The sequence below is a fragment of the uncultured Phocaeicola sp. genome (assembly GCF_948499155.1).
GTDB lineage: Bacteria > Bacteroidota > Bacteroidia > Bacteroidales > Bacteroidaceae > Phocaeicola > Phocaeicola faecalis.
The window spans coordinates 56,888-114,558 of sequence record NZ_CAOOSE010000009.1 but is presented as its reverse complement, the minus strand read 5'-3'; the positions used below and the strand labels follow the sequence as shown (position 1 = coordinate 114,558).

Genomic DNA, 57,671 nt, shown 5'->3' with positions numbered 1-57,671 from the left:
ATTATAAAGAACTCTTCGAACAAGTGCGGAAGAAAGGCTATTTGTATGTGCGTGTGGACGGCGAAGTGCGTGAGATTGTTCACGGCATGAAACTCGACCGTTATAAGAATCATGACATAGAGGTTGTCATTGATAAGCTGATTGTAAATGAAAAGGACGAGAAACGCTTGAAACAAAGTGTCGCTACCGCCATGCAACAGGGGGATGGACTGATTATGATATTGGATGCGGAAACAGGAACGCTGCGCCATTACAGCAAGCGCCTGATGTGTCCGGTTACAGGATTGTCCTACAAAGAACCTGCTCCACACAATTTTTCGTTCAACTCCCCGCAAGGGGCTTGTCCGCGATGCAAAGGATTGGGGTATGTCAACCTTATCGATGTGGACAAAGTGATTCCTGACCGCGAATTATCTATTTATGAAGGTGCCATAGCTCCTTTGGGCAAGTATAAAAATGCAATGATATTCTGGCAGATAGAAGCATTGCTTGAGAAATATGATTTCAGTATAAAGACCCCAGTCAAGGACTTGACAGACGAAGCCATTGATGAAATTCTTTATGGTTCCGATGAGCGGATTAAGATAAAAAGCAGCCTCATCCATACTTCCTCCGACTATTTTGTGACGTATGAAGGAATAGTGAAGTACATACAGATGATGCAGGAGAAAGATGCTTCTGCCACAGCACAGAAATGGGCGGAGCAGTTTGCCAAGACTGATGTGTGTCCCGAATGTAAGGGAGCCAGATTGAATAAGGAAGCATTGCACTTCCGCATACACGATAAGAATATCTATGAATTGGCCAGTATGGACATCAATGAGTTGTATGACTGGCTGATGACGGTAGATGAGTTTCTGGAAGATAAACAGCGCAGAATTGCGAGTGAGATATTAAAGGAAATTCGTACACGTTTGCGTTTCTTGCTTGATGTGGGGCTGGACTATCTGTCGCTGAACCGGACATCGGTATCACTTTCGGGAGGAGAGAGTCAGCGCATTCGTCTGGCAACCCAAATCGGTTCCCAATTGGTGAATGTTCTTTATATTTTGGACGAACCGAGTATCGGACTGCATCAACGCGATAACCTGCGGCTTATCAATTCATTGAAGAAACTTCGGGACACAGGCAACTCTGTCATTGTGGTGGAACATGATAAGGATATGATGTTGGCTGCAGACTATGTGGTAGACATGGGGCCGAAAGCCGGCCGTTTGGGAGGAGAGGTTGTATTTGCCGGAACCCCGCAGGAGATGCTTCAGACAGACACACTGACTTCTCAGTATCTGAATGGCAAGATGAAACTAGAGATTCCGTCTGAACGAAGGGCAGGAAACGGAAAATCCTTATGGCTGAAAGGTGCGAGAGGAAACAACCTGAAGAATGTGGATGTAGAGTTTCCATTGGGAAAACTTATCTGTGTGACAGGGGTGTCGGGTAGTGGAAAGTCCACCTTAATCAATGACACCCTGCAACCTATCCTGTCTCAGCATTTTTATCGTTCCTTGCAAGACCCGTTGGCCTACGACAGCATAGAAGGACTGGAAAATATAGATAAGGTGGTGAACGTAGACCAATCTCCTTTGGGACGAACACCCCGTTCCAATCCGGCAACGTATACCGGAGTATTTTCGGATATAAGAAATCTTTTTGTCAATCTGCCCGAAGCGAAGATACGCGGCTATAAACCGGGACGTTTTTCGTTCAATGTGGCCGGAGGGCGTTGCGAGGCTTGTGGTGGTAACGGCTACAAGACCATTGAAATGAATTTTCTGCCGGATGTCTTGGTCCCATGTGAAGTATGTCACGGCAAACGTTATAACCGTGAAACGTTGGAAGTTCGCTTTAAGGGAAAATCCATTGCTGATGTGCTGGATATGACTATTAACCGGGCTGTAGAGTTCTTCGAGAACGTACCGCAGATTCTGAATAAGATAAAAGTCTTGCAGGAAGTAGGGCTGGGGTATATCAAGTTGGGACAACCTTCCACCACCTTGTCAGGCGGAGAAAGCCAGCGTGTGAAACTGGCAACAGAGCTTTCCAAACGCGATACGGGAAAAACTTTATATATATTGGATGAACCCACCACCGGTCTGCACTTTGAAGATATCCGTGTACTGATGACCGTGCTCGACAGATTAGTGGACAAAGGAAATACGGTTATCGTTATCGAGCATAATCTGGATGTCATTAAACTGGCGGATTATATCATAGATATGGGGCCGGAAGGAGGACGTGGCGGAGGACAACTTCTATCTACAGGAACCCCCGAAGAGGTAGCCAAGAGCAAGAAAGGCTATACACCTCAATTTATTAAAGAAGAATTAAAGCATTAAGATTATCCGGTATGAAAGAGAAAATAGCAAAGACAAATGCAGCCCGTTTGCTTGATAAGGCTAAGATTTCTTATGAACTTATTCCTTATGAGGTGGACGAAAACGATTTGAGCGCCGTTCATGTGGCTGCCAGTTTGGGAGAAAATATAGAACAAGTATTTAAGACTTTGGTACTTCACGGAGACAAAACAGGTTATTTTGTCTGTGTTATCCCCGGAGAACATGAAGTAGACTTAAAATTGGCTGCCAAGGTATCGGGCAATAAAAAATGTGACTTGATTCCGATGAAAGAACTATTGCCTTTGACGGGATATATCCGTGGCGGCTGTTCTCCCATCGGCATGAAAAAACACTTTCCCACCTATATACATGAAACGTGCACTGAATATCCGTTTATTTATATCAGTGCCGGCATACGGGGATTACAAATAAAAATAGCTCCCGATGACCTTATTAAAGAAGCCAAAGCGGAAATAACATCCCTTTTCATCGAATAATCATACAAAAAGAGCCACTTTCGTGGTTCTTTTTTTTTCAGATTGACTAAAAGTTATATCTTTGCAAAAAATCAATATTAACTATTAATTATAAATCTTATTACTTATGTTTGAAGGACAGCCTAAAGGCTTATACGCATTAGCTCTCGCCAATACCGGCGAACGCTTTGGTTATTACACAATGCTTGCAGTTTTTGTATTATTCCTGAAAGCGAATTTTGGATTTTCTCCGGAGGTATCAGGAGCTATTTATGGTACTTTTTTGGGATTAGTTTATTTCCTTCCTTTTTTGGGCGGTATCATGGCCGACCGTTTCGGTTATGGCAAAATGGTGACTATCGGTATTATCATCATGTTTCTGGGATATTTGTTCCTCTCTTTGCCGTTAGGTAGCGGAACCCTGGCTGTTGCCGGTATGGGTGGCGCTTTGCTGCTTGTCAGTTGCGGTACCGGTTTGTTTAAAGGAAACTTGCAGGTAATGGTCGGAAACCTGTATGATGCTCCGGAATATGCAGCTAAACGCGACTCTGCTTTTTCTATTTTCTATATGGCTATCAATATCGGTGCTCTTTTTGCCCCGACTGCTGCTGTTGAAATTATGAAATATGCTCAAAATTCATTGGGAGTCAGTGAAGGAGCTTCTTATCACTTTGCTTTTGCTGTTGCGTGTGTTTCCCTGATTCTTTCCATCGCTATTTATTATGCATTCCGCAGTACTTTCCGTCATGTAGAGGGTGGTAGTAAGGATGCAGGCAAGAGCAGCCAGAAGGCAGGAAGTGAGGAAATATCAGCAGCTGAGACAAAGGAACGCATCATTGCACTTTGTCTGGTATTTGCGGTAGTAATTTTCTTTTGGATGGCATTCCATCAGAATGGTTTGACACTGACTATGTTTGCTGACGAGTTTACAGCTAAAAGTTCTACCGGTTTGGAAAGTATGGCATTCGATGTAACTAACCTGTTACTGTGTATCTTTATCGTTTATGCTCTTTTCAGCCTGGTACAAAGCAAGACAGGCAAAGGAAAGGCTATTTCTGCATTGGTTATTATGGCAGCTGTCGGCGGATTGATTTATAAATACAGCACTTTACCCGAATCAACAGCGGTTGCCGCACCTATTTTCCAACAATTCAATCCCTGCTTTGTAGTAGCTCTTACCCCGGTATCTATTGCTTTGTTCGGTTATTTAGCTAGAAAAGGAAAAGAACCTTCTGCACCGCGTAAGATTGCATTAGGTATGTTGGTAGCTGCCGTAGGTTTCTTGATTATGGCTATAGGTTCTTTCGGTCTGCCCAGTTCAGGTGAACAGGCTGCGGCAATGGCCGACGGTACTGCTACTTTAGTATCTCCCAACTGGTTAATTTCTACTTATCTGGTACTTACCTTTGGTGAATTGTTACTTTCTCCGATGGGTATCTCATTTGTATCGAAAGTGGCTCCTCCCAAATATAAAGGTATGATGATGGGTGGTTGGTTTGTAGCTACTGCCATTGGTAATATGCTGACAGCCGTAGGCTCATGGTTGTGGGGTACCACACTTCCCTTGTGGCAAGTATGGAGCGTATTTATCATTCTGTGTCTGATTTCGGCATTGTTTATGTTCTGCATTATGAAGAAATTGGATAGAGTAGCTTAAGAGATAGTTTGCCGGTTTGTTCCGGCAGAATAAAGAAAAGGCTGTGTCCCGGATATTTATATCTTTCGACACAGCCTTTTTTATATCCTTATCCGAACCATGTCCGGAAGGTTTCAACTAAATACCAGCGCGAATGTGGTAGCCTGTCCCTCTTCCTTATAAGGCAACAATGTCAATGTACCCCCACTAAGCCTCATAATCTGTTTGCTTAAACTCAGACCGATTCCGCTTCCGTCTTCTTTGGTGGTAAAGAAAGGAATGAAAATCTGTTCAGCCGCTTCCGGGTCGATAACCGGACCATTATTGGCAATTTCGATATGTACGCTTTCCTGCTCGTCACAATATGCTTTCAGGGTAATCCGTCCGTCCGCTGCGTTACCAATTGCTTGAATGGCATTTTTAAGCAGGTTGGTCACCACTTGAGCAATGAGGTTCTCGTCGGCAAAGACAATCAAATCGTCTTCTGCTTCATGCAGGAAAATGCTGATATGAGGGCAAGGATGCTGGTGACGCGCCAGCTTTATCATTCTCTCGAGGAAGGGACGTACATAGAACAGTGAAGGTTCCGGTGAAGGAAGACGCGTCAGTTTGCGATAAGACATCACAAAATTAATCAGCCCTTTGCCTGTCGTGTGAATCGTTTCCAACCCTTGGCGCATCTCCTCATTCTCTGCTCCCGGCAATTGCAATAAGGTTTCGCTCAATGAAGTGACAGGAGTAAGAGAGTTCATAATCTCATGAGTAAGGACACGGGTAAGCCGAATCCATGAATCAATCTCTCGCTCGTCCAACTCACGGTTGATATCGCTGAGAGCAATAATGCGCAACTCCTCATTCTTGATATGGATGCCCGACACACGCAATGCCAAATGGATGGTACCGCGTTCTGTATTGAACTGTGCCTGCAACTTATCTCCCGGAAGAGCTTCTTCCATCACTCTTTTCAGTTCGTCAGAAATGCGGGACAATTGTTTGATATGTGTAAAGACATCCATGCCCAACAGTTGCATTGCTTTCTTATTCTTTTGATAAACAGAACCTTTACTGTTCAGTACAACAATACCTGTCTCTACAAAGTCAAGAATAAGCTCATAGTACTTTTCACGTTGCGCCGTTTCCTGTTTTACGTTATACAAGATACGTGCAATGCGGTTCAGCATCATGTTGACCAATGAATTGTCTTTGTCGGGGGTATGTTCGTAGAATCGCACAGCCGGGTCGTCATTCTCAATGGCATCGAGCAGAAAAGCCACTTTTCTTGTATTATAGGTATACAAGCGATGAAACCAATATATTGAAATGAAAAACAGGGGAACAACGATACATAGCCATAGCCAGTTATGCTGCATATACAGCCATACACCCATTACCGTCAATGCAATGACAACAAGCAGACGGAAAATAAAACTAGCGGTTATCTTTTTTATCATAAACCAAATTTCTTCATCTTGTTATATAGAGTCTGACGCGTAATTCCCAATTGTGCAGCTACGGCCGAAAGATTTCCGTTGCATTTTTCCATGGCTCTTTGAATCATCTGCAACTCCATTTCCTCCAATGTAGAGACGGTCGCTTCGGCAGGAGGTGTACTGGCTTTGCGGGGAAAATGGAAATGTTCGTCACTCAGTATCCCATCTTCGTTAATGATGACCGCCTTCTCAATAGCGTGTTCCAATTCCCGGATATTTCCATACCAGGGATGCTCGCGCAGCTTGTCTTTCGCAGAGGAGGAAAGAATGATATTTCCTTTGTCATACTGTTTGCAGAAACGGTCGATAAACCGTTCGGCAAGGGGGATAATATCCTCCTTTCGGTCGCGCAAAGGCGGTATTTCAATATGAATGGTATTGATTCTGTATAATAAATCCTCCCTAAACCTGCCTTTGAGTACCATCTCCTCCAGATTGCAATTAGTGGCGCAAATCAAACGGATATCTACAGGAATGGGTTCATTGCTGCCCACACGCACCACACTACGCTGCTGAATGGCAGTGAGGAGCTTGGATTGCAGGTGATAAGGCAAATTACCTATTTCATCCAGAAAGAGAGTACCTTCGTGAGCCGCCTCAAATTTTCCTTGCCGGTCGGAATGTGCATCGGTGAACGAACCTTTTACATGCCCGAACAATTCGCTTTCAAACAAAGATTCGGTAACAGCCCCCATATCTACTGTCACCATATTGCGTCGGCATCGTTCGGAAAGGGCATGAATTTCGCGTGCCAGCATTTCCTTTCCAGTACCATTTTCTCCGGTAATCAGGATGTTTGCATCCGTTTGGGCTACCTTTTCTATCAGTGTCCTCAACTGTTTCATGGCATTGCTTTCGCCCCAATACATAGATGACACCACCCGGTGGAGTTCCGCTTTTTTCTTTCCCTTAGAACTGTTTCGGCAAGCGGCTGACAGTGTATCCACCAATCGGGTGTTATCCCAAGGTTTTACGATGAAATCCGTCGCACCTTCTTTTATACCACGTACAGCCAAGTCAATGTCGGCATAGGCAGTAAAGAGCACGACAGGCAATGAGGGTTGCATTTTTTTTATTTCGTGCAACCAGTAAAGCCCTTCATTGCCGGTATTGAGTCCGCTACTGAAGTTCATATCGAGCAATACCACCTGTACATTCTCTTCACGCAGCACGGCAGGCAGCGTGATAGGTGAGGTGAGGGTAATGATACGTTCAAAGTTGTTCTTCAACAATAACTTGACGGCAGAAAGCACCCCTTTATTATCGTCTACCACAATAATGGTTCCTTGCATATCTATAATCTTTTTGTTTATTGAGGAAACAAAGATAAGTATTTGGCACCTAACCTCCTAGGCAGTGTCTAATAATTAGACACTGTTGTCCAATAGTTAGACACCCTTAGCCTGTCGTGAAATAACTAAAATGCTTATTTATAGAAAAGTATGACTTTGGCACGTTTTCTGCATTATTCTTTCAGAGAACGAATAGAAACATAAGTTTCTTATACACTTTAACGGGGCGCTCCGTTGCGAAACGCGGCCCTCCTTTTAAGATGAACAATAAAACAAAAAAATAAAATATGAAAGAACTTTATTATGTAATTCAGACATTGATTCACGGACGCGGGGCCAATCTTATAAAGATTGTCTCGCTGACTCTGGGTTTGACAGTCAGTATTTTAATATTCGCGCGCGAAGCCTTCGAGTTTAATTATGATACATGTTATGAAGATTCCGAATGTCTGGCTGCCGTGCAGATTGAGTGGAACCATAATGGAGAGAAAAGTACTGGATTTATGACCATGGGGCCCATGGCCGGTGCCATAGCCGAAAGTTTTCCCAAAGAAGTAGAGAGTGTTACAACCACACATTTCTGGTGGGGAGGAAGTTCTCTTTATAAAGACGGAGTCCGTTTCAGTCCGGGGATATTAGTGGCCGATAGTTGTTTCTTTACGACAATGAGAACCAGAATATTGCAAGGTCAAACTTCGGAGATGAAAAATCCTGATATACTATTTATCAGTCGGAGCTTGGCACAAGAAATGTTTGCGGGAGCTAATCCTATAGGTGAAACGGTATTATACAATAAGGGTATGCCCATGACTATAAAGGGTGTCTATGAAGATTATCCGGAAAACTCAACGTTCTATAACTTGAGAGTTATCGTGCCTTTAGCTACTGCACTGAGATATGGATGGGACTATTGGGGATGGAATGGAGGGGATAGCTATTATGCTTATATCCGCTTACGCCATCCTTCTGACATGGAAACGATAAATAACCGCATAGACCAAATGTTGGAGAAATATATTCCGCAAGAAGATAAAGACAACAATTATACTTGGTCGCTCCGCCTGATTCCTTTTTCTGATTTGAGACTGGCCAGAAATTATGACGGTATGGGCATTATCTGGATATTACTTATCTTGGCCGCTATCTTGCTGTTTACCGTAACATTGAACTATGTACTGATTTCTATTTCCTCATTGAGCCGCCGTGCCAAAACCATTGGCGTGCATAAGTGCAATGGAGCGTCAGGATGGGGAATCATGAAAATGTTCTTGTGGGAAACAGGGATTCTTATTTTCATCTCTGTTCTGTTGATGGCTTTCCTGATGCTCAATTTTAAAGAACCGCTTGAAAGGATGGCAGACGCCAGTCTAAGCGCCATGTTTACATACGAGAATCTGTGGGCTCCCGCCTGTGCCGTACTGTTTATCTTCATAGTGGGTGGTGTGCTGCCCGGACTGCAGTTCTCAAGGATTCCGGTTACACAGGTTTTCCGCAGATATACCGAAGGCAAAAAAGGCTGGAAACGTCCGTTGCTGTTCATTCAATTTACCGGCACGGCATTTATCTTTGCATTGTTGGCACTTGTATTGGTGCAGTCAAATCACATGACGAATATAGACCGGGGATTCAGTACAGAGCGTATGGCTTTTACATATTATTACTTCAGCAATCCGGAGAATGCACGTTCCACCTTCCAAAATTTACCTTACGTGGAATCTGTTGCGAGTAGCAGTCTGCCTTTGTATGAAGGAATGAGTGGCTGTTTGGTATCTACAGAAAGCGGAAAGCAATATAGTATGCGGGGCAATTCGATTGATAAGGACTATCTTTCGTCTGTGGGAATAAAACTGAAAGAAGGCCGTAACCTGCAACAGAAAGGTGAAATCGTAGTCAATCAAAAATTCTTGGAATTTATGCGTTGGGAAGAAAACCCTATCGGACGCCAAGTGCGTAACAATGATGAAATATTGGGGACTATTGTGGGAGTGACGGAAGACTTCCGCTCATCCAATCCTGTATTTGTACCGGAGGAACCGGTTGTCTTCCAATACCGTTCTGATTTTAGTGCTTGTCTGCAAGTGAAATTGAAAGAGCCGTTTGATGAGAATTTGAAGAAACTCAATGAAGATATGAAGACCATTTGGCCCGAGGGAGACTTGAACTTTGTACCCGAGTCACGAGCGATAGAACTACAACTCAGTACTGTGTCCGACTTCCGTAGCGTTGCTCTCATGGCCTCCATTACCATCCTTTTTGTTACCTTGATGGGATTGATAGGCTATATCAATGACGAGATGCAACGTCGCAGCAAAGAGATAGCCATCCGTAAGGTGAATGGGGCAGAGGCATCCTCCATTTTGCTCCTGCTTTCGAAAGATGTATTTTGGACCTCGATGCCTGCCGTGTGTATCGGAACATTGGGAGCCTGGTATTTGGGAGCCCTGTGGACCGACCAGTTTTCAGAAACGGTTGATTTCCCGATATACTATTATATCCTGATAGCTTTCATCTCTTTATTTTTTATCATCGGTTGTGTGGTGATAAAGACATGGAGAATAGCAAATGATAACCCGGTGAACAGTATTAAAAGTGAATAATCAAATAATAAAAAAAAGACATGATACAGATTGAAAATTTGAGTAAGGTGTTTCGCACTTCAGAAGTGGAGACTATCGCATTGAACCACGTAAGTATGGAAGTTAAAGAAGGAGAATTTGTCGCTATCATGGGCCCTTCCGGTTGCGGTAAATCTACTTTGCTGAATATTTTGGGATTGCTGGATAATCCAACCGAAGGAAGTTACAAACTGATAGACAAGGAAGTGGCAGGACTCAAAGAGAAGGAGCGTACACAACTCCGCAAAGGAGTGATTGGTTTTGTTTTTCAGAGCTTCAACCTGATAGATGAGCTGAATGTTTTTGAAAATGTAGAACTGCCTTTGACCTACTTGGGCATTAAGGCGAGTGAACGCAAGGAACGTGTTCTCGAAATTTTGAAGCGTATGAACCTCAGTCACCGTGCCAAGCACTTCCCCCAACAACTGTCGGGTGGCCAGCAACAACGTGTTGCCATCGCACGTGCCGTGATAACTAATCCGAAACTGATTCTGGCGGACGAACCTACCGGTAACTTGGACTCTAAGAACGGGGGCGAAGTGATGGACTTATTGACAGAACTGAATAAAGAGGGTACCAGCATCGTTATGGTAACCCACTCACAACACGATGCAAGCTTTGCTCATCGCATTATCCACTTGTTTGACGGTAGTATTGTAGCAAACGTCAAAGAGTAACAGCCAAATACAACCAAAATGAAACAACTATATTATGCAATCCAGACGATTCTTCACGGGCGCGGAAGCAATGTGACAAAAGTCATCTCCCTTTCACTCGGATTGACAATCGGCATTCTGCTATTCTCACAAATAGCTTTTGAATTGAGTTATGAGAAATGCTACCCCGATGCTGAACGTCTGGCTTTAGCACGTGAACTATTTATAGACTCCAAATCGGGGAAAATAGTGGGAGACGATGGAGATAATTATGATTATACATTATTCGCTCCTACAGCGGCAGCGCTGGCCGAAAATTTGCCGGAACAAATCGAAAGTGCCACTTGCATTTATCCCGATAATGCCTGGAATCTATATAAAGAGGACGAACTGCTGGATAATGTTAAATACTTATTGGCAGATACTTGTTTTTTCCAGACTTTAGGCATTCCGATGCTGAAAGGCAATGTGAAAGATATGGCCGTGCCCGGTTCGGGTTATGTGTCCGAAGGTTTTGCACGTAAATGCTTTGGCGATGAAGACCCGATAGGGAAAACACTTACATTGGATAAGCAACGTGAAGTGACCATACGGGGAGTATACAAGGAGATTCCCAAAAACACCGTATTTTATTGTGATTTGGTAATCTCTATCCACAACAAAGATGGTTATATAGCAGGCTATGGATGGAAAGGAAATGATGTATTTCTTTCATTATTACGTTTGCGTCATGCTTCGGATATTGAAATTGTGAATAAAAGGATTCAGAGTGTGATAGAGAAATACACATCAACCAGCTTTTATAATTTCATCTGTGAGTATAGTGCTATTCCGCTGGTTAACTACCATTTGGAAAGCCCGGACACAGTCAAACGTCTTGTTATATACGGTTTTTTGGGGTTTGCTATTTTCTTTGTTGCTATTATGAATTATATGCTGATTGCTATTGCTGCCATGAGCCGCCGGGCTAAAATGGTCGGCGTACATAAATGTAGCGGAGCAAGTACCGGTAATGTTTTCGGGATGTTCATGATGGAGACAGGCATCATTGTTCTTCTATCCGTTGTCATCAGTTTATTCATAATAATCAATGCACAAGAACTTATAGAAGATTTGCTGTCTGTTACCTTGCCTGCCCTTTTCACATGGGAAACCTTATGGGTACCTGCATTGACCATTCTTGTCCTGTTTGTTTTGGCAGGAGTATTGCCGGGAAGATTGTTTGCACGCATCCCCGTCACACAGGTGTTCCGACGATATACGAATGCGAAGAAAGGCTGGAAACGTTCTTTGTTATTTGTACAGTTTACAGGAGTCTCTTTTGTATTAGGTTTATTATTGGTAACCTTGTTGCAATATAATCATTTGATGAACCGCGATATGGGAATAAAAGTTCCGGGACTGGTTGCGGCCAATGTCTCTCTTCAACCGGAAGAAGCTGAAAACATAGCCGACAATATTCGTCGTCAGCCTATGGTGGAAAGTGTTGCACGCTCCACTTGCAATGTGATTGGTGAGTATTGGACGCGTCCGTTGGTGAGCAATAGCGGAGAACGCATCGGAAACCTGAATTGGAACTCGTGTACTTCCGATTATACAGATGTAATGGGGATAAAGATAATAGAAGGAAGCTCTATGAAAAATCCGGGAGATTTGCTGGTAAACGAAGAAGTGGTGCGTTTGATGAAATGGTCGGACGGAGCTGTTGGCAAGAAATTGAATAATTTTTCTGAGGCCGGAACCATTGTCGGAGTGTTTCGCGATGTACGTAACTTTACCTTTCTTCGTGAACAATCGCCAATTGCATTACTTTGTGTCAAAGATGCTACTAATACTTTCAATGTACGTCTCAAACAACCGTATGTGGAGAATAAGAAAAAACTGGATGACTTTGTGGCCATGACTTATCCGAATGTTTCTTTGCGGTTTGAACTGATAAGTGATATGTTGGATATGGTTTATAAAGATGTCTATCGTTTCCGTAATTCTGTGTGGATTACCTCGGGATTTATTCTTCTTATTGTTATTATGGGTGTGATAGGCTATGTGAATGACGAAACTCAACGCCGTTCTAAAGAAATCGCCATTCGCAAAGTGAATGGTGCGGAAGCTGTCGGTATTCTTCGTCTGTTGACTCGTGACATATTGAATGTATCGATACCCTCTGTATGTATAGGAACTTTAATTGCTTATTCTACCGGACGAGTATGGCTCGAACAATTCCCGGAGCAGATAAATTTGAATGTTTTATATTTTATTGGAGTTGCTTTGTGCGTAATGTCGCTTGTCGTGGCCTGTGTGGTAATCAGATCGTGGCACATTGCCAATGAAAACCCGGTAAAGAGTATCAAATCAGAATAAATCAGTAATTCGTATTTAGTCATAAATAAAACCCCATAATGCAATGAAACAATTGAAATATGCTATACAAAATGTCATTCGTGGAAAAGGCTCAAATATAGTCAAAGTGGTATCCATTACTTTAGGCTTGCTTGTGTCTGTTATTTTGATCGCTAAAGTAGCTTATGAATTAAACTATGATAATTTTTACCAGGACAATAAACACCTATATGTGGTAAAAACAGGATGGGATGGTGGAAAACCACTTCATGGTAATAATATTTATCCTACTGCTGCTACCATTGCCCGGCATTTTCCCAATCAGGTGAAAAGCTTTACAACGGTGACAGATACGTATGGGAAGATATCTCATGGCAATCATATTTATCAAAAAACCATTATCCAAACCGATTCACTTTTCTTCCAGACAATGGGTATTCCTTTATACAAAGGAAATGCGTTTGATTTGGCTAACCCGGATATGATATTCCTGTCCGAATCTTTTGCTAAGGAGATTTTTGGAAGTAATGACCCGATGGGGAAAACATTGTTATACAATATTGGTGGAGATTACCAGCCTTTTATTGTCAAAGGTGTTTTTGCCGATATTCCTCGGAATACAACATTGTATCGTCCGCAGGCTATTATTTCTATTGCTAATCGCACAAAATATTACAATGCCGGACTGGGGTGGAATACAGGTGGCAATTATCAGGCTTTTATCCGTCTGAAACATTCAAAAGAAGATGCGGAAATAATTAATGATGGCATTACTTCTATTGTTATGAGCCAGTATATGCCAATGGATCACTATGGCAAGTTTGGAGTAAAAGGTATAGATGTAATACTTTCTCCATTACGTGACCTGCATCTTGATAATGAGGATGTAGTGAAAATGCTTTATATTATGGGTATACTTGCGATAGCATTACTGTTTACCGCAACTTTGAATTATGTGCTTATTTCCTTTTCCTCGTTGGCCTATCGTGCCAAAGCCATTGGCGTGCATAAATGTAATGGGGCAGGAACAGGAAGCGTATTCGGAATGTTTCTGTGGGAGACAGCTATAATCATAGGTATATCTTTAGCACTAATTGCTTTTATTATTCTCAACTTCAGTGAAAAAATAGAAGAGTTGGTTCAGACACCTGTCGGAGATCTATTTGGTTTGCAAAACATTTGGGCTCCTGTTTTGGTTGTGCTGTTTTTGTTTTTGGTAGGTGGTTTTATGCCCGGCCGTTTTTTTTCTTCTATTCCTGTTACTCAAGTTTTTCGCCAATATACTGAAAATAAAAAACGCTGGAAATACCCATTGCTTTTTATACAATTTACAGGCACTGCTTTCTTGGTTGGAATGATGTGTGTAGTCTTTTCCCAATATCATTATACGATGTCGAAAGATTTAGGTTATAATATAGAACGGTTGGCTGCTGTATATGACTCGCATGAGCATGTGGACAATACACTCAGTTTACTTCATAATTTGCCTTATGTAGAAGGAGCGGCTACGGCAGAAGCAGAAATGTTAGGATTTCCGGCTCCTTATTCAGTGGATGATAATAGTGGCAATATGATTTTTACTCCACGCCTGACTTTTTTTGACCGAGAGTTTTTCAATTTTATAGGAATGAAACTAAAAGCGGGAAAGGCGCCAACATCCGAAGGCGAAATATTAGTCAACGAAGAATTTGTGCATGCCATGGGGTGGAATAACAATGGGGTAGGCGAATATGTACCTGAACATGGTACGGTAACAGGAATTTTGGATGGTTTCAGATTTGTTGATGCACCGGAGATGAAACCTGTCGAAATTCGTTTGAGCAGTGGACGTGGTAAGGTAATGCATGTGAGGCTGAAAGAGCCTTTTGATGATAATCTCAGACGTTTGAACGATGAGATGAAGAGACTTTATCCGCAAGATAATATACAGTTTACCTCTTATGCCGGAGAAATGGAAAGAATTTTCCATTCCAAACGTGTTTTTCGTGATTCTACCATCTTGGCTACTATTGCTATCTTAGCCATTACGCTGATGGGATTGATAGGTTATATTAATGATGAAATACGGCGTCGAAGTAAGGAAATAGCCATTCGTAAGATTAATGGAGCAGAAGTGAAGGGTATATTGCTGATGATGTCAACAGATATTACTCGTATCGCTGTTCCGGCTATATTGATTGGTGTTTTGCTTTCACATTATACCGGAGTGGTATGGAAATCACAGTTCAGGGATGTAATGGCTACTAGTTGGTTGCTTTATGCGGGTGTCTTCATTGTTGTATTGGCATTTATTGTCGGTTGTGTGATTATCAAGTCATGGCGAATAGCCAATGAGAATCCTATTCTCAGCCTGAAGAGCGAATAAATTATCTACAAGAAAGTACTGATACGGAAACGAGGCGACTGTCTTTTTTAACAGCCGCCTCGTCCTTTTTACCCTAATACCTTCCTTTAAAATAGACTTCCGTACCGTCAAGCAAACCACTTAGTGTATTGTCGCTCATCCAGATACGCTCAAAATAAGAGACGTCACCCGGTCCGTAGTTCATACGGATACATGTTTGTGTATTGTTATCCCAACTCCAGTCAAAGTAATATATGTCTTCAGTTACATAGCCATTTCGATATTCCACCCGTATATAGTCTTTTCCGGTACGGTTTTCATAAAAGTCCAATCGCTGGGTGTAATACTTTCCATCTTGTTCCCAACTTTCCTGCCATGTGCGGCTGCACAGTTCATGTGTCTTTCTATAATATACCTCACTATAATCATCGTTATCATACCAACTGTCTATTTCTACTTCGCATGAAGTCAAACTGAGCATGGCTACGACAAATGTCAATAGGCCGAAGTATTTCATTATCTTTGTTTTCATAATCCATTTGATTTTAGTTACTGTTTCTGTTTTTCTTATACTGCAAAAATAGAAGGGGAAAATGATACTATAAAGAGAATATTACTATTCGTATAGGGAATTTCCCTATTTGCAAGAGGAATTTGCGAATGTTGGATAGCAGGAAAGCAGGAATCGGGGTTATTTTATCTGTAAATTATCTACAAGAATTATGTGGCGGATAGTTTATCTTTGCAGTTGGAAAAGGAACAAAAATAACATAACTTTTAAAATGCGTAATTATGGCAAAGAAAGTACTGATATTATCTTCCAGTCCGCGTCGTGGAGGAAACTCGGATACGTTGTGTGACGAGTTTATGCGTGGAGCAATGGAAGCAGGCAATGAAGTGGAAAAGATATTTCTACGTGACAAAACAATAAATTACTGTACCGGGTGCAGCACATGCAGTCGTTACAATAAGCCCTGTCCGCAGAAAGATGATGTTGCTGAAATATTGGAAAAAATGATAGTGGCAGATGTAATAGTAATGGCAACTCCGGTTTATTTCTACACGATGAGTGCTCAAATGAAGACGTTGATAGACCGTTGCTGCGGACGTTATACAGAGATGAGCAATAAGGAATTTTATTTTATTGCCACTGCTGCAGAAGAAGACCGGAAGCTGATGGAACGTACGATTGATACTTTTCAAGGATTTTTGGACTGCCTGGAGAATCCGGTTATCAAAGGAGTTGTGTATGGCACCGGAGTTTGGCACACAGGAGAAATAAATGATAAACTGGCGATGCGGGAAGCTTATGAGATGGGCAGACACTGTTTGGAAAGTTGATGAGGATTTTCATCTCTCTCAAAAAGACTTAGGACTTTCTGAAAGACTTTGAGAAGCCTATCGTTCTACATAACAAACGTACTAAAAAAGGTCAGGCGATAATACCTTATAATAAAGGTTTACCGCCTGACTTTTTTAATATTTAGCTAATTTTTAAGCTTCTTCCACTGCTGCCTGGGCCACTTACGAACCTACATGACTATCAGATAGTTAAATATCTTTCGTAAGTGTTTTGTAAGTGATTCCTCACTAAAAATGCACAGACCGAAGAATTTTGGTATTATTCTTCAATAGCAGCTTGCGCGTCATTAATACACATTTGATAATCAATGTGTTTTAACTTGTTTGTAAGTGATTTGTAAATTCCATCACAACCTATCCTTACAGTTTCAACACCTATTAATATATTAAGGTGTATAGTGCGCTATTGAGGTCTAATCATTGCAGCATCTGTAATGGAGTACTACACGATTATTGAGTTTCTGATTTCTATTTCGTTATGAGTTCCTTTCTTTTAATAGTCTTATAATTTCGTCCTTATCCTTCAAGTTGGAGTCAAGACGGTTTATCTGCGTATTCAAATTATCAAGCTGTTCTTTTAAAAGCCTGATAGTTTCCTTTTGAGATTCAACGACAGCCTGCTCTTTGGAAAGCTGTGCCGCAAGTTCATTGTCACCGATAGTATTATGTGCATTACCGTTCAATGTGACAGCCGCAAGGTATGCGGAAATCTGATGCGACATTGAACAGAACAGGGCAAAGAAATTAAAGTCCAAGGCTTGACAAACCTTTATGAGTTTGGTGGTTTCCATTGTTTCCCGTTCAAGGATGCGATTGACGTGTTGTTGGGGTACGCCTATTTTGCGCCCGAACTCAGATTTACTAAGCCCCAGTTCAAGGCGGCGTTTGTCAATTGCTTGTCCGATATGTACAGGTTTTACGTCTATATCCATAGCTAAAACATTAATTATTGAAGATTAAATAGAAAACATCAAACAAATATTTGGTAGTATAAACCATTTTATGTTACTTTGCCGGTATTATAAGTTGTATTACCGAGTACAAAGTTAAACATTAAATATTAAACATCCAAAGATTATGGTAGAAAACTTGGAAAAAATCCGTCCTGCGCTCACCGCCCTTGAAATGGGCGATGCTGTCGTGTTCCCTATTTCGCGTCTGAAAAGTGTCCGTACCCAAGCCTCTGAACTGGGTGCTATCTTTAATCGCAGGTTCAAGACGAAAACAAACCGCGAGAACCAGACGATTACCGTTTCACGGATTTCTTAAAGGGATAAAGCTATGTAATATGGAGTTCCTTCAATTCTTCGACCGCCTTATCCCCTATGACACATTCATTAACGACCTGTCCGCGCGGATTGTCAAATTGTTGAAATCAGACAATGACGATCCGGAGTTCATCAGCCAACGAAAGGCGTATGAACTGTTCGGGCGCAGGAATGTGGAACGCTGGAGACGGCAGGGAAAGGTGGAGATATACAAAAGGCCGGGAAAAGTAGAATACAGAACCGCTGACCTCAGACTTCTGCAACGCACGTCTCAGGATTATCTTGAAAATGGCAGAGAGAAGTAGAATATAAACGTAAAAATGCACCGAAGAAACAAACATTATTATGGTTATGGTATAAGAACAAACTATTTTATAACATAATCATAGCAACGATTCTTTCATAGGGCGACAAATAGTATAAACTCGGACTGCATCGGATTTGACTTCAAACCATTGCAGCCACAACAACAATGTTTCAAATGAAAGAATTAAAGCCCAAGTGCGACCCAAACGGCGTTTATTCCGTCAAGCAAACCTGTATGGAGCTGGGGATTAGCCATAAGACGCTCCGTAAGTACAAAAAATGCGGTTACATCAAACCGGTTAACCCCAATAATGTTTGCCGTCCCAAATATTCCGGCCAGTCAATCATTGACTGCTGGCTCATACTGACCACACTATGATAAGTGAATCTACTCTGAATAAAGTAAGGAATCTTCCCATCGGGGAAGTCCTGAAGCCCTATGTGCAACTTTCAAGGAAAGGTGCTGCATGGATGGGGATTTGTCCTTTTCATTCGGAACGGACAGGCTCGTTTTCTGTATCACCCCAAAAGAACCTGTTCCATTGCTTCAGTTGCAACCGGGGTGGCGATGCCATCACCTTTATCATGGAAAAGGAGAACCTTCCTTTTTGGGAAGCGGTCAAATTCATTGCCAAGAGCCACCACATCCCGATAGAATATATGGATGAAGAGCGTTCCGAAGAGCAGATGGCCGAAGCGAAACACAGAGAATCCTTGCTTATCGTGTTGGATCAGGTACAAGGATATTTTCTGGAGAACCTAAGAGCGAACATGAGTGGTGAAAGCCAAGCTGCCCGTAAGTATGCTTATGGCAGATGGACGGAAAAGTTCTGTTCCGTGTCCGGCATCGGTTATGCCCCTAAAAACGGAAGCGATTTCATGGAGTACTGCCGCAGGAAGTCGCTCAACGAGGAAGCCTTGTTTGAGCTGGGTCTGTTGAAGCGTGGTGAAGATGGTTGTTTTTATCCGATGTTTCGGCAACGTATCATGATTCCAATTCGGAACAGGTGGGGACGCATCATCGCTTATACCGCCCGATACATTGGTGACAACTCCAAAGCCCCGAAGTATATCAACTCGGCAACCAGTTGTATTTACTCTAAGGGAGAAACGTTATTCGGCATAGACCGGGCTTCCCGTCAGCGCGATGCAGACTACTACATTATAGTAGAAGGCGCGCCGGATGTGCTTCGGATGCAGCAGGTGGGTTACGACAATACGGTAGCCGCACTGGGCACTTCATGGAGTGAAAGCCAGTTCGACCAACTAAAGGCATACACTTCGTCTTTGTGCTTTATACCGGATTCGGACATGGCGGATGGAAAGACTTTCGGGTCGGGCTTTGAAGCGGTCATGGCAAACGGAGCCACCGCCATCAGGAAGGGATTCTATGTGACCGTAAGGGAATTGCCGTTCGCTACGGTTGTTGGCGATGATGAGAGGCAACAGAAGAACGATGCTGATAGTTACATTCGTTGTAAAGAGGATTATACTTCACTTAAAGAGAAGCACTTTATTGTCTGGTTGGCTCAAAAACGTTTCTTCGTTGCCGGTTCACTGGTGGAAGAGCGTAAATGTGTGGCTGAGATTGCCGACTTGCTGCGTTATGTAAAGGATCAGTTGGTATTTGACCAGTGCATCGAGCAACTGGCCAAACTGCACGGCAAGGTAAAGCTGTGGCGTGATGCCGTGGCGCAAGCCCGTGGAGAGGCGAAAAAGAGAAAGGATAAAGTCTCCTCCATGAATGACTTGCAACGTGAAGCGGAACTATTGCGCCAATTTGGATTGTTCGTTCGAGAGAGCTGCTACTACTCCACCGGAGAAGAGGATGAAGAACCGTCCCGAATATCCAACTTCATCATGGATCCGCTATTCCACATCGAAGATGAAAGCAACGGAACCCGCATCTTCCGGCTGCACAATATGTATAATGTGTGCCGGGTCATAGAACTGAAGGAGTCCGAACTATGTTCTTTGAGCAACTTCCAACAGAAAGTCGGCTCGCTGGGCAACTACGTTTGGCTTGCCAAAATAGACAAGCTCAACCGTGTCAAGGAATACCTATACTCCAAAACCGATACGGCGGAACGCATCCGCAAATTGGGTTGGAACGCCAACGAGGACTTCTTTGCGTTTGGTAACGGCATCCTGACCGATGATGGCGTATTCAAGAATGTTGATGAACTGGGTATCGTTCGTGGTGTCAACGGCAAGGCTTTCTATATTCCGGCAACTTCCAAGATTTACATCCACAATCAGGAGATATTCCAATTTGAGCGACTGATGATACACGAAAATCGAAGTGGTGTGAAGTTGCATGACTTCGTTTCAAGGCTGATGGAGGTGTTTGGCGAGAATGCGAGCATTGCTTTCTGTTACTTATTATCCACCCTGTTCCGGGATATTGTGTTCAAGCGTACCCGCCACTTTCCCATTCTGAACCTTTTCGGTGAGAAGGGAACGGGTAAGACCACGTTGGCCACTTCACTGCAATCATTCTTCCTGCACGGCGTGGATCCGCCCAACTTGGGAGTAACCTCCATTCCGGCGATGAACGACCGGGTGTCTCAGGCGGTCAATACATTGGTGGTGCTGGATGAGTACAAGAACGACCTTGACATCAGAAAGATTGCCTACCTTAAAGGACTTTGGGGCGGTGGTGGACAGACCAAGAAGAATACGAGTACGGACGGCATGGCGGCACAGACCATTGTGACTACCGGCGTGGCACTGTGTGGGCAGGACAAACCCACACTGGATATGGCACTTTATACCCGTGTCATCTTTCTGGCTTTTACCAAGACTTCATTCAACCAACTGGAAAAGAGGCATTATGAAGATTTGGTATCTGTCTGCAACATGGGACTGACCCATCTGACCATTGAGTTGCTTCGCCATCGTGAATTGTTTGAGAAGAATTTCCCGGAAATCTATTCTATCACGAAGCGTGAACTGGCAACCAAATTGGAGAATGACACCATTCACGATCGCATCTTTGGCAACTGGGTGATTCCGTTGGCCACATTCCGCACGTTGGAAACGGTTATCGAAGTGCCGTTCAGCTATGCGGAGTTGTTCGATACCGCCGTTAGAGGGATGCGCAATCAGAATGAACTGGCGCAAGAGAGTTCGGAGGTGGCGGACTTTTGGAATATGCTTCAAGGTTTCCAAACTTCTGGGAAATGTATCGACCGTGCGCATTACCGTATCAAGTATATGAAATCATTCCGTCCCATTTCGGTCAAGGAGGATATGGAGTTCAAAGAGGCTCGTCCCGTCTTGTACCTGAATATGGCGGCGGTGGCTTCCTTGTTCAACAGCCGGAACATGAATGCGACTGCCAATCGCTCGAACTGGTCCACCATCATGTCCTACTTGAAATCGCATAGCTCGTACTTAGGCTTGAAGCAAGATCGGTTCGTCATCCTTACACCTAATGGTACACCGGACTACTCATTTGATATGGTCAATGGTGAGCAAGTGAAACGAATCAAGGTGAATCGCCCCAAGGCTCTTTGCTTTGATTATCTACAACTGAAAGATGCGTTCGGGCTGGAACTGGAAACGGAAGTGATTAATGACACTATGGATATGATAGAAGACACACCAGATGAAGGTCGCTCTATATCAAATAATTCCACGCAGAAGGAGTTTCCATTCTAAACAAATCATAAAAACGAAGTGATTTTCAATCATATTCAACAGATAACTTGGCTAATTCAAAGATTATTCATACCTTTGCATCACAAGAACCCGCCAAGCCTCTTTACAATGCTTAAATCGGCGGGTCGTTTTATTTTATATGAGATATACCAAACAATATTCATCCCCAGCAGAACTCTTAACCATTCTTCAAGACAGAGGTTTAGATTGTTCTGATACCAAAAATGCCGAAAGCCTTCTTAAATCCATTGGTTATTATCGGTTGTCAGGATATTTATATCCGTTTCTTAAAAGCCCAAAGTCTGCACATATTTATAAGAAAGGCAGCACATTAGGCCGTGCCATAAGTTTATATGAGTTTGACAGAGAGTTCCGTCAACTTGTATTTGACCAGATAGAACGCATTGAAATTGCGGTTCGCAGCGCAATAACTAATATCGTCTGTGCAGAAACTAATGATGTGTTTTGGATGACAAATCCGAGCCATTTTGCGAGTTCCGAGAAGTTTAACAGAACTTTATCACTTATAGATAAGGAACTGCAAACAAGCCGCGAGGATTTCATACTTCATTTCAAGCAATCTTACGAAGACCCATATCCTCCCTCGTGGATGCTTGCAGAAGTAATTCCATTAGGAACATTGACTCGCGTCTATGAAAATATAGCCAGTAACCAAATACGCAAAAAGATTGCGAAATATTTTGGACTATCCGTACCGGTGTTTATTTCGTGGATGACAATTATAACACTGACCCGTAACTCTTGTTGCCATCATGCGAGACTTTGGAATCGTTCTTTGTCTTTGCGTGCGCTAACTATGACAAGACCCATGCGTCCATGGATTAGTACAGAAGTGCAACAAGGGCGAGTGTTCTTTACTCTTTGCATATTGAAGCATTTTGTTGATATAATCAAGCCGGACAATGTTTTTAAGCCGTGCCTTATTACTCTCTTGTCTAAATATCCAATGGTTGATACTACAGCTATGGGGTTTATACAAGATTGGAAAGAACAGCCGCTTTGGAATATATAGACACCATTTCAGAATATACCCACACAATAAACAAGCCAAGCATTTCACTTTCAGTAGAAACGTTTGGCTTGTTTTATCTCTACACTATAATCATAGCAATAACACCACTATAATACCCCTTCCTATTACACTCTCTGAAAATATAATATGCACCTATTTTTGAGTTGACAGCGTTGACAAGGCTCAATCTACTCTATATCAAATAGATTGTATCAACAAGGTGCGTTGACAAACGTTGACAAAGGTAGTCACTTTTGGAAAAATCAAAAAAGTTGGAGCCAATCGTTGACAAATCACGAACTACTTATCTATATATTCTTTCAGAAAGAAAAAAAAGATAATATATTGTATTACAAGAACTTTCACGCAGCCTTCGTTACCTGATTTGAGGCTGTCACCTTTGTCAACGCTGTCAACCCTGAAATATATGCCTTTTTCTATCCGGGAAAAACACATAGCCTTATTGTCATCTTCGCTAATGGGGCAAATCATTATACGAATTGGGTGGAAGTCCTTCATATTCCTACAAAATCCCATGATTTCCTACATTTTCCCATGTTTAACCTCTTGTGAAAGCTATTCACCACCAGTAACTTTACAAGAAAAACGAATTATGGTGACACGGAGATTCATAAATGAGATAGAACCGGAACAGACTTATTCCATCAGTAGGGCAGCACGTTACCTTGGCGTTCACCGGTGTACAATCTATGCCTATATCAACCACCCGGTTTGCCCGCTACCTTTTATCAAAGTAACAGAAACTGGGAAGCTCATGTTTAACGGAAGCGATTTGATTGCCTACAAAACAGCAGGTCTGCCCAAGAGGGGACGCAAGCGGAAGAGCGGAATCAGTTAATTCCGCTTTTTGGAAGGGTCGCCCATACCGGCTTTCCGCTTATGGCTTCGGAGAGTTCACAAGCAAGCAGCCACGCTTCGGTGCGGATGCCCTCCATATCTGCAACGGCCTGCAAATATCGGCTTGCTGCCAGCCCTCCCGACTTTATCATCCATTCTTCTGCATAGATTTCAGGTTCGATGGCATCCACGAAAGAAACGATTTCGGAAACAAGGCTTTCCGTCTTATCGTCCGTTATCTCAGCGGTGAAACTGAAAGGTACACCGCTGAGTGTTTTCCGGTGAAAGTCAAAGCATAGGTATTCTCCTTTGAACCTTACCGACACATCCCAGCCATTCTTGGCTGCAACCGCATAAATTTTATCATCTATCATTCTTATATTGGGATTATTCGTTATCCGTTGGTTGTCGAATAGTTTTGCCGTACCCAACTTGGATATAGCAAAACCATGTCTGATTTTTTAGTTATCACTCCAGAGCTTTGATTGCATCAAGAAGCGTTTCTATCATCTTTTCCGCTTCCTCCATATCATCCAGCACATCCCTCATGCGATAGGGTGCGCCATTCTTGCCGTGTCCGTTGCTGTCAAGCCACAGATAGGCTTCGCTATCCACGTCAAAACCTTCATGGTATTCCTCCATATCTATAATCAGGCTGTCAAGGTGGTTGGCTTTCATTGTCGCCCTGAAAGAAAAATCCTGCCCAGCCGGAGTGTATTGGGAAAACTCAAATAGGGTCGAGCCTTTACTTTGCTTGGTGTCCGCATCTACTTTCCACCCCTTATCCTCGGCACACCGGACTATCATTTCTATCAAATCCTTTCTTCTCATAATAAACTGGTATTGTGTCAGCCGTAACAAAAATGCTACGGCTGACGGGTTGTTACTCTACTTTCCAAATTCTGCCAAAAAGCATTGAAGCCTTTGGTCATTCAAGTCCCTCAATGGGGTTGGCTGAAAGTTCGGTTGTTGCCGTACTTGAAGTGTGCCCAAGCCTTGTGACGTAAGGTCTAAACTCAGTTCCGACAACTCATTCAACGAGATATATCCATATTCATCCTCCATCAATCCGATGACGATGCCAAAGAGTATGGTGTCCCTGCCGTCCGCTTCGCCTTCAAGAATGAACCAGCGAACCGAACCGAGCGCGAAAATCGCACGACATACGGCATCCTTTCCCTTGCCGTCTTGGGAATAAAGCGGAAAACCTTTCAAGGCTTCCTTTAGTTGGGGTGTCAATAATCTGCACATATCAATCAAATTCTATTCCGTCCTCATATACTTCTATCTCTGCGCCACTGCTGAACTGCACGATAAAGCCTCTTGCAGTTTGGGCGATGATTGTTCCCCTATGGTAGCCACGCCAAGGGGTAATTAACTCGCATTGCCGTCCGTATTCCGGGAAATCTATATCATTCATAGCTCTACTTGTTGAAATTAGGGTCATAAATCAAATCACTCTCAATCAGACGGGTGTACGCTTCCGATGCAAGCCGTGAAGCCCACTCGTTGCGGTCATCGTAAGAACCTTTCTGATAGTTGTATGCCAACTGGCGCATAAAACCGACAAACATCTTGAACATCTGCTGTTGCAGATAGCGGTGCGCTCTGGTCAGTTCCCTGCCGGTGTTCTCGGCGGAACACATCCGTCCGTTCACGAAGTTGGCGAACTCTTGGGCAAAAGCCTTGTCTTGTTCGGAAATTGTCACTCCTGATAATTCTTGATAATCCATACTGTTCAGATATTAATTGGTTGCTTGATAATAAACTTGTGGCTTGGATGATACATTATATATGTAGTCACCACAGCGCACTAACAGACATTTGTTGCCATAGTAGAGCCTTTTCATTCCTCGTACACTTCCTGTCTTGTGAAAATTGGGAAAGCGGTTAAGTCCAGCCCTTCTGCCTTGCTCGATTGTCATTTTCTTTACTCGCATAATCATTCTATTTTTAGGGTTTCAATTCTTTTCCCTTTTGTAAAGCTCCTTTGAGCTTCGTGGTCGGGAGAACCGTTTTTCGTGCAGGCAACCACTGCGGACTAAAGGGAGAATAAGACAAGTGTACGTTCAGAGAGTGCGGACGGAATACCCCAATTTTTGAGGCACGAGAAAATTTGCGGAAGGCTGCCGTCAAACCCTCCGAACGAAAGCGTTAGTGTCACTTGGCGTTCCTCCCGTCCGCAATACCTTTGCACGGAAAACTATTCGCCCCGAAGTTCAAACAGGATTGTCAAAGAGGATATTTCTTCTTTCAAGTCAAAATCTCGTTTTCATTTTTCAGAAAAGGTTTCAAAACAAGATAGGCTGTTCTCTATTGCAAGTGAAGCCTGCAACAGAAGAACAGACTGACCCAATTTTCAGACCTCGTTGGCAATGTGAGAAACCACGAAGTGAAGTGTAGCATCATTTTGCGAAACATAACCTTGCGGGTTCTCTCTTTGACAACGATATGGATTTATCCATTAGTAGAAATGCCCCATCAACTGGAACTTACTTGGTGTTGAAGACACGGAGTAAGTCAGGCATGATGAATATTTCTATAATAGAGTTTTTCTGGATCTACTATATAAATTAGAATTATTGATTAACTTTGCGCTTTAGATTAAGTAATTGATGTAATTATGGGTAATTTGAATCGACTAAAAGTAGTGCTTGCTGAAAAAAACAAAACAGCAAGATGGCTATCGGAACAAATAGAAAAAAATCCTACAACTGTAAGTAATTGGTGCAGGAATATTTCACAACCTTCCTTGGAAACATTATCTAAGGTCGCAAAAGTTCTTGAAGTTGATATCAGAGAATTACTTATTTCAACCGCTCAATAAGAGAATAATGGATAATCAAATATTTATAAAAGAAGAGTTATACCCAAGAACTGCTATCATAAATAGCTCACCAACAGATTACACTGATCGGGAGTTGGTTGATGGATTAATAACGAATGATCCAACCATCATTCGTTATCTTTTCTATATGCGCTGTAATAAACTTTTTCGTTTCATTATTGCCTCTGTCTTTGATGACCGAGTTTGCCAAGATGAATTGATTAGCGAGCTATTTCTATATATTGCTCAAAAGGATTGGGAAAAAGTACGCCAATTTGATTTTCGTAGTTCATTCTATACCTGGTTGAGTGTCGTGGCAATAAGATTTTTTCAAAAAATGAGAAGTCGCTTGTTAGATATTAAACTGCCAGAGGCTCTAATAAATTATATGAAAGAAGAAAAGCTACTCTCATCATCCGAATTTCACCATTTTGAGTTAATTGAAGCAATCAATAAGATGGAGAACCCACGTTATCGAGAAGCCATTATCCAGCTAGACGTTAATGATAAAGAGCCCAAAGAGGTAGCTGAGATAATGGGTATTACAGTAGCCAACCTTTATAACCTTCATCGCAGAGCATTGATAAGTCTGCGCAATTTATATATAAACGATGAGTATTACAGATAGTCTATTAACAGATGAGTTATTAGCCAGATTCATTTCTGGTGAAAACATCACTCCGTTGGAGCGTATTGCATTCTCAGAGTCACTGAAATCTGAGGATGTTGCTGAGGTTTGCGAAATTTCATCTGACTTGAAAAAGCAACAATATTTCCTGTGCGAGGAAATTCCAGCAGCAAAAATTGAAAAAATAGAAAGTTTCATAGAGAATAATGTTGGGAAGTTTAGAGAAATAGAATCCCCAGAATCAAGAGGATCCAAAATTTATTGATTTTGTAATGATAGACTTCATAACATCTAAATTTAACCCAACTCATCATCCCATTGAGCGGTATAATATAAAACATCGAGAGGAATATGTTCGTGGCCTTGGAGAACTCCTTAGCTTTTTTATGCCCAACAATCAAAAAGCTAAAGTTGCTTTGGAGATGATAAATAGAAAACTGAGCAATGTCAATATCGAGGATATTTGGATTAACAATGCCACTGTCCGAATCCCCTCCTATGTCAAGGACATTAATGACGAACTCTTCTACGATTATCTTCATAACAGAGGACACTTGGAACATGTGGATTTCAAGATTTCAGGATTGGATGCATTCAAACGAGCCACCTCATTGAAACGAGAGGGTTTCAAGTTTTTCCGCATGGTGGATTCATTTTGGTGGGACTTTTATAGGATATGTAATCTTTCTAAGTTCCCCATTGAAACCAGTTCGAATACACACGTACTTGAAAAGCTAATTAAAAAATCAAGTAGGAAATTCGTTAATGACGCGAAATCATGGTTCTATTCCAATGGCAATGGTGATTTGCTTCCTCCTGAGTTAAAACAGATTGTTTACGATGAAACTAGATTCAAAGAGAATGGTTTCATCCGTGTACTGGTGGTAGGGACAATGAGTTCCGGTAAGTCTACACTAATAAATGCTTTGATTGGTCATAGAGTAGCTAAAGTAAAGGCTACGGTCTGCACATCTTCCGTGACGAACTTCTGCAATCGTCCAGACCGAGATTTTGTGATTTATGGTGATGATAACACATGTATAGTGTCAGACCATATTGAGAATGCATTAAGTGATTCTCCGATGATTGGACTAAACTTTGAGGGAGGGCTTAATAATAAGCCTATAATCTTCATTGACACCCCAGGTATAAACTATGCATATGACAAACGCCACAAAGAACTTACCGAAAAGGAGATTCGTTCAAAAAGTTACGATGCTATTATTTGTGTAGTTAATAGTGGCTATATGGAAAGTGACGAATCAAAATCGCTTGTCGGTATGGTGGCAAAGGTAAGAGGGAAGAAAAAAATCTTTGTTCTAAATCAGTTTGATAGATTTGACCCAGATGATGACTCTATAGAAGAAAGCATCAATCATTTCAAGTCTGTCTTGAAAGAGTTGAAGACAAAAGCAGAGGTAATTCCATTTTCTGCTAAGGCTGCACTTCTATTTAAGAAAGCAGACAATGGTGACACTCTTTCTAAGGTTGAGAATGCAGAAATGAATGAGTATAAAAGAAAGATGGATCAACCGTTCTATGATTTAGGATCATATTATTATAGCACCCCATCGAGAGAAAATGATTATTATGCTAGAACTGGCTTAACATACTTAGAAACCATAATTGTTACACAATGAAAACTATAAAAATAAAATACAATCCATACCTACTTGAAACAACGATTCAAGTAGATGGGAAGGCTCCGAAGTCCAACAGTAAGTTGAACTTCGGAAAACTTAGGATACAAGAGTGGTCAGCTCGTCTTGCACAGATTCTGCTGGATGAATGCAGCGACCGTAATTTCTGTATAGAGTTCACAGGAACTCAATCGGACTTTGAAGACTTAAAAGAGGCTCTTACTGCTTCCAAAAGTTTTCAATGGACATTTGTCCCGACTCATATACAAGACAGCGTGAGCGACGTTGAGAAGAAAGTTGACGAGATTTTCAAAGCTATTCAAAACGGACCTGTTGAGCAACTTCGTGACAAAACTATTCGTGAAGCGTTCCAGAAGGCAAAAAATTCTGAATTTGAGGTTAACGTCGTAGCTACCATGAGTTCCGGCAAATCAACACTCATCAACGCTATTCTTGGAAAGAAGCTCATGCCTGTGGCAAATATGGCCACAACTGCAACTATTGTCAAAATAATCAACACTGAGCAGGATGATTTTTCAGCTAAAGCATACGATGCTAACGGGAAACTCATAAAAGAAGATCCCAATATAACTTACCGCACCATGAAGGAATGGAATAAAGACACATCCATTTCATCAATTGACATACATGGTAGAATCCCATGTGTAGAAAGCGTAGGTATGCGCCTTGTGCTTGTTGACACTCCGGGGCCGAACAATTCAAGGGACGAAAACCATAGGCGTATGACATATGATATGCTTGCGGATTCTGATAAATCTCTCGTCCTTTTTGTCATGAATGCGACTCAACTAAATGTAGATGACCAAAAGAATCTCATGGATTTTGTATGTGAATGTATGGAAAAAGGTGGGAAGCAGTCCAGGGAGCGATATATCTTCGCTATAAACAAAATGGATAGCTTCAATCCAGAAGATGATAATCCAAGCGAGGCATTAGACACAGCAAAAGATGTGCTACTTGATAATAAGATTACATCTCCAAATCTTTTTCCTGTATCGGCACAGGCGGCATTAGAATGTCGTACTGATGTATCACAGAGCGTTCTACCTATCTTCATTCCGAGGTTGGAAGAATACTCCGAAATGAAATTTGATGCCTACTATCAATATAACAATCTTCCTCTCAGTGTGCGTCATGATATTGAAGAAATTCTTCAAAACTTGAAGCCGGAAGACCGTGTGGAGGTTCATAGTGGCATAGTCTCGATTGAGCAGGCCATCGGTCTGTATATCAACAAATATGCACGAGCTATAAAAGTGAAAGATTTGGTAGATTCGTTTAACGACCGCCTAAACGAATTGAAAGCTGTCGCATCTCTCCAATCTGAGATTCGGCAAAACAAAGATAGGAAAGTTCAATTAGACAAGCAGATAGAGGAAATCAAGACTAAAATAGAGTCCGGTAAATCTGCCCAGACTTTATCAAAGCTGATTGACCGTAAAGACCTTTCGGGCAACGTCACCGAAGAAATTGATGAATATATCAATGCCACAAAAACAAAAATCGACAAGATTATATTCAGACATTCAAAGTCGACAAAAGTTCGTAAAAGTGAAGCTATCCGTCAGGTTGAAGCTGTAGAAAAAGAGAGTTACGAGATATTGAACCAACTTGACTCACGTGTTGGAAGAATCCTTGAAAAAGCATACAAGAATCTGATGTCAGATATTATCATGGAATATCAGAATTATCTTGAAGCATTGGGGCTTTCATCAGCTAAAAATGAGTTAGGCCTTCATCCCCTTGATTTTGTTGCAGAAGAGCTTGCGGATGTCAACCGTATTATATCAAACAATGTGACAACGGTTGATGAAGGACACGATGAAACAAGACAAAGGCAGGTTAGAGGAGAAAAGAAGACAAATTGGTTCTGGACTCCTTGGAATTGGGGTACTGACAGATATGAGACAAAAACCGAATCATATTCTGTCCATATAGCCAATAACGTCGACTACGTTGATATGTCATCTGTTGTCAAGGAATACATGAAACCTCTCCAGCAACAGCTTATTGATGCTAAACAAGCTGTCACGAACCATGCACAGTCGGAATCTGTTCGTATCAAAAAATCTCTCAAAGATTATCTTAACAAAATTGACACTCTGCTCCAGCGGAAGCTTGAAGAACTCAAAAAGAGTACCAACTCCGCAGCTCAGACACAAAAGGAAATTGAACATCAAGAGTCTAATCTGAAATGGATGGAGTCAATCATTAAGCGTGTCAATGAATTAATCAACTTTTAAATAAAATTATTATGGATAAGGATTTTATAAAAGATGTAGATAATAGCAACGTTAAAAGTGTACGCCTAGATTTGACAAATGAGCTTCTCCTCGATCCCCGAGGAGTATCCTTCAAAGAAATGCTCACATATGCAATGAGCAAACTTCCAAACCTTTTTGAAGAAAACAAAGAGGCGAATTACTTTGTTCCACCTCATGATGATTGGGATGAGGACTTCCTTTTTGTCGTTAAGAATGATTTGGACTCAAATTTCTCTAAAGAGAAACTTGCTTTCTATCAAGCCGTGATTGAAAAAGTGGGTAAAGCCAAAGCGGATGATCTTGAAAAAGAAGAAATGTCACCAAAACATGAAGAGCCTAAAACATCCTCAACAAATCAGAAGAAAATTGTTGCGAAGCCTGTTTCTGCTACTGTTACAACCGGAGGAGCCATCTTGACTATTGTAGGCATAAGTCTTGGAAAGACATTGCTAACTGTTTTAGGAGGAGCGGTTCTTGTTGGTGGAGTCCTTCTCATCATAAATGACAACAAAAAATGAGTACTATATACGATAAATTTAAAAAGCCTGCGAGTTCATCAATAGAATCATTTATGTCTGATTCTATTGATAAACCTAAAGAGTTGACATCGGTTAAAGAAGTCAAGCCCAATGACATTCTTCCTGTTTCATCCCAACCGATAGATTTCCCATCAAAATCAGAACTTAGTCGTAAAAATGCCTCGGAGCTTCAATCATACCTTCATAATGCGGCTGAAGCACTGAGTGTTGTTGATGACGTGGTTCTTAAGCAGTATCTTACGAAACTGGAGAATTTGGATCTTATTCCAAATACCCAAGCTAAAATAGGTGAAGACGTAATCATCTATAAAATTAGCCGAATGGCATATGAAAAAGATGAGTTTGCCACCGACAAATTCATCAGTGCTTTTAGTGCCATGACATATGCTGACTGTTCAATATTTCTTATCGTTGATGGATATTCTGATCATGCAGATTTCTATCTCGGAGTTAAAAATTCCGACGATAAGAAAACCGGAAGATCTGTAGCTGAAACTTTTAAATCCTCAGTAAAAGGACAGTTCCCCGGTATTTCGATGGTTGACTGCTCCATCGTCGAAGAAGGCGAACGCCGTTCGGATCAAGAGATTCTTTTGAAAAAAATATCTGAAGCCACTTCGATTAGTTCTTGTGCCGGCGTTCCTTCATTTAAGGATGAAGACGGTGCATATACTAACTCTAACTATGTACAAGGTATAGAAAAGTTGGCAACTGCAATGCAGGGGCGTCGTTATACAGCGATTATATTAGCCAATAATGTCACCCCTTCTGGAATTTCTGAAATTCGTCAAGGCTACGAAAATCTTTATACCCAGCTTTCCGCTGTAGCCACACAACAAATAGCTTATACCACGAATGAATCTCTTGCTAATGCTATAACTCGTAGCAAGGGGATTTCTAATGGAACATCGGATACCCAGACAGAGGGTTACACTAATACTCATACCGAAGGGCGTTCATTTACCCATGCAGAGGGAACTTCAACATCTCATACAGACAATTATAGCGAAAGTAAAAAAGGAGGTCTTGCGAAGGCTGCTAGTATTGTTGGCGGTGCCTTAGCCGCAGTAGGTGGCGTAGCATTGATGGCTACCGGCATTGGGGTGCCTGCCGGACTTGCATTAGTAGGAGGAGCGGCTTTAGGTGCCGCTGGAGCATCTGGTAAACAAAAGACAAAAGGCTACTCTGATACCGTTGGTACGAATACTAATAACTCTGAAGGAACAAATACCAGTGATTCAACCAGTAAAAACTATAGCAGTGCACATGGTACATCTCGCACGGAATCTTTCACTGAGTCGAATGGGCAAACGGCTACGATTTCTGGCGGCAAAAATTTCACTCTTACTCTTCACAACAAACATATTGAAGAGCTACAGAAGCGAATCGACAAACAATTGGAAAGAATTGCGATGTCTGAAAGTACCGGTTTGTGGTCTGCATCATCATATTTCTTTTCCTATGACAATGATTTAGCATCAGCAGAGACCGGAGCAGCAATTTTCCGTTCAATCATGCAAGGTGAAACATCTGGTGTAGAAGCTTCTGCTGTCAATACATGGATTGGAAATAATTCCGCTGAGGAAGAGAAGAAAGTATCCTTATTAACCAATACAGTCTGTCGATTCCTGCATCCTATTTTTGATTACAAATCAAATATTGGTGTTTCTGGAATACCGGTTGACAATTCTTCTCTTCTTAGCAGTAAAGAATTGTCAATGCTCATGGGTTTGCCACGCAAATCTGTTCCGGGTTTTCCTGTTGTGGAACATGTGTCTCTTGCAAAGGAAGTCGTACGACACAGCTCAATAACGCCGAAGCGCCCATTACATTTAGGTTCAATTTATGATCAAGGAGTAGAGCATAAAGAAAATGCGGTCAAACTCGATGCCAAAAGTTTAACCCAGCATATCTTCGTTACCGGCTCAACCGGTTGCGGCAAAAGTGAGTCTGTATATAAGCTTATCTCTGAAGCCAAACGAGCAGGAGCATCCTTCCTTATAATTGAACCCGCTAAGGGTGAGTATAAGAATGTATTCGGGAACGCCCATGTATTTGGAACAAATCCGATGCTTATGCCCCTTCTACGTATTAACCCATTCCGTTTCCCGAAAGGCATACACGTTCTGGAACATATTGACCGACTAACAGAAATTTTCAATGTATGTTGGCCAATGTATGCGGCGATGCCTGCTGTGTTAAAGAAAGCCATGCTGAAGGCATACGAAAATTGTGGATGGGATCTGTATCGCTCATCAAACAAGCATTCTGAGGCCTATGACATTTTTCCGTCATTTTCAGACCTTCTTGTGGAGTTAGAATTAGCCATCAATGCGTCCGCTTACTCAGAGGAGGTGAAGGGAAACTATGTTGGCTCTCTCGTTACAAGAGTAGAATCCCTTACCAATGGAATTAACGGAGAAATATTTTCCGCTAAGGAACTCTCTGATCAAGTTCTATTTGATGAAGACGCAATCATAGACCTCAGTCGCGTCGGGTCACAAGAAACAAAGGCACTCATAATGGGTCTCCTTATCATGCGATTGAGTGAGTATCGGATGGTTTCTGCTTCCGAGGTAAACCAAGGATTACGCCATCTCACCGTATTGGAAGAGGCTCATAACATTCTTAAGCGCATCTCGACAGAACAGTCAATGGAAGGTAGCAATGTCGCTGGTAAATCAGTCGAGATGATTACGAATGCCATCGCTGAAATGCGTACGTATGGTGAAGGCTTCGTCATTGTAGACCAATCTCCTACATCTGTTGATCCTGCGGCGATAAAGAATACGAACACTAAGATTATAATGAGACTTCCCGATGGAGATGACAGAACTATCTCAGGGAAAGCAGCAGGCTTGAAGGAAAACCAGATTGATGAGATAGCTAAGCTTCCAACTGGTGTGGCAGTTGTCTATCAAAACAATTGGGTAAGTCCGGTACTTTGCAAAATCGCTATGATTGAAGAGAGCGGAAGAGTAAAATTTGACACATCTCCAGATAATGTTCAGCCCGACAGTAATCCTAACGCCTTACTTGATATTCTGAAATTCCTGATGAAGAGTAGAGTGAAAGATGATTACGCACTTGAAGATGTAGATAATCTAAAGAAGGAGTTATCATCGCTCAATCTTCCCACACAACTCCATATCGAAATAATGGAATTACTCAAAGAATATAATGAGAACGGGAAAATAGAGTTGTGGAAAGAATCAGAATTTTCTCGATTATCTACTCTCGTCTCAAGAGTTTTTGGTGTGCAAGGTGACGTTGAACGACTTACTTCAGAAGCTAAGGATTTTCCTGACCTCAATAAGCAAATGAAGTCTTTGATTAAATCTAAAATTGAGGCTTCAGATAGTATGCTCATTAACCTTCTGCAATGTCTGCTTGAGGATTGGGGACAAGGCAATCAAACTCGCCGCCACATTGTAGATGTTTGGGAAAAAGATTTCCGTGAAAACTACCATTTATAGTAATGATTGAACGATTCTTCAATTCATCCGTAACTCCATTGGAGACCAAACACGTTTCCACCTGGAACGAGTTGCTTTTAAATAGAGAGCAGCTCGTCCCAAAGGAAACTCGTGATTTTGGAATTTCAGAATGTGTAGACGCAGCGGAAGATATTTTTTCCCCGGAGATATTTAGAGACTGGGATTCTCTTTCGCCAGAGACAAAAGAATCAATGATAAAGGAATATGCAAACCGAGTAGCAAAAGCTTTTGAGCTCAATTGCTATAAGGGAGTATATTTTGAAGATATGTCACCTTCTCTATTAGGTTACAATAATGGAGATGGCAGCATACATCTAAACCGTCATTATCTAAACGACAATCATGTTTCTCCCATAGAACTGATTGATACCATTACCCATGAATTGCGGCACCAATACCAATTTGAAGCTGTACGTGGGTTGCATAATATTTCGGACGATGTACGCAAAGAATGGAAGACGGGATTTGAAAAATATACAATTGATTCGCCTTATGTATATGATCCTTGGGGGTATATTTATAATCCCTTGGAGATTGATTCAAATTATGCCGCGACCACTGTCGTAAGGGAGATTACAAAAGATATGATTAACGGAAATTGGGCATAGGTATGGTAAAAGACAACATCATTCAAGCCCTTCTTAAGGAAGGTTATTCTCAAGATTCTGGGTTTGACGAAACCGTAGATAGACTTTTCTCTCTGGAAGGAGAGCCACATGATATGCTTGCCGCTTGGATTCGGTTTGATATAGAGCCTAAATTCAACTGTGAAGGCATTGACAGTACCCTTTTACGCTCAAAGTTAGGTATGAAAAACGCTGCTATTATTTTAGCGTTTGACATGCTAAAACGATTTCCAGAATCGTCTTTAATGTTTAACAAGTTAATGAAACAAAGAACAATATATAAACCTCAAATATAATGGCAGGATTTTTAAACCCAGAAAGTAGCCGTCAATTGACGGATAAATTTTCTAATCTCGGAAAGATAGTCGAGACTATAAATCCATCGGATTTGAATCCATCAAAATCTCCGCTTGATATATCCAAGGCGGACGGGGTATTCAATAATCGACTTCCTCGTACCGGAACTTGGGAAGGTAAAAAAGGAGATTCAACATGGCATCCAAATAGCGATGAAGTTCCTTCCTCAGCTAATCCTGATGGTCGTACATGGGATGACATTCTAAAGAATTACGGCATAGATGGAATTCCTTTTAATGACGGAGAACCGGATTTTTCTGAAGTGTCGAAGGGCACAGTGGAAATTGATGATTTCTCTACAGACCGTTTCGGTGCTGGCGGTAATTTTGACCAAGCTGATCAAAAATTAGCCGAACAGAGAGGGTGTACAATGGAAGAAGTGCAACAGTGGAGAAGTGACCACAATTATACGTGGCATGAAAAACAAGACTGCAAAACGATGCAGAAAGTGCCGCGAGAGGTACATCACAATGTACCTCATACTGGTGGTATTTCGATATTAAAGAATAAACAAGCAGAAACTCAAGCATAAAAATATGGAAGATAATGTATTCGGAGCCATGACGTTCAAGCGTGGCTGGGTAAAGCAAGAACAGCTCCATTTATGGGGAGCTGATAGAGACTTAAAGATTCGTGTCTCAGCCTATCCGGAAGATAAGCCTACGGATGCACAAAAAAAGGCTTATGAATCTTTTATTAGGAACTTAAAGGAAGTGAGTGAGGAGTCTTTAGTTAGGCTTGCAATGTTTGTGGTAAAAGATTCGGAGTCGGGATTGCCCACCAATTTGGAGAAAGCGGTAAATGAACTTCTAAATCACGTAAAAATCCAAGAGATTCTTTTTTTCAAAGATGGAAGTTATGCAATTGAATGTGACGTGGATTGGACAGAAGACGGTGTCTCTGTTCTAGTAAATAATGGAAAAATGGAAACTGGCTACAGCGACGAACTCCTCGGATGCCGAATTTAATTTTCGTAGTCAAATATTCATATCACTAAACAAATAATTGATTATGTTATAATTATTGTAATAGTTACGAAGCAGGAAATCATATTTCCTGCTTCGTAACTAATTCTCGGCAACGTATTGTTGACCGTTTCTTGTTTCCCGAAAATCCCCGACCCACGCTTCACAGCGCAAGTCGGGATTGCAGAACAATTATCGGGAACTTATGCGGTTGCCCTTGCCTCCAAGAAGCGGTGGGCATTGTCGTTTACCAATTTGATGATGCGGTCGTGATACTCCGTATTGGAGTTGCACACCCCACGGCTCTGTATCACCTTGCCTTGGCTGAGTGAGAACTCCACCGTCTCAATGCAGTTGCCTTGCAGGTCGTGAGCCGACGGGATGATAGAGTCTGTCTTGTCATAGTATTCACATTGGAACACGCAATGCTTCATGCGTTCACCCTCTGCCTTGTATGCTTCCAAAGAGTCCAATACGGAAATTTCAATGTCGTTGTCGCTGATGACGATACCGAAGAAACAAGATTTGCTCTTGTAAAAATCCGCTTCGTATTGCTTGGCTCTCTGTAGCTTCTCCTTGTCCCTGCGCTGTTTCTCTATCGCATTGACCTTGTGAAGCCAATGGTCGTGTTCCGCTTTGAGGTCTTTCGGGCAGATGTATTTCATGCTGCGGATGTCCTTGCCACACTTTTCAAGCAAGCGGATGGTATCACACCACAGTCCGTAGTCATTTGGCACATAGTGGTGGCGTGTGGCTATTTTGTAAGATGCCCAACACACATCAAGGTCAAGAAGATGGTTCACAAAATAGGCTACCGCCCTGCGGTTTCCACTTTTCATCAGCGTTTCAATCCGATTGTCAGACAATAAAGCCGACATCAGCCTGCACAAATGGCAGTTATCCGGCAATTTTCCTTTCAGTCCGTTGCGTCTCAGTTCGGGGATGAGTGAATGACGGGGATAAATGTAGGTGTCTGAAATGCACCAGTGTACATCGTACAAGTTTCTCAGTTCAATGGATGAAGCCCAGTTGAAGCTGTCCACATAATACCCCATGATTCTTTTCCTTGCAGTGACCGCTACCTTGCCTTGTGCATTGAGCCACATACGGCATACCTCTCCGCAATCTGTTGTCATTGGCTTTCCTTTGCGATAGGTAGCCGACAAAAGGAATACCCTCTGCACCTGCAAGCCGTCAATGGCTTCAAGGGTAGAAAAGTAGTTCGATTCATTCCATTTGCGTTTCAGCGTGTCCATGATTTCGACTTTATGTCCGCAATGAGGGCAACGGATAGTTACATTTCCTTTTCCCTTGTGTTCAAATCTCTCACCACAATCCCCACAAGTACACTTATGCCCCGATGTACGGAAAGCAATATGCTTCACCACATTTCGTACTGCCCATTCTTCGGCTTTATCACTGATGGCGGTCAGCCTCTCATTGGAAGCTGCCACCGCTTTCTCAAATCTGTTTCTCGGTTTCATGGCTCAAAAGTTATCAAAAAGTGAAAGTTCGGGTTGTTGTGTCGCTTGGGGTTTGACCGCCTTGGGTCTGGAGTTGCGCTGCTGTATCTTGCGCAGTTCCTCGTCCTGATAGCGTTTCAGGGCAGCTTTCCTTTGCTCTGCCTTTTCTTCCTCCGTCAGTTCGATATGGTGATTGACCACCACACCGCACTGCAAAGGTTTGCCGATTTCAAGATTGGGTTCATCAATGACATGAACCGCCATTGAAAACACTTCCTCGTCTGAAAATCCGCAACATCCCGACTGCTGCACCTCATTGAGTATAAAAGTGACCACATCGTCAATGGTGCGTATCGTGGTTTTGTACTTGGCACGGAAAAGTTCATCCTCCTTCGCCCGATTATCAAGATAGTTCTTGATGATTTCCTTGAATTGCGCTGTTCCTTTCATTGTTCCGATAATTTTAATTGTTCCTGATTTCTAATTCTTTTTCCCTTTTGTTTGAAGCCTGTGGCTTCTTGCTTTCGGGGAATTTTTTGATGCCTCCCTCACGGAGTACCACGAGGGACATCAGGCAAGTGTGGATGAAGGGAAACGGACGGAATACCCAATTTGGCACAAATTGCGGAAGGCTGCCGGATGTTTGCCGTACAGCCAAGCGAGGCGGCACTTGCCGTTGTGCCTGTACTCCGTATTTTTGTATCAAAAATCCCGGATGCAAGATGACTGCCGAATAAAAAGAGAAAATCCCGATGCCGTTCAAAAGCACCGGGATTCCCCAAAGAGTTTCAAGAAGAAAAAAGCGTCCTATTCCTTTGTCTGAGAAGCGGCAAGGGATTGCTTGCGGAACAATTTCAGCATTGGTTCGATGTCGAGCGATATACGTCTGGCACGAAGTCCTGCCGCCTTGTTCCCTTTTTCCATTTGAGACTTGGCATTTTGCAGCAATGCCATCATCTTCGGTTCGAGTTGTTCTATCAGTTCTTTCATTTGATTGTTGTTTTAATGATTGTTGTTTTTCATTTCAGGGCCAGGGGAATTTCAAAGGATTTGACCACGCAGTTTGCCTCCTTGTCCAAGATGAACCAGTATTCGGAACGGTAAGGAGTGCCGTCAGTGGCTTTCGCCTCAAACTCAATCTTTACCTTCCACCCGTTGAAGGGTTTTGCCTTGCCGGTATCGGATTTTCCACTTTCAAGCATCCCCGTGCTGACCAGTTCACGGAGTGCCGTCATCGCTTCCATCCGCTGCTTCACCCGCTCAGGAAGTTCCCAGCTTTCCGGGTCGATGCTTTCCAAGCAATCCTCCTTCATCACCTCCTGACCGAGTTTCATCAGGGTCATCGAGAGGGCCATCTGCTCGTTCATCGTCACATACTCCCTGCCGAACACGGAATCCACCTTGCTGATACCTATAATCTTGACAGACTCCGGGTTATCAACCGAAGCCGCCAATGCAGTCTTTGCCACTTCGACCGCCCGTTTCTGCGGATTGTCGGAACAGCCGACCAAGCAACAGCAAGCAATACCACCCCAAAACAGGACGGTGGCTATTAGAATGGCTTTTATCAATGCTCCCGGTTTCATATCTTCACGATTTGAAGTTTGTCAGGGGAAAGCCCCAGCCGCTTGCGATAGATGGAGCCGTCCTCGCGGTACATTTCCAGCTCAGAGGAAGTGATTTGCTTCTCGCATATCTCTTTCGCTTCCGCCAGTGTCAGTTGATGGCCACCGATGTTGCGCCAGATGGCGAAATTGCATTGGGCAGCTTGATTCGCATAGTTAGAGCAGTTGAACGCCCGGCTTCCCACACGGATGTCACCGCCGCAATGGGGACATTTGCCGATGACCGGCTGCATATTGATTGCTCCATCGTTTGCCAGTTCCAGGACGGTCGGGAATGATTTGCCCTCTTTGGTTACAAAGCCATCGAACAGGATGCAGCGTTGTTCCAACAGTTCGGCAATCTCACCGTCATTCATCTTCCGGTTGCCGATAATCCCGTTGATATTGAGTACACAAGTCGGTTGGTCACCGATGTTATGCTCACAGCGATAACCTTTACAGGTCTTCACCACGTTGCCGCCACACAAGGGACAACATCCTATGATTTTCTTTTCTGATTCCATTTCTTTTTGATTTACAAATTATTACTTGCTACCATTTCAACAGATAGCCTTGGTTCCATTCCGACACGATGCCGTTGATGATGTTCTTGCCCGACATCACGTTTGCCCATCCCTCCGGGTCAAGGGAGAACCACAGGTCGTTCCACGAGAGGGTGCGTACCTGCCACGCCAGTATGAAAAGGTCGGTGTTGATTGCCTCCAGCCTTGTCACCACCTCGTTGGCGATGTAGTACCTTTCAGCCGAACTGAGCAGGTTGACCTTGTGCTTCTCCTTGTTCCCGTCCTGATTGGTGACATCGTAACTGCCCGAAGTCACCAGTTGCTTCATGAAGGGATAAAGAGCCGCCATCTGGGTGGCCGCGTCCGTCAATTCGTCCGATACCATCGAGGCGATGACTGTGCCTTTCAAATGCTTGCCCACCGACTTTGTGAGCAGGCTGCAATTCCGGGGTATCTCCACCGTTACCAGTTCTCCCGCCCGTTTGATTTGGTGCAGGTTCTGTACCACACCTTGCGCATTCGACAGATACTCCAGCATCTTGTCCTCGACACGATGCACCCGGTCAAGGGCCACGGTTACGGCTGTTTCTGCCGCGATAATCTGTTCCTGCGTTTTCTTGCGCTTCTTGTGGATGCTTTTCAATTCTGCCGTCTGCGCCATGACCGCCGCTGTCAGAGTCGGGTCGGTCTGTTGGGCGTAGCCGGACAATCCTCCGACAAGCAGCAGGATTGCCAGTGCCGTTCGTTTCCATTTCACTCCGTTCATAATCCTTACATTTTAAGACCGGCCTTTCTGCGCCCGGTCAGGTTTTGTTCACGTTCATCCTTGTGAGGGGAATGGATGACCTCCATCGGTCTGTTCAGCAGACAGTCGTTCCAATCCTTGAAAGCCTTGGGCGGCAACCATTGTCCCATCTTGTAACGGATGGATAGGTGTTTGCTGACCTGCGCCAACAGGGAACGTTCCGTGTTTAGCTCGAAGGTCTTGCCTTTGGTTTCTATCTGAAGTACATCCGTTTTCCTGTTGATTTTCATCGGTACACCCTCCAACAGAGCCATCATGCGCAATCCGTAAATGCGTCCGGCAAGGTCATTGTCGAAGCAATCGAAGGCACGGGCATGAGGGAAACGCGCCATAACTCCAGTAATCTGCTTGTCGGAAAATGTACCGCCCAATGATACCAATGCCACATCCGAGCCTAATTGTGTTCGGTTCATCTGGTAGAACGCCATCGCATCGAAAGCGGACTCACAGAAAAACACGCTCTTGACCATACCACTGTTGCCATTGGACAGGTCGGCTACCCATGCGGATGAAGAGGAGTCCGTACCTGCCGCCTTGGACTTGTAACCGCCATGTCCCCGTATCTCGTAACCCTTGATTGCATCATCCTTGCCATTGGTATAGGGAAAACCGATGTTGTAGCCGTCAAACTTCTCATTCCGTTTGTCCCGAATCAATGAGATAAACGGGGCAAGTGCTTTTACCGTTTCTTCAGAAAAACCACGCTGAGAGAAGATAGCCGGAATCCTTTCGGGATTTATCGGCTTCACCTCATAACGTGCGCTGTCAAAGACAGCATCGGACTTGACCGACTTCACATAGTCGCTATCTTCCCGGTATTCGGGTTCGGGCATATTGGCAAAGCGTGCCAGTACCTTGGCAATTTTCTGCCAATCGTCCTTGCCGGACACAGGAAAGGCGTTCAGGTTCTCACGGATGAGCGTGACGACATCGCCTTTGGAGCCATCCCTGCGGAAATAGGCTTGGGCGGATTTGTTGTTCGGGTTGCTGACGATAATCGTATCACGTTTGTTGCCATTATCGCCCAATACAAGTTCGATGTATCTGCCCACACCAGCCTTCCGGTCCAAACGATAGCCCAACGCATACGCGATGTCATCGACACCCACACGCGATTTCAGTTTCTTGAAGTTGACTTTGTAGTCGGTCATATCGGTTCTCCTATTCATTATATAGGTCATACATCACATACCCATCCTTGCCCCGGAGTGTTGAATCTGCGGGCGGCGCATCATCGCCAGTTCCGGCTCGTAGCTCTTTCGGGCGGTCATGTTCAGGAACGCCTCCTTGTCCTTATAGTCGGTAAGCTGGAAGAAGGTACGTGCCGTGTCCTTGGAAACGGCTTTCAGCCCCAACTCCACACCATCGTAGGATGCGCGGATGGCATAGTCACCGTTCCGGGTCTTCACGATGGCGGCGTTCTTGAAGGGAACTTCCTCATTCGGGTCCAATGGCAGGAACGGGTCGTTCTTGGCAAGGTACGGCTGCTCGCCGAGGGCCAACCGCTGTTTGTCCACATGGTCCAGTATCATATCGGATGCCTTGTTCACGTCTGCCATGATGGAAACGATGAATTTCGGTTCTTTCTTCAATACCCCGATCCAGGAATCCAGATAGGCAGCGGAGTTATCGGTAATCTTGGAATCAAACCCCATGGAATGGCTGATCATGGCGGCCGTGAGTTCAGCCACCAGTTCCTCCTTCGCATATTTCGGGTCGCCGAACCTGCCACCCATTTCCCGGTTGAGCCTTTCGGGTGTCATGGTCGAATGGGTCATTTCATGCAGCAAGGTGGAATAAAACTCCATGCCGCCCCGGTAAGTCTCCTCCGGCGTGCCTCCGATGTTGAACTGCGCCTTCATGGGCAGTACCACAATGTCCTTGGAGGGGGAATAATAGGCACTTCCTTCCTGCTTGTCCGCCTTTATCGGGCACAGCCATCCCTGCGACTGTATCATGCGGTCGAGGGCGGGATGGGCGTACATCCCTTCCGTGTCACGAAGTTCCGGCAGTTTGAACTTCTCCTTCAGTTTCTTCATCCGTTCGGGCTGTACCTCCGACAGATTGGTCTGTAGGCTCGGTACAGAGTGCCTTTTTGCCTTTCGGCAGTAGGTTTCTCCGTACCTGCCCCCGAACCGTACATACATGTCTCCATGTATACGGCTCTCCATTAGTAAACTCACATTATTTTCCATTAAGCTGTATTTTAGCATAACAGGATTCACACACTACAAGCGTCTTACGATGTCTCGACAACATTAACTTGCCCCATGGAGTATCTCCCTTTAGCCCAACAAGAGTGCGTATATGGTGCATCACGACGTTAGTATCAGTTGCACCACACATTTCACAGGTTTGCTGTTTCAACCTTTCTGCGAGGCTTGGTTTGGGAACATACATAGTGCAAGGGGTACGGTCGAGAAAATCGTCCATTAATGCGCTTTTACGTTTGAATCCCTCTTTATAGAGTATTCTGAACCGTTCTTTGCCTTTTGCATCCTTATATGGGATGACAAAATTCTTGCCCTTACGGTACTTGTCTTTGATTTGCCCTACATGTCTTCTTAATTTTTGACCAAGAGTCATATAAAGACTATACTCCATAATGTAGCCGAAATCGGCACATGTTGACGAAACATTGTTGGCTATGCAGTAATAGTTGTAGAAGCCTTTGATTTCCAAGTTGAATTGTGCGAGGATGTCTTCAGGCTTCATACCGACCATTTTCTCCCGTGATTTTGGCTTCCATACATCTTTGCCGTTTTCGTTCGTAAACTTTACAGCATCGTAGCTAAGAAGCTTCTGTTTCACTGTTTCAGAAGAGAGCATAAGCATGACCTTGCCAACAAATTCTCGTTTTTTGATTCCTTTGCTGTTCCTTTTAAACACATCCAATGTTCTGACAGTGATGTCAAAACCGAGGAATTTTGCGTTCTCTTTCGCATGGGTTATGAGTGTCTTTTCGGCAGAAAGTTCAAGTTTAAGGTTGCTCATCATATACTCTGTGATGTTCGCCTTTATTTGTTCACAATCTGCTTTGGACCCTATAACTCCAATCAGAAAATCATCAGCGTACCTCACGTATTTCAATCTCCGATAATTTTCATCCATTGGAAGTCTGCATGTCATCTTGTTTTTTTCTTCCTGCATAGCTTTTATTTTCGTCAATAATTCAGCTTTTACAGTTTCATCTGTTTCCGCTTTCCATTTCTTTCTTAGGTTTACTGTTTTCGTGTTGAGACAACAGTATTCTTTGTTATAAGCCCTTTCTTTCCCTTTGTCAAATCGTGAAATATACTTTTTCATGTACTTGTCGAATTTGTCAAGATAGATATTTGCCAAAATTGGGCTGATTATTCCACCTTGAGGAGTTCCCGAATACGTGTTGTTGTACTTCCAGTCTTCGATGTACCCTGCTTTGAGAAACTTTCTGATAAGGCGAAGGAACCTTTCATCTGCAATACGCTCTTGCATAATGCCGACAAGCACATCGTGGTCTATGTTATCGAAGAAGCCTTTTATGTCTCCCTCAATAAACCACTTTGCACCTGTAAAAGTCCTTTGAATGCTTGTCAGAGCGGTGTGGCAGCTCTTATGAGGTCTGAAACCATGAGAGGTGCTTTCAAAGTGCCCCTCATAGATGGCTTCAAGAATCATCCGAACTACCTCCTGCACAAGCTTGTCCTCTACGGATGGTATACCAAGAGGGCGTTTCTTGCCATTCTTCTTTGGTATATACACCCTTTTTGCAGGATTCGGTCTGTAGGATTCATTCCTAAGTGTTTCGATGATACGTTCGATTCTTCCAATGCTCATTTGGTCTATGGTCTGACCATCCGTGCCTGGAGTCATATTGCCTGGCTTTGCATAAATGCGCTGATAGGCAATGAAAAACATCTCTTTGTTGAACAGAATGCGGTACAGTCGCTCAAACTTATAGTCCGAGACCTTACTGTGCTGGCATAATGTGTTTAATACAATCTCTGGATTTCTCATAACGAATCTCTCGTTTTCTTTTGTTTGTATTAAAGTTACTAACTACTCCCCTTCGCCATGTACAAGGTTTTCCCTTGCTCGGACTACTACGGGAGTTCCGTTACCTTGTCGGATATTCAGAGGCAAATCCTCATAGCTTTTCGGCGTTCCGATTTAGGTAATCTCCGTTTAACCACGTAATAACGTCTATCTTTCGATAGGCAACAGATTGTCGGATGCGACTTTTGTTCTTTTCTCCGCTTATTGCGGCCGTGTCATGGTTTGTTCTTGCTACTCGCCTTGGCTCAATAGGCGGTAGTACCACGATATGACGTATGTAACTGCCTTCCGCCACAACTACAACTTGTGTCACTGAACTATCGTTTAACCAATCAGGCTTCATCCTCATATCTGTCTTTCCCCTTGCAATTCAGTCGTAGCTTGGCAATTAGCTAACTTATCGCTTTGCTGACGTGCTGTGTTTCTCTTTGAGTTTCCTCTCCAAGTAAGTCAGTCGGGGATAGGTATATTGTTTATCTCTAAACTTTGAACACTAACCTAATCTCTTATTATCGAGATATTTATTACGCGACCATTACGGACGCACGCGCCACGTTATAGACGGGGAACGCCTTGACGAAAGGGATGGTTTCCATTTCCTTCTTCTCCTCCTTGCTCATCGCCCGGTATTCTTCGGAACTGACACGCTTTCCGTACTTGTCCTTGACCATCATGTCCCAATAGACCACGGGGAAGGCTTTCTCGCCTTTGAGGATGTGCGCTTTCAAGTTATGCGCCTGTTTGAAGGTCAGATAGACCGGGAGTTGGTAGCCTTTGGCCGCTGTCTGCAACTGGAGAAAGAACGAGTTGGAACCGGAGTAGTTCCGGCCGCCCACGTTCTGCGGCAGTCCGTTATAGCCGGACGCACCGCCTATCCAGCCTTTCTTCCAGCCGGTATCCTTCATTTGCTGCATCCGCTCAATCATCATTTCGGCGAAGCGGTCGATGGCTGCCTGACCGGAGTTGCCTGACGGGTTAGTTCCAGATGCCATAATCCTCGTCATCCATTACCTGACGTTCCATCCGTGCGATGTCCGTCTGTTCTACATAAAATTCTGCGGATTCGTCCGAAGGGTCTGTACCGTGCGAACGGCACCACTCCTGAAAATCCTCTGCGTCTTCACCGTCCATTACGAATTGGAGGTAGCCGATGCGTCCCTCCTGAAGAAGTTCTACCAGTTCTTCGTGGTTCTTTGTTGTTGCCATAATTTTTCGTTGCTTAATTGTTTGAATGAGTGATACATTGCGATTACATTTTGATGGATGCCGATTTCTCCACCTTGACGGTATGGGCTGCCAGCATACCGGTTATCTCCGTGGTCAGGTACTTGGCGGCTATCTGCTCACGGGTGGCCGTCTTGGTCTTGAAGAGCGAATAGCCGTCATCGAAGGAGATTTCCTGTCTGGAGGTTTTTCCTTTGTCGCCCATATCGACAGATACTTTCCACTTGTTGTCGGTACGGTCTTTGGCGACACGCACCCCATTGGAATCCACTCCTTCGGGAAGGCTGTATTTCTCGTAGGCCGATTTCAGGTGCAGCTTCTCACCGAAGTTCTTCTCCACCAGCTTTGCGGGTGTTATCACCCGGTCGAAGTAGGCGTTTAAGTCCTGACGGGAGGCGACTGCCGACATCTTGGCATCGCCGATTTGTGCGTAGAACTTGTATTTGCCGTAATCAGGGCGTTGCTCGTCCTTCTCCTTATAGACGTTGAATTTCTCTACGGTGATGTTCCCCTCCGGGCCCGCTATCGACTTGGGCATCTTGAAAGACTCTTCCGATACCTTGGGTTGGAGTTTGGTCGGATAGTAGCGTTCCATCAACTGCGGCACGGTCATTTCCTTGTTCTGATAGGCGGCAAGGTCGACTGCATCCATCTTCTGCGGCTTCAACTGCTTGCCGTCCATCTTGGCGGTGAAGTACCACTCCTCCGGCTTTTCCTTGCTCTGGTAGGCATGACCGTGGGTCACTTTCTCACCGTTGGCTGTCACCATCTGAGGCTCGCGGGGCTTGCGCTCCTGCTTGGTTTCGGATTTCTGTTCATCCTTGGTTTCAGCTTGGGCTTCCGCCTTTGTTCCCGTTTTCTTTTTTCTGGCAGGTTTGTCTTCTGTGGCGTTCTTCACCGCCTTGACAGGTTCTTCCTGCACGACCTTCTCTTTCTTCTTTGCCATATCTCTGTCTTTTGAAATGGGTTGTTCCTTGTTTTCAACTTTCCGGTTCTCCGATTGCTCGCAGATGGCGACCCTTGCTCCTGACCGGATCAGTTTGGGTAGCAGGGTGTCAAGTTCCGGGCGTGGGAAACGTACCGTCTGCACCTTTTCCTTTTCTCCGGGAATGAGCCTGTCCGCCATGTCGATGGCGAGTATCACGGAGGCTTTTACCGCATCCTGCTTGTAGAGTTCATAGAAATCTCCGCTCCTGAACAGTAACATGGCATCAGGATGTTTCCGCTTCATTTCATCGAACTGCTTCATGAGTCCGATGTCTTTCTCTTTATTGGTTTGCTTTGCCATAAGATTATAGTTTAAGACCCGTGTTACGTGATTCCTTGTTTGATGGATGAAGGCTCAATGCCCGTTCCCGTGATTGCTTGTCTATCACTTGTTGGTGTTCCCAACGGTTCTTGTCCGTCATCACATAGCCGAGATATTCGGGATGCTGCTCGTCATAGCGGAGCTTCTGTTGGTGTTCCCACTCTTTCATGTCTCCCTTGATGACTTTGAAACCTTGCGGCTCTTTGAGGTCGATGCCGACAGATACTTTCTCGCCCCCGACATTCAACTCCACCGGTTTGCCTTCACGTACCTGTTGCTTCTGCTGTGTACCCAGCTCGATGTCGTTGACCTTTTCCATTTCCCGGAGCTGTTGCTCCAGTTTGAGGTCGGTCACTCTGCGATGGATGACCGACTGGGTTTCGGGGTCAAGTTGCAGGTACTGCCGGGTCTTTTCTCCGTTCACTTCCACGGATTTCTGCAACACTTCGCCCTTTACCAGCCGGTCGGCTTCCTGCTCCGTCAGGCGAAGGATGGGATTGCGTTCCCGTTCAAGGGCGGCTCTGACCGGATAGGCGATGAGCGCAGGCTCTCCGTTGGGAGCTGCCGTCATCTGTAGTTTGAGAGGCAATGAGATCAAGTTACCATTTCGGGCACTGATTGACACTTGCACGATGGGGGTCACTTCGCCGGAAACCAGCTTCTCCTTCACCTCCAAAGGTAAATTGTCGGCTTTCTCCCGGTCGATTCCCAATACCGCCAGCTTTTCGTAGGGCAGTAATTCGGTTGGTTTTCTGTTGTGTAATTCCATATCACGATATTTGGACTGTTAATTTTGCGGTCGTAACCGCTTGTACGACACAAAAGTATCTGTCATAGAAACCATCCTACGAAATGCGCAACAAGATATTGAGGACACTGCTTGTACTGATTTTGCCTGTAACGGCATCGGCTCAGTTCTATACGATTACCAAAGAGTCGGAAGTTACTCCGATTCCCAAGGGTAAATCAGCTTTAGTTGCTGATAATAAGCAGTTAGCAGAACATGATTCAATCAAAGCCGTAATCAACAACACGATTGAGGTAAAATCGAAAAATCAACGCTACAATAGCCCCGGTGCCCAAAAATGTAACGATAGCACGTTCATAAAATCAACAAAAAGGGACTGTATTCCAAATAGCCTTCCCGAACTGACGATACCCAATCTCTATGTGGAAATCAAACGGAACGGCATCCTATATCCGAAAGTGGTATTGGCGCAAGCCATATTGGAAACAGGTTGGTTCCGCTCATCATTATGCCGGAATAGAAACAATCTCTTCGGGTTGACCAATCCTTATACGGGCAAGTATTACGAATTTGGCCACTGGACGGAAAGCGTCCGTGCCTACCTTACAAAAGTGCAGTACAAATACAAAGGTGGTAACTACCTGCTTTGGCTAAGGGACATCGGCTATGCGGAAGATCCGGGATATGTGAGGGCGGTTATCGGGGTGCTTCGGAAATTATGAGTATAAGGGTAAGACAATAGCCTATATTTTACCTAATTAGCAATAAATTTAGTAATTTTGCATACAGAATTAATTATTGCAAATTTAGACACTAAAGGAAAATGATTTATGGCAGGACAATACTGGTTGGTATACGCTAATGAAAAGAAATGTGACCACACAAAAAGCCTGAAAGAACTGGGGTTAATAAGTTGGGTCAATAAATATAAATTCCAAGTCGGGGATATAGTATATGTCTATGTCTCCGATGAAAAATATGTTCGTTTCAAAACTGTCGTAAGTGAAGTTAATGTTCCAAGAAAAGATGGTGCTTATTGGTATGAAGTTGCTCCAAAGGACAGAACTTGTACATTAGATTATGTGGCAGAATATCATGGTACAGCTTTGTATCGTCCACAATTAGAGAAATTCGGACTGAAAAGTATGGAAGTTCCCATTAGAAGCAAGAGCGCACTATTGAATTACATTACAGAACAATTCCATTCTGCCGACTATACTTACTTAATAGATGAGGTATGCCCTCAATCTGGTAAATCTAATGAATTGGTAAGACAGATATTACCTATTCTTATAGGTTGGGCAAAAAAAGGATGCACTAATAAAACCTATAGTGATTTAAACAAGCAACTTGGGTATATAGATGGTAAGAATACAAGTATTGGACATCAACTCGGATGTCTCAACACAATACTTGAACGCCTTTCGGAAGCAACTAGTGTCTATATTCCAACTCCCAATTGTCTTGTATGCAATGCCCAAACTGGACTGCCGTCTGAAGGCTTTGATTTTGTGAAAAATAGATACAAAGAAATGTCGGCTGATGAAAGAGAAAAATATGTACGGCAATTAAATTCAGAAGCCATCAATTACAAGAATTGGGATTGGGTTTTGTCTCGGTTAGGATTGAAACCAGTTGTATCTGTCGAAAATGAAACCGCTATTCGATCTGGCAAAGTACATGGATATGGAGGTGAAGGTGCCGACCACAAGGCGTTAAAGGAATATATCGCAAATAATCCCCAAAATGTCGGTGCCAAAGAGATTGGCACGAATGAATATATCTTACTTTCGGCAGATCGCCTTGATGTTTGGTTTCCTTCCTCAAAGATTGCTGTCGAGGTAAAACCAAAGTCATCTCCTGATTCGGATATAATGCGCGGTCTTTTCCAATGTGTTAAATACAAGGCAATTCTCGATGCTGAATCTGCCATACACGGAGAAATGCCCGATGCCAAAGCTATATTAGTTCTGGAAGGTTCTCTAAGCCCAAGCAACCGAGAAATTATGAATACTTTGGGGATAGAGGTTATTGAAAATTTTGTAATAAACAATATATTAGAATGAGACCAATATACAAACTTGATGATAAGCAGGCGGAACAACTGGTTGAAAATATTCAGGCTGCCGTTCAGAAACGCATAACCGAAGATAATTATATAGAAGATACGTACTTACGAATCAACCATGAAGATTTGAGTGTGGAGGTTATTTATCTTGAAGAGAGCAATCTGACTTATCCTAATGATGACATTGCTCTTTTGAATCTGATGTATGACCAAGGAGGAGAGAACTGGATTCCTGAGGAAATTGCTATTCGTTGTCTTGTCAATGAGAGGTATTGTTAGTATATCATAACAATTGATAAGCACAAATTACCAATAGGTGCACCGGATAGAACGCATAAAAACCATACTTGGCTATGCTTCCTTGTATAAATCCTCTTGTGCCATCGTACAAGAAGATGACCATACAGGCAAGTATGATACCGACTGTTCCGTAATCTATCATCAAAGGGAAAACACAAAGTAACTGAGCCGTTCTACCAAAGGGAAAAGAAGTCGTATTTGTTCCCAACAGATGGAAGATGACGATGACAGAAATACCCCGCCACTCATAATCGACACCTGACCAAGTGGCAAACCAAGCGATAAAAAGGATGGTACAGATACAAAGCGTACTGTCCTTTTTCAGTTTCTCGAATACCGCTAACGCTACCACTCCCAAAGCCAGCGTAAACATCACATTGTGCGTACCGTCCGCACCATTCAACAGATACCACGGAATTTCACTGACAATGGCAAAGCCCAGCAATAGCCCAAAATATTTCTTTCGATTTCGGGTATGGGCAAAACCCTCCGCTACCAAGAAAGCGAATACCGGGAAGGCGATGCGCCCCACGCAGCGCATCACCTCGTAGTGTACCGTATTCCCGTCCATCAAGTAATAAGCGCAATGGTCAATCACCATTGAGAAAATGGCGATGACCTTCAATGCGCTACCGCTCAGTTTGGGTAATATAATTGACATACTCATAGGCAATCAGCTCATTCCCAGCAATTCCTTCACCATATTCTCCACCTCCTGATTGACCCTTTTGAAGTTTCGGTTCAGCAGGACTTCCTTTTCCCGGTCATTCTTGAACTCATAGATTTTGGGGAGCGGCACATAATGCTCTTCCTCCTCCTTAATCTTCTGCATGTCGAAGTGCGTCTTGCAGAAATACTTCGTGGTCTTGAACTCCTCGGACTGCTCGATGTCGAAACGGTCAAGCATCTTATCGTCCGTAGCCGTAAAGTCACGGGCCGCCTGACCTGCCAGCCAGCCTGTCGCCATGTCCGCAATCTTCGCCGCCGGAACGAGGTAGTCCATCTTCTCCGATATGGTGGTAGATACCTTCTGGTCATTGATGGAAATGGAGCGTGAGGTTTGTTTTGCCTTGCCGAACACATCGTTCTGTGCCCACTCCAACGTTTCCTTGTTACGGGCTGCACCCATGAAGATGTTACCGCAGGTGGTGATTATCTTCTGCATACCCACCTTGCCATAGTCTGCCTCCAACTGGGGTAGTTCCTGAAAGCCCAATGTCACGGCAACCTTGTTAGAACGTGCCGTACCAATCAGCCGGTCTATCTTGTGGAAATACAAGGTCGGAAGCTCATCCACGATGATGCTCACCGGAATGTTACCTTTGGAGTTCACCCTTGTTATCAGACGGTTCAATACCAAAGCGTTCAATGAGCCGATGACCTGTTCCTTCTCCGGGTCGTTGGCGATGACCAGATAACTGGGGTTGTTCCTGTCCGAAATCTTCAAGTCAAAATCGTCCCCGGTGAACACCCAGTAGGCTTCGGGAGATACCAGCCGGGCGGCATTGACACGGAGCGTACCCACCATACCTTCCAACTGGTCATTTGCCTTGTTCTCGTAAGCACTCTTGAAGGGAGCCATCAGGGAAGCAATCTTATCATCCTGCATCAGAATATTGAAAACTTGGTCGTAGGGTCTGCCCAAAAACGACAACACGTGTGGCATATCCGAAAACTCACCCGTGATGGTGTCCGGCTCCACCTCGTTGCCGTCCTCGTCCTCATACCAGCAGCGGTCGATGGTTATCAGTTTGTCCGTATGGTCTTTGTAGCGGAAGCCGTTCAAGTCCACAAACATCCTGTCCTCGTCTGTTGACACATCGTTCCCTTTCTCGTCGATGAAGTCCAGCACCACGTTGCCGTCCTTGTCTATGGCGTTGAAATCATCCCAGTTCCGAATGACAATCTCCAATCTGTTTCCCTTGTGTAAGATAAATCGTTTCAGCTTCTTTCCGTTCTTGAAGCCTACCGGATGGAAGTTGACGAAGAAATAGATGATGGCCGCCAAGAAGTTCTCCGCCGAGTTGGTGAAAAACGCTTCCGAACCGCCCTTCTTCTCACCGCCTCCTTTGTTCAGAGAAGCCAACAGCGTAGCAGCCGTTTCCGAAGCTGCAGCCAAGTCGGGGATGTATTTTCGTTGGATTGGATTGATGCGGTTGGAGTATTCCACATCGGTAAAGTTTACTATCCTAAATCCGCAATTCTCAGGTAGTTTACCTGCCTTCCTGTTCTTGCAGTACTGGTAAAACAGAGTCTTGGCAAGTGTCGGAAACTTAAAATCGTACACCATAAGGGTGAAACCCTTGGCCGAGTGCTGACGGATAAAGGGATCGATGATGCCGAAAGACTTACCTGAACCGGGTGTACCCAATACGATTGTTCCCCGAAAAGGATTGATGATATTGATCCAGCCCTTGTGCATCTTCCGCTTCCAGTAATAAATCATCGGGATGTTTACCGAATAGTCGTTGCCAGCCAACGCTTCCGATTGTTGGAACGATTCGTTCTCGAAGTTGAAACGGTCGTCACCTACCTTGTAGTTGTAATACTTGGCGATGCCGTCCAGCCCTTGATGCACCAACATCGTACCCACCACCGAGCAAACGGCATAAAGGATGCGGTTGGCAGGGAATCCCATCCAACTGATACCGAAGTTCATACCGTGAAAGACGAAACACAGCCCGACCAAGGTCAATCCAATCAGCACCGGGTAGATGACCATTGTCTTCACGTTGAACTTCAACGCTTTCTTGGCCTTTGTGCCGATGCAGACCACACAGATGCAGACCAGTTCCACGACCTTGCAACCGGAAACGGAGTTGAACACCGCGAAGCGTCCCAACAAGTCCAGTATGAATTGCGTGATACGGTTGTCTGCCGTCACAGGCAGGTTCATCACGATCTCAATGATGAGAAAGATGTAGATGCAGCTTCGGAAGTAGTTATACATCTGCTGCTGTTCCCTTGTTTCCTCAAATGCCATAAGTCACCCTGATTTTAGAATGGAACTTTGAAGCCTACCAACAGTCCGTTTCGGAAGGTGTCCCCGTGAATGAAGTTCACGTTATTCTTTTGGGTTAGCGTAAACTCCCAGCCGTTCTGAAAGACATAGCTATACTCAAAACCGGCCTCCAGTCCCAAGAAGAACTTGCGCTTGTCCGCTCCGAACTGCGGCCCGAAGCGGAAGCGAAGCATCCCGTTCTTATATCTGGCCAGACGGTGCTTGTACACCAATCCGGCATCCCAGTAATAGCCTTTCCAAAATCGCAAGCTTGGTTGCTGCCAATGGTTGCCCGCTTCTCCGTACAGTTCCACGGCATTGCCGTAGGATAGCGGATGTTCGTAACCGATGGTTGCGTTCAGCGTGTTGGGAAACAGGAAACCGGCATTGACCGTCAGCTTCTTGTCTTGTGCCGATACATTGAATGTAAAGACAGTACACAGCAATAGGAATAATACTTTCTTCATGGCTTAATAGGATATGTAGTAATACGGATAATAGGATGTCTTTTTCAAGATGTCGGAATCAAAGCCATCGGCATGGAGAATGTCCTCATATTCAATCGTGAGTGTGATGACACGACCGCTGATTTGGTTCTCTGAGATTTCCAGCCGAAGCACTTTTTCATCCGGGAAAGTCAGCTTGGGCAGTACCAGCACGTTGCGGTAATCCTTCTTGAACTTCTTGGCGTGGTTCAGCGAGAACACAGGGGTCAGTTCAATGGTCTGCGAGTTGGTGGCCTTAGTTTCTTTCTTGTCGGTCAGCTTCACCCGGATTTCCTCGATGTCATAGGCTATCTTCGTCTTGTTCTGCAACGAGTAGTCGATAAAGAAGAAGTCCCCGATGGAATAGATGTTGTTGACGGTGGCTTTCATGCCGTGTGCCTTTGACACGACCTGATTGAACTTGCGCTTGCTGCCATAGACCGCCCAAGCGTAACGGGCCATTTCAGACATGGGCATCGACACTTCCGGGTTGATGTAGGATTTCGTATCGCTGTATGCCACTTGGTAGATGGATGCAGCCATGTTCGGAGAAGTGGTATAAAGAATGTCATACTGGGCGATGTGGCGTTCACCAATCAAGGTCAGTGTTCCCAACAACTCATTCTCCTTGAACTCGCACGATAGCGAATCATTTTCTTGGTATGGTTTGATACGGACGATGTTGTCGGCACACTGGTTGCCGATTATCTTCGCGGTGGAAATATCCACTAACTTAATGTTCTCCGGCATCACGATGTGGGTCGTCACCTCCCGGTTCACATAGATTTTCTCGTTGGCGAAAGCCGAACTGATAAAGCCGAGCATACAGCATACGGCTGAAAGAATCTTGAATTTCATATAAAGTGCTATTTATGTGTTATTGATAATGTTAATTTTCTATCTCGCTTCATCTGAGTTTATCAGGTAAACGATGGTGTTGTACTTGATTTTCGCCTTGTTCTTGCGGATGTTGGAAGAGATAGCCGATGTTGCGGAATTGTACATATTCTGCAAGGCTTGCAGAGCGATTGCCTCTCCCGATATGCCCGAACCGTAGCCGTCTTCCGATTCAAAGCTGATGTTCTGCTGTACCGTACTCGATCCGGCATCCTTCATGAAATCACGGAAAGCGGATTCGGGGACATAGAAACCCTCCATGCCGTCATTGTCGAACACCGACAGCTTGACTTTGATGAACTTGTCGCCGACAAGGATACTGGTAATCGTGGCACGGACACGTTGCTGGCCGAAACCGCTGACCGTACCATAGAGGTATGTGCCCTTTTTCAGCTTCGTGCCGTTGACCGTCACATCATCCAAGAGCTTGAAGCGAAGCCTTGTGCCTTCACGGGCTTTGGTCGTCTGGTCTATCATTGCCCGTATCAGCCGGGCATCCACCGTTTCATCCGAAGCCGATACGGTATGGAACTTGTCGGCATTGGTGTCCTTCGACTTGATAACCAGATTAGGGCGGTTGCGTTCTTTTTCCTCTGCCCGAACCTTGGCAATGGAATCCGCCCGTTGCTTTTGCCGGACTTCCTCCTCCTCCGTGTTGCCATATCCCAATCCGCTCTCGATGGCTTTCTGACGCTCATAGCTTCGCCTTTGTATCTCTTCAAGGTCGTTGGCGAACTCCTCCTGTGAGGAGTAGCCGTCATGTCCGTTATCTCCTGAAGGTGGATTGTCGTATGCGTATGAATTGATATGCTTTCGGGATTCTGCCAAGGAGCGTTCCAGTTCCTCCAGTTCCTTTTGCTGGCGGATGCGCTCCGCTTCGGCGGCATCCAGACGGTTCAGTTCTTCTTCGCTGTAACCGTGTTCCAAATTACTCTCTTCCTTTTTCTCTTCGCCAATGCCACCGACTGCGGTAAAGGCATCCTCGTCATCGAAGCGGCGTGACATTTCATACAGTTTGTCGCCGGCTTCTTCGGCATTGGCTTGGGGCAGTTCCATGTTGATGTGGTCGGTGGCTACCGTCTGCTCCGTTTCATCACCTCCTCCAAAGGTCTGCATCACGAAGTACACCAAAGCGCATAGCGGCACGAATACCACCAGCGGAAAGATGTACTTGGGTTGTTTGAAATTGATTTTAATCATGGCTTATCGTTGTTTTTTAATGATTTGACAATATTTTCCAACTGCTTGTATTGCCGGATGATATGGATGGAATCCGCATGGGACTTATGGGGCTTGGCTATCAACGAGTCCAGTTCCTGACGGATGGCCTGCCCTTGACCTGCCAGTTCCAGAAGCGTCTGCCGGTGAACATCCTTGTTGGACTGGATGGTATGGAAACCTTGGAATACCGGTTCGATATTTCCAATGATGGCTACATTCGGTTCTTGTGCCTTGTCTGCCCGGCTACCGTTCCAAACTATATCACCAATCAGGAAGAACAACAATGCGCCTACCACATAAATAAAGGTGCGTTTGGGATGTTTCATCGCCCAAGCATTGGCCATTCGGATTCTTGCAGCCAAGCGGTATCTCGTTCCGATAGCACCCAACTTGGGTTGGAATCGGGATTGGAAGAAGTTCCATGTCTTCTGCTTACCGTCTTGTATCGTTTCCTTAAATGATTTCATACTTATGCCTTTTTTAGTAATCCAAATCCTTATTTTCCAATGTCCTCCAGTTTACAATCATCAGCCCGTGCGGATTGTTCCTCGTCCTCGGCACGTTCTCGATATAGCCGGTTGTCACCATCGTCCGTTTCAAATCACGGGTACGGCGTTTAATGAACTGTGTACCATAGTAGGTAAATTTCCGCTCGTGTTCGTCAAATTGGATGGAATCACACATGATGGTACAAACTGCGGACGAAGAAATGATGTCGGTGTAGAAGCCGTTCTCGTCCATCGCCTGTTTCTGTTTCAGGGCCGTACCGTCCGCCATATACATCGCCTTGCCGACCGTCCACTTGATATAGTCGTTGTCGGGGGGCAGGTTGAAAAAGTACTGGTGAAAGAGTTGGATATGCGCTTTCGCCTCCATCGTGAAGTTCGCTTCCAACTGCGCCCGTTCCGCAAGAAACGGAATGTCACCGTCCAGTACATAGATTTGCTG

At 43.9% G+C, this 57,671-nt stretch carries 56 protein-coding genes and 2 pseudogenes (2 of these 58 running past the window's edge); 28 read left to right on the top strand and 30 right to left on the bottom strand.

Annotation, left to right across the window (positions count from 1 at the left end; all coding sequences use genetic code 11):
- The 3 genes from uvrA to QYT14_RS09080 all read left to right on the top strand — a co-directional run.
- A protein-coding gene (gene uvrA / locus QYT14_RS09090; RefSeq protein ID WP_288324413.1) for an excinuclease ABC subunit UvrA crosses the window boundary here: on the top strand, window positions 1-2,336 show its 3' portion. The gene continues 493 nt to the left of window position 1, outside the view; the window shows 2,336 of its 2,829 coding nt (coding positions 494-2,829); the start codon falls outside the window, past its left edge; it ends in the stop codon at window positions 2,334-2,336.
- An 11-nt stretch (window positions 2,337-2,347) separates the two neighbouring features.
- The gene (gene ybaK, locus QYT14_RS09085; RefSeq protein ID WP_237037786.1) at window positions 2,348-2,833 is read left to right on the top strand and encodes a Cys-tRNA(Pro) deacylase; all 486 of its coding nucleotides are present in this window, start codon (window positions 2,348-2,350) and stop codon (window positions 2,831-2,833) included.
- Window positions 2,834-2,939: 106 nt separating this feature from the next.
- Window positions 2,940-4,469 (top strand): peptide MFS transporter, encoded by a 1,530-nt coding sequence (locus QYT14_RS09080; protein ID WP_237037785.1) that lies wholly within the window; start codon window positions 2,940-2,942, stop codon window positions 4,467-4,469.
- A gap of 113 nt (window positions 4,470-4,582) precedes the next feature.
- On the opposite strand, the gene QYT14_RS09075 is transcribed toward QYT14_RS09080, so the two are convergent.
- Together QYT14_RS09075 and QYT14_RS09070 are read right to left on the bottom strand one after the other, a co-directional pair.
- Window positions 4,583-5,908, bottom strand: coding sequence for an ATP-binding protein (locus QYT14_RS09075; protein ID WP_288324516.1), 1,326 nt, complete (start codon window positions 5,906-5,908; stop codon window positions 4,583-4,585).
- Window positions 5,896-7,236 carry a sigma-54 dependent transcriptional regulator gene (locus QYT14_RS09070; RefSeq protein ID WP_288324517.1) on the bottom strand — a complete coding sequence of 447 codons (1,341 nt, stop codon included), beginning with the start codon at window positions 7,234-7,236 and terminating at the stop codon, window positions 5,896-5,898. Before QYT14_RS09070 ends, QYT14_RS09075 begins: the two co-directional genes overlap by 13 nt.
- Window positions 7,237-7,517: 281 nt before the next feature.
- On the opposite strand from QYT14_RS09070, the gene QYT14_RS09065 reads away from it, so the two are divergent.
- Genes QYT14_RS09065 through QYT14_RS09050 form a run of 4 tightly spaced genes read left to right on the top strand, consistent with a single transcriptional unit; the run spans window position 7,518 to window position 15,206 of the window.
- The gene (locus tag QYT14_RS09065; protein ID WP_288324414.1) at window positions 7,518-9,827 is read left to right on the top strand and encodes an FtsX-like permease family protein; all 2,310 of its coding nucleotides are present in this window, start codon (window positions 7,518-7,520) and stop codon (window positions 9,825-9,827) included.
- A gap of 20 nt (window positions 9,828-9,847) precedes the next feature.
- Complete coding sequence (locus QYT14_RS09060; RefSeq protein WP_237037783.1) at window positions 9,848-10,522, top strand: ABC transporter ATP-binding protein; 675 nt, start codon at window positions 9,848-9,850, stop codon at window positions 10,520-10,522.
- 18 nt (window positions 10,523-10,540) lie between these two features.
- The gene (locus tag QYT14_RS09055) at window positions 10,541-12,862 is read left to right on the top strand and encodes an FtsX-like permease family protein (protein WP_288324415.1); all 2,322 of its coding nucleotides are present in this window, start codon (window positions 10,541-10,543) and stop codon (window positions 12,860-12,862) included.
- A gap of 43 nt (window positions 12,863-12,905) precedes the next feature.
- Window positions 12,906-15,206, top strand: a complete 2,301-nt coding sequence (locus QYT14_RS09050) for an ABC transporter permease (RefSeq protein ID WP_288324416.1) — start codon at window positions 12,906-12,908, stop codon at window positions 15,204-15,206.
- Window positions 15,207-15,279: 73 nt separating this feature from the next.
- Here the strand turns inward: QYT14_RS09050 and QYT14_RS09045 are convergent, their stop codons facing one another.
- Window positions 15,280-15,717: a hypothetical protein gene (locus QYT14_RS09045; RefSeq protein ID WP_288324417.1), complete on the bottom strand. Its 438-nt coding sequence runs from the start codon at window positions 15,715-15,717 to the stop codon at window positions 15,280-15,282.
- Window positions 15,718-15,977: 260 nt separating this feature from the next.
- On the opposite strand from QYT14_RS09045, the gene QYT14_RS09040 reads away from it, so the two are divergent.
- Complete coding sequence (locus tag QYT14_RS09040; RefSeq protein ID WP_288324418.1) at window positions 15,978-16,526, top strand: flavodoxin family protein; 549 nt, start codon at window positions 15,978-15,980, stop codon at window positions 16,524-16,526.
- Between the two features lie 497 nt (window positions 16,527-17,023).
- Here QYT14_RS09040 and QYT14_RS09035 read toward each other — a convergent pair whose 3' ends face one another.
- A complete protein-coding gene (locus QYT14_RS09035; RefSeq protein WP_288324419.1) occupies window positions 17,024-17,479 on the bottom strand; it encodes a helix-turn-helix transcriptional regulator in 456 nt (151 codons plus the stop codon).
- 145 nt (window positions 17,480-17,624) lie between these two features.
- Here QYT14_RS09035 and QYT14_RS09030 point away from each other — a divergent pair, with 145 nt between their 5' ends.
- The 6 genes from QYT14_RS09030 to QYT14_RS09005 all read left to right on the top strand — a co-directional run bounded on the left by QYT14_RS09030 (window position 17,625) and on the right by QYT14_RS09005 (window position 23,676).
- Entirely contained in the window at window positions 17,625-17,816 is a 192-nt protein-coding gene (locus QYT14_RS09030) for a hypothetical protein (RefSeq protein ID WP_288324420.1), read from the top strand.
- Between the two features lie 19 nt (window positions 17,817-17,835).
- A complete protein-coding gene (locus tag QYT14_RS09025; protein ID WP_288324421.1) occupies window positions 17,836-18,120 on the top strand; it encodes a hypothetical protein in 285 nt (94 codons plus the stop codon).
- A gap of 176 nt (window positions 18,121-18,296) precedes the next feature.
- The gene (locus QYT14_RS09020) at window positions 18,297-18,500 is read left to right on the top strand and encodes a DNA-binding protein (RefSeq protein WP_288324422.1); all 204 of its coding nucleotides are present in this window, start codon (window positions 18,297-18,299) and stop codon (window positions 18,498-18,500) included.
- Complete coding sequence (dnaG, locus tag QYT14_RS09015; protein WP_288324423.1) at window positions 18,497-21,784, top strand: DNA primase; 3,288 nt, start codon at window positions 18,497-18,499, stop codon at window positions 21,782-21,784. The genes QYT14_RS09020 and dnaG overlap by 4 nt, the downstream gene beginning before the upstream one ends.
- Window positions 21,785-21,923: 139 nt before the next feature.
- Complete coding sequence (locus QYT14_RS09010) at window positions 21,924-22,817, top strand: Abi family protein (RefSeq protein ID WP_288324424.1); 894 nt, start codon at window positions 21,924-21,926, stop codon at window positions 22,815-22,817.
- A gap of 613 nt (window positions 22,818-23,430) precedes the next feature.
- Window positions 23,431-23,676, top strand: coding sequence for a DNA-binding protein (locus QYT14_RS09005; protein ID WP_288324425.1), 246 nt, complete (start codon window positions 23,431-23,433; stop codon window positions 23,674-23,676).
- Here QYT14_RS09005 and QYT14_RS09000 read toward each other — a convergent pair.
- The 6 genes from QYT14_RS09000 to QYT14_RS08975 form a co-directional block, all read right to left on the bottom strand.
- Window positions 23,669-24,049 (bottom strand): hypothetical protein, encoded by a 381-nt coding sequence (locus QYT14_RS09000; protein WP_288324426.1) that lies wholly within the window; start codon window positions 24,047-24,049, stop codon window positions 23,669-23,671. The two genes, QYT14_RS09005 and QYT14_RS09000, sit on opposite strands and share 8 nt — an antisense overlap.
- A 94-nt stretch (window positions 24,050-24,143) precedes the next feature.
- A complete protein-coding gene (locus tag QYT14_RS08995; protein WP_288324427.1) occupies window positions 24,144-24,506 on the bottom strand; it encodes a hypothetical protein in 363 nt (120 codons plus the stop codon).
- 57 nt (window positions 24,507-24,563) lie between these two features.
- Window positions 24,564-24,926: a hypothetical protein gene (locus QYT14_RS08990; RefSeq protein WP_288324428.1), complete on the bottom strand. Its 363-nt coding sequence runs from the start codon at window positions 24,924-24,926 to the stop codon at window positions 24,564-24,566.
- A gap of 1 nt (window position 24,927) precedes the next feature.
- Window positions 24,928-25,095 (bottom strand): glyoxalase, encoded by a 168-nt coding sequence (locus QYT14_RS08985; RefSeq protein WP_288324429.1) that lies wholly within the window; start codon window positions 25,093-25,095, stop codon window positions 24,928-24,930.
- 4 nt (window positions 25,096-25,099) lie between these two features.
- Complete coding sequence (locus tag QYT14_RS08980; RefSeq protein WP_288324430.1) at window positions 25,100-25,408, bottom strand: sulfide:quinone reductase; 309 nt, start codon at window positions 25,406-25,408, stop codon at window positions 25,100-25,102.
- A 12-nt stretch (window positions 25,409-25,420) separates the two neighbouring features.
- Window positions 25,421-25,615 carry a hypothetical protein gene (locus QYT14_RS08975; RefSeq protein ID WP_288324431.1) on the bottom strand — a complete coding sequence of 65 codons (195 nt, stop codon included), beginning with the start codon at window positions 25,613-25,615 and terminating at the stop codon, window positions 25,421-25,423.
- Window positions 25,616-26,298: 683 nt separating this feature from the next.
- On the opposite strand from QYT14_RS08975, the gene QYT14_RS08970 reads away from it, so the two are divergent.
- Genes QYT14_RS08970 through QYT14_RS08920 form a run of 11 tightly spaced genes read left to right on the top strand, consistent with a single transcriptional unit; the run spans window position 26,299 to window position 37,042 of the window.
- Window positions 26,299-26,502 (top strand): helix-turn-helix transcriptional regulator, encoded by a 204-nt coding sequence (locus QYT14_RS08970; RefSeq protein ID WP_288324432.1) that lies wholly within the window; start codon window positions 26,299-26,301, stop codon window positions 26,500-26,502.
- Between the two features lie 7 nt (window positions 26,503-26,509).
- Window positions 26,510-27,130: a sigma-70 family RNA polymerase sigma factor gene (locus QYT14_RS08965; protein ID WP_288324433.1), complete on the top strand. Its 621-nt coding sequence runs from the start codon at window positions 26,510-26,512 to the stop codon at window positions 27,128-27,130.
- Window positions 27,114-27,395, top strand: coding sequence for a hypothetical protein (locus QYT14_RS08960; protein WP_288324434.1), 282 nt, complete (start codon window positions 27,114-27,116; stop codon window positions 27,393-27,395). Before QYT14_RS08965 ends, QYT14_RS08960 begins: the two co-directional genes overlap by 17 nt.
- 7 nt (window positions 27,396-27,402) lie before the next feature.
- The gene (locus QYT14_RS08955; protein ID WP_288324435.1) at window positions 27,403-28,770 is read left to right on the top strand and encodes a dynamin family protein; all 1,368 of its coding nucleotides are present in this window, start codon (window positions 27,403-27,405) and stop codon (window positions 28,768-28,770) included.
- Window positions 28,767-31,034 (top strand): dynamin family protein, encoded by a 2,268-nt coding sequence (locus QYT14_RS08950; RefSeq protein ID WP_288324436.1) that lies wholly within the window; start codon window positions 28,767-28,769, stop codon window positions 31,032-31,034. Before QYT14_RS08955 ends, QYT14_RS08950 begins: the two co-directional genes overlap by 4 nt.
- An 11-nt stretch (window positions 31,035-31,045) precedes the next feature.
- The gene (locus QYT14_RS08945) at window positions 31,046-31,573 is read left to right on the top strand and encodes a hypothetical protein (protein WP_288324437.1); all 528 of its coding nucleotides are present in this window, start codon (window positions 31,046-31,048) and stop codon (window positions 31,571-31,573) included.
- Complete coding sequence (locus QYT14_RS08940; protein ID WP_288324438.1) at window positions 31,570-35,070, top strand: DUF87 domain-containing protein; 3,501 nt, start codon at window positions 31,570-31,572, stop codon at window positions 35,068-35,070. The genes QYT14_RS08945 and QYT14_RS08940 overlap by 4 nt, the downstream gene beginning before the upstream one ends.
- A gap of 2 nt (window positions 35,071-35,072) precedes the next feature.
- Window positions 35,073-35,699 carry a hypothetical protein gene (locus QYT14_RS08935; protein WP_288324439.1) on the top strand — a complete coding sequence of 209 codons (627 nt, stop codon included), beginning with the start codon at window positions 35,073-35,075 and terminating at the stop codon, window positions 35,697-35,699.
- Window positions 35,700-35,701: 2 nt separating this feature from the next.
- Window positions 35,702-36,013 (top strand): hypothetical protein, encoded by a 312-nt coding sequence (locus QYT14_RS08930; protein WP_288324440.1) that lies wholly within the window; start codon window positions 35,702-35,704, stop codon window positions 36,011-36,013.
- On the top strand, window positions 36,013-36,606 hold the full coding sequence (locus QYT14_RS08925; protein ID WP_288324441.1) for an HNH endonuclease: 594 nt from the start codon (window positions 36,013-36,015) through the stop codon (window positions 36,604-36,606). The genes QYT14_RS08930 and QYT14_RS08925 overlap by 1 nt, the downstream gene beginning before the upstream one ends.
- A 4-nt stretch (window positions 36,607-36,610) precedes the next feature.
- The gene (locus QYT14_RS08920; protein WP_288324442.1) at window positions 36,611-37,042 is read left to right on the top strand and encodes a hypothetical protein; all 432 of its coding nucleotides are present in this window, start codon (window positions 36,611-36,613) and stop codon (window positions 37,040-37,042) included.
- Window positions 37,043-37,242: 200 nt separating this feature from the next.
- Here QYT14_RS08920 and QYT14_RS08915 read toward each other — a convergent pair whose 3' ends face one another.
- The 13 genes and pseudogenes from QYT14_RS08915 to QYT14_RS08855 all read right to left on the bottom strand — a co-directional run bounded on the left by QYT14_RS08915 (window position 37,243) and on the right by QYT14_RS08855 (window position 48,772).
- Complete coding sequence (locus tag QYT14_RS08915) at window positions 37,243-38,523, bottom strand: PcfJ domain-containing protein (protein ID WP_288324443.1); 1,281 nt, start codon at window positions 38,521-38,523, stop codon at window positions 37,243-37,245.
- 3 nt (window positions 38,524-38,526) lie between these two features.
- A complete protein-coding gene (locus QYT14_RS08910; RefSeq protein WP_288324444.1) occupies window positions 38,527-38,952 on the bottom strand; it encodes a PcfK-like family protein in 426 nt (141 codons plus the stop codon).
- 357 nt (window positions 38,953-39,309) lie between these two features.
- Window positions 39,310-39,492: a histone H1 gene (locus tag QYT14_RS08905; protein ID WP_288324445.1), complete on the bottom strand. Its 183-nt coding sequence runs from the start codon at window positions 39,490-39,492 to the stop codon at window positions 39,310-39,312.
- Window positions 39,493-39,521: 29 nt separating this feature from the next.
- Window positions 39,522-40,088: a hypothetical protein gene (locus tag QYT14_RS08900; protein WP_288324446.1), complete on the bottom strand. Its 567-nt coding sequence runs from the start codon at window positions 40,086-40,088 to the stop codon at window positions 39,522-39,524.
- The gene (locus QYT14_RS08895) at window positions 40,085-40,630 is read right to left on the bottom strand and encodes a type IA DNA topoisomerase (RefSeq protein WP_288324447.1); all 546 of its coding nucleotides are present in this window, start codon (window positions 40,628-40,630) and stop codon (window positions 40,085-40,087) included. Before QYT14_RS08895 ends, QYT14_RS08900 begins: the two co-directional genes overlap by 4 nt.
- 28 nt (window positions 40,631-40,658) lie before the next feature.
- Window positions 40,659-41,396: a hypothetical protein gene (locus QYT14_RS08890; RefSeq protein WP_288324448.1), complete on the bottom strand. Its 738-nt coding sequence runs from the start codon at window positions 41,394-41,396 to the stop codon at window positions 40,659-40,661.
- A gap of 5 nt (window positions 41,397-41,401) precedes the next feature.
- Entirely contained in the window at window positions 41,402-42,586 is a 1,185-nt protein-coding gene (locus QYT14_RS08885; protein WP_288324518.1) for a toprim domain-containing protein, read from the bottom strand.
- Window positions 42,587-42,619: 33 nt separating this feature from the next.
- Window positions 42,620-43,513: pseudogene (locus QYT14_RS08880) on the bottom strand (zincin-like metallopeptidase domain-containing protein); the annotation flags it as partial.
- Between the two features lie 106 nt (window positions 43,514-43,619).
- Window positions 43,620-45,431 carry a group II intron reverse transcriptase/maturase gene (gene ltrA / locus QYT14_RS08875; RefSeq protein ID WP_288324449.1) on the bottom strand — a complete coding sequence of 604 codons (1,812 nt, stop codon included), beginning with the start codon at window positions 45,429-45,431 and terminating at the stop codon, window positions 43,620-43,622.
- A gap of 575 nt (window positions 45,432-46,006) precedes the next feature.
- Window positions 46,007-46,462, bottom strand: a pseudogene (locus tag QYT14_RS08870) (ArdC family protein); the annotation flags it as partial.
- Complete coding sequence (locus QYT14_RS08865; RefSeq protein ID WP_077154080.1) at window positions 46,446-46,676, bottom strand: hypothetical protein; 231 nt, start codon at window positions 46,674-46,676, stop codon at window positions 46,446-46,448. The gene QYT14_RS08865 and the pseudogene QYT14_RS08870, both read right to left, overlap by 17 nt.
- 43 nt (window positions 46,677-46,719) lie before the next feature.
- Window positions 46,720-47,982: a DNA mismatch repair protein MutS gene (locus QYT14_RS08860; protein ID WP_288324450.1), complete on the bottom strand. Its 1,263-nt coding sequence runs from the start codon at window positions 47,980-47,982 to the stop codon at window positions 46,720-46,722.
- A 4-nt stretch (window positions 47,983-47,986) separates the two neighbouring features.
- Window positions 47,987-48,772: a DUF4099 domain-containing protein gene (locus QYT14_RS08855; protein ID WP_288324451.1), complete on the bottom strand. Its 786-nt coding sequence runs from the start codon at window positions 48,770-48,772 to the stop codon at window positions 47,987-47,989.
- Between the two features lie 83 nt (window positions 48,773-48,855).
- Between QYT14_RS08855 and QYT14_RS08850 the strand changes: the two genes are divergently transcribed.
- The 3 genes from QYT14_RS08850 to QYT14_RS08840 all read left to right on the top strand — a co-directional run bounded on the left by QYT14_RS08850 (window position 48,856) and on the right by QYT14_RS08840 (window position 51,098).
- Entirely contained in the window at window positions 48,856-49,473 is a 618-nt protein-coding gene (locus tag QYT14_RS08850; RefSeq protein WP_288324452.1) for a glucosaminidase domain-containing protein, read from the top strand.
- A 108-nt stretch (window positions 49,474-49,581) separates the two neighbouring features.
- Complete coding sequence (locus QYT14_RS08845) at window positions 49,582-50,817, top strand: hypothetical protein (RefSeq protein WP_288324453.1); 1,236 nt, start codon at window positions 49,582-49,584, stop codon at window positions 50,815-50,817.
- On the top strand, window positions 50,814-51,098 hold the full coding sequence (locus QYT14_RS08840; RefSeq protein WP_288324454.1) for a hypothetical protein: 285 nt from the start codon (window positions 50,814-50,816) through the stop codon (window positions 51,096-51,098). Before QYT14_RS08845 ends, QYT14_RS08840 begins: the two co-directional genes overlap by 4 nt.
- A gap of 4 nt (window positions 51,099-51,102) precedes the next feature.
- On the opposite strand, the gene QYT14_RS08835 is transcribed toward QYT14_RS08840, so the two are convergent.
- The 7 genes in view from QYT14_RS08835 to traK are tightly spaced (at most 39 nt apart) and all read right to left on the bottom strand, a layout consistent with a single transcriptional unit that may run on beyond the window.
- Window positions 51,103-51,780 (bottom strand): TraX family protein, encoded by a 678-nt coding sequence (locus QYT14_RS08835; protein ID WP_288324455.1) that lies wholly within the window; start codon window positions 51,778-51,780, stop codon window positions 51,103-51,105.
- 12 nt (window positions 51,781-51,792) lie between these two features.
- Window positions 51,793-54,102 carry a type IV secretory system conjugative DNA transfer family protein gene (locus QYT14_RS08830; RefSeq protein ID WP_288324456.1) on the bottom strand — a complete coding sequence of 770 codons (2,310 nt, stop codon included), beginning with the start codon at window positions 54,100-54,102 and terminating at the stop codon, window positions 51,793-51,795.
- Window positions 54,103-54,116: 14 nt separating this feature from the next.
- A complete protein-coding gene (locus QYT14_RS08825; protein ID WP_288324457.1) occupies window positions 54,117-54,587 on the bottom strand; it encodes a hypothetical protein in 471 nt (156 codons plus the stop codon).
- A gap of 3 nt (window positions 54,588-54,590) precedes the next feature.
- Window positions 54,591-55,463 (bottom strand): conjugative transposon protein TraN, encoded by an 873-nt coding sequence (gene traN, locus QYT14_RS08820; RefSeq protein ID WP_288324458.1) that lies wholly within the window; start codon window positions 55,461-55,463, stop codon window positions 54,591-54,593.
- 39 nt (window positions 55,464-55,502) lie between these two features.
- Window positions 55,503-56,702, bottom strand: a complete 1,200-nt coding sequence (locus QYT14_RS08815; RefSeq protein WP_288324459.1) for a conjugative transposon protein TraM — start codon at window positions 56,700-56,702, stop codon at window positions 55,503-55,505.
- Window positions 56,699-57,190: a hypothetical protein gene (locus QYT14_RS08810; RefSeq protein WP_288324460.1), complete on the bottom strand. Its 492-nt coding sequence runs from the start codon at window positions 57,188-57,190 to the stop codon at window positions 56,699-56,701. The genes QYT14_RS08815 and QYT14_RS08810 overlap by 4 nt, the downstream gene beginning before the upstream one ends.
- Window positions 57,191-57,203: 13 nt before the next feature.
- Window positions 57,204-57,671: the 3' portion of a conjugative transposon protein TraK gene (gene traK, locus QYT14_RS08805; RefSeq protein ID WP_288324461.1), read on the bottom strand. 129 nt of this gene lie beyond the right edge of the window; only the last 468 of its 597 coding nucleotides appear in the window; its start codon lies beyond the right edge, outside the window; the stop codon is at window positions 57,204-57,206.

What these genes read in the sequence shown, in the direction of transcription:
- ybaK (WP_237037786.1), top strand. Translation starts at nt 2,348, where the DNA reads ATGAAAGAGAAAATAGCAAAGACAAATGCAGCCCGTTTGCTTGATAAG.
- QYT14_RS09080 (WP_237037785.1), top strand. Translation starts at nt 2,940, where the DNA reads ATGTTTGAAGGACAGCCTAAAGGCTTATACGCATTAGCTCTCGCCAAT.
- QYT14_RS09065 (WP_288324414.1), top strand. Translation starts at nt 7,518, where the DNA reads ATGAAAGAACTTTATTATGTAATTCAGACATTGATTCACGGACGCGGG.
- QYT14_RS09060 (WP_237037783.1), top strand. Translation starts at nt 9,848, where the DNA reads ATGATACAGATTGAAAATTTGAGTAAGGTGTTTCGCACTTCAGAAGTG.
- QYT14_RS09055 (WP_288324415.1), top strand. Translation starts at nt 10,541, where the DNA reads ATGAAACAACTATATTATGCAATCCAGACGATTCTTCACGGGCGCGGA.
- QYT14_RS09050 (WP_288324416.1), top strand. Translation starts at nt 12,906, where the DNA reads ATGAAACAATTGAAATATGCTATACAAAATGTCATTCGTGGAAAAGGC.
- QYT14_RS09045 (WP_288324417.1), bottom strand. Translation starts at nt 15,717, where the DNA reads ATGAAAACAAAGATAATGAAATACTTCGGCCTATTGACATTTGTCGTA.
- QYT14_RS09040 (WP_288324418.1), top strand. Translation starts at nt 15,978, where the DNA reads ATGGCAAAGAAAGTACTGATATTATCTTCCAGTCCGCGTCGTGGAGGA.
- QYT14_RS09035 (WP_288324419.1), bottom strand. Translation starts at nt 17,479, where the DNA reads ATGGATATAGACGTAAAACCTGTACATATCGGACAAGCAATTGACAAA.
- QYT14_RS09030 (WP_288324420.1), top strand. Translation starts at nt 17,625, where the DNA reads ATGGTAGAAAACTTGGAAAAAATCCGTCCTGCGCTCACCGCCCTTGAA.
- QYT14_RS09025 (WP_288324421.1), top strand. Translation starts at nt 17,836, where the DNA reads ATGGAGTTCCTTCAATTCTTCGACCGCCTTATCCCCTATGACACATTC.
- QYT14_RS09020 (WP_288324422.1), top strand. Translation starts at nt 18,297, where the DNA reads ATGAAAGAATTAAAGCCCAAGTGCGACCCAAACGGCGTTTATTCCGTC.
- dnaG (WP_288324423.1), top strand. Translation starts at nt 18,497, where the DNA reads ATGATAAGTGAATCTACTCTGAATAAAGTAAGGAATCTTCCCATCGGG.
- QYT14_RS09010 (WP_288324424.1), top strand. Translation starts at nt 21,924, where the DNA reads ATGAGATATACCAAACAATATTCATCCCCAGCAGAACTCTTAACCATT.
- QYT14_RS09005 (WP_288324425.1), top strand. Translation starts at nt 23,431, where the DNA reads ATGGTGACACGGAGATTCATAAATGAGATAGAACCGGAACAGACTTAT.
- QYT14_RS09000 (WP_288324426.1), bottom strand. Translation starts at nt 24,049, where the DNA reads ATGATAGATGATAAAATTTATGCGGTTGCAGCCAAGAATGGCTGGGAT.
- QYT14_RS08995 (WP_288324427.1), bottom strand. Translation starts at nt 24,506, where the DNA reads ATGAGAAGAAAGGATTTGATAGAAATGATAGTCCGGTGTGCCGAGGAT.
- QYT14_RS08990 (WP_288324428.1), bottom strand. Translation starts at nt 24,926, where the DNA reads ATGTGCAGATTATTGACACCCCAACTAAAGGAAGCCTTGAAAGGTTTT.
- QYT14_RS08985 (WP_288324429.1), bottom strand. Translation starts at nt 25,095, where the DNA reads ATGAATGATATAGATTTCCCGGAATACGGACGGCAATGCGAGTTAATT.
- QYT14_RS08980 (WP_288324430.1), bottom strand. Translation starts at nt 25,408, where the DNA reads ATGGATTATCAAGAATTATCAGGAGTGACAATTTCCGAACAAGACAAG.
- QYT14_RS08975 (WP_288324431.1), bottom strand. Translation starts at nt 25,615, where the DNA reads ATGCGAGTAAAGAAAATGACAATCGAGCAAGGCAGAAGGGCTGGACTT.
- QYT14_RS08970 (WP_288324432.1), top strand. Translation starts at nt 26,299, where the DNA reads ATGGGTAATTTGAATCGACTAAAAGTAGTGCTTGCTGAAAAAAACAAA.
- QYT14_RS08965 (WP_288324433.1), top strand. Translation starts at nt 26,510, where the DNA reads ATGGATAATCAAATATTTATAAAAGAAGAGTTATACCCAAGAACTGCT.
- QYT14_RS08960 (WP_288324434.1), top strand. Translation starts at nt 27,114, where the DNA reads ATGAGTATTACAGATAGTCTATTAACAGATGAGTTATTAGCCAGATTC.
- QYT14_RS08955 (WP_288324435.1), top strand. Translation starts at nt 27,403, where the DNA reads ATGATAGACTTCATAACATCTAAATTTAACCCAACTCATCATCCCATT.
- QYT14_RS08950 (WP_288324436.1), top strand. Translation starts at nt 28,767, where the DNA reads ATGAAAACTATAAAAATAAAATACAATCCATACCTACTTGAAACAACG.
- QYT14_RS08945 (WP_288324437.1), top strand. Translation starts at nt 31,046, where the DNA reads ATGGATAAGGATTTTATAAAAGATGTAGATAATAGCAACGTTAAAAGT.
- QYT14_RS08940 (WP_288324438.1), top strand. Translation starts at nt 31,570, where the DNA reads ATGAGTACTATATACGATAAATTTAAAAAGCCTGCGAGTTCATCAATA.
- QYT14_RS08935 (WP_288324439.1), top strand. Translation starts at nt 35,073, where the DNA reads ATGATTGAACGATTCTTCAATTCATCCGTAACTCCATTGGAGACCAAA.
- QYT14_RS08930 (WP_288324440.1), top strand. Translation starts at nt 35,702, where the DNA reads ATGGTAAAAGACAACATCATTCAAGCCCTTCTTAAGGAAGGTTATTCT.
- QYT14_RS08925 (WP_288324441.1), top strand. Translation starts at nt 36,013, where the DNA reads ATGGCAGGATTTTTAAACCCAGAAAGTAGCCGTCAATTGACGGATAAA.
- QYT14_RS08920 (WP_288324442.1), top strand. Translation starts at nt 36,611, where the DNA reads ATGGAAGATAATGTATTCGGAGCCATGACGTTCAAGCGTGGCTGGGTA.
- QYT14_RS08915 (WP_288324443.1), bottom strand. Translation starts at nt 38,523, where the DNA reads ATGAAACCGAGAAACAGATTTGAGAAAGCGGTGGCAGCTTCCAATGAG.
- QYT14_RS08910 (WP_288324444.1), bottom strand. Translation starts at nt 38,952, where the DNA reads ATGAAAGGAACAGCGCAATTCAAGGAAATCATCAAGAACTATCTTGAT.
- QYT14_RS08905 (WP_288324445.1), bottom strand. Translation starts at nt 39,492, where the DNA reads ATGAAAGAACTGATAGAACAACTCGAACCGAAGATGATGGCATTGCTG.
- QYT14_RS08900 (WP_288324446.1), bottom strand. Translation starts at nt 40,088, where the DNA reads ATGAAACCGGGAGCATTGATAAAAGCCATTCTAATAGCCACCGTCCTG.
- QYT14_RS08895 (WP_288324447.1), bottom strand. Translation starts at nt 40,630, where the DNA reads ATGGAATCAGAAAAGAAAATCATAGGATGTTGTCCCTTGTGTGGCGGC.
- QYT14_RS08890 (WP_288324448.1), bottom strand. Translation starts at nt 41,396, where the DNA reads ATGAACGGAGTGAAATGGAAACGAACGGCACTGGCAATCCTGCTGCTT.
- QYT14_RS08885 (WP_288324518.1), bottom strand. Translation starts at nt 42,586, where the DNA reads ATGACCGACTACAAAGTCAACTTCAAGAAACTGAAATCGCGTGTGGGT.
- ltrA (WP_288324449.1), bottom strand. Translation starts at nt 45,431, where the DNA reads ATGAGAAATCCAGAGATTGTATTAAACACATTATGCCAGCACAGTAAG.
- QYT14_RS08865 (WP_077154080.1), bottom strand. Translation starts at nt 46,676, where the DNA reads ATGGCAACAACAAAGAACCACGAAGAACTGGTAGAACTTCTTCAGGAG.
- QYT14_RS08860 (WP_288324450.1), bottom strand. Translation starts at nt 47,982, where the DNA reads ATGGCAAAGCAAACCAATAAAGAGAAAGACATCGGACTCATGAAGCAG.
- QYT14_RS08855 (WP_288324451.1), bottom strand. Translation starts at nt 48,772, where the DNA reads ATGGAATTACACAACAGAAAACCAACCGAATTACTGCCCTACGAAAAG.
- QYT14_RS08850 (WP_288324452.1), top strand. Translation starts at nt 48,856, where the DNA reads ATGCGCAACAAGATATTGAGGACACTGCTTGTACTGATTTTGCCTGTA.
- QYT14_RS08845 (WP_288324453.1), top strand. Translation starts at nt 49,582, where the DNA reads ATGGCAGGACAATACTGGTTGGTATACGCTAATGAAAAGAAATGTGAC.
- QYT14_RS08840 (WP_288324454.1), top strand. Translation starts at nt 50,814, where the DNA reads ATGAGACCAATATACAAACTTGATGATAAGCAGGCGGAACAACTGGTT.
- QYT14_RS08835 (WP_288324455.1), bottom strand. Translation starts at nt 51,780, where the DNA reads ATGTCAATTATATTACCCAAACTGAGCGGTAGCGCATTGAAGGTCATC.
- QYT14_RS08830 (WP_288324456.1), bottom strand. Translation starts at nt 54,102, where the DNA reads ATGGCATTTGAGGAAACAAGGGAACAGCAGCAGATGTATAACTACTTC.
- QYT14_RS08825 (WP_288324457.1), bottom strand. Translation starts at nt 54,587, where the DNA reads ATGAAGAAAGTATTATTCCTATTGCTGTGTACTGTCTTTACATTCAAT.
- traN (WP_288324458.1), bottom strand. Translation starts at nt 55,463, where the DNA reads ATGAAATTCAAGATTCTTTCAGCCGTATGCTGTATGCTCGGCTTTATC.
- QYT14_RS08815 (WP_288324459.1), bottom strand. Translation starts at nt 56,702, where the DNA reads ATGATTAAAATCAATTTCAAACAACCCAAGTACATCTTTCCGCTGGTG.
- QYT14_RS08810 (WP_288324460.1), bottom strand. Translation starts at nt 57,190, where the DNA reads ATGAAATCATTTAAGGAAACGATACAAGACGGTAAGCAGAAGACATGG.